The following is a 56,252-nucleotide window of genomic DNA, read 5'->3' on the forward strand; positions in this document are numbered from 1 at the left end:
GCCGTCCTGTAATAATTGGTCAGCATTATAATTTATTCCCAATCAGGAATTGAGCATTGCTAGTACGGTTAATCAATTAACCGTGTCGTGTTTCCTCCCCACCGCTCGCTCGTTGGGGATTTCCACACTCCCGTCATGTCTGATGAAAGGCTGCAAAAAATCCTCGCCCAGTGGGGCATTGCCTCTCGCCGTCTTGCAGAACAGATGATTGTAGCTGGACGAGTCCGAGTTAATGGCAATATTGTTCGCTTAGGAGAAAAAGCGAATCCCGATCGCGATCTCATCCAAGTCGATGGAGTCCCGGTGAAACCAACGGATCGACCCGCAAAGGTCTATCTCTTGCTCAACAAACCGGCAGGCGTAGTTTCTACTTGCAGCGATCCAAGATCCCGATCGAAAGTTCTCGACTTGCTGCCACCACAACTGCGCTCCGGTCAAGGCATCCACCCCGTAGGACGCTTAGATGCAGATTCCACCGGCGCCCTCTTGCTTACCAATGATGGTAAGCTGACATTTTGTTTGACCCATCCGCGTCACTCGATCGCCAAAACTTATCAGGTTTGGGTGATCGGCTATCCCCCGGAACGCATACTACAAACGTGGCGTCAGGGCATCATCTTGTCCGGCAGAAAAACTTTGCCCGCGAAAGTTAAAGTTATCGATCGCGCGCAAGACCAAACTCTGTTAGAAGTCATTCTATCAGAAGGCAGAAACCGACAGATTCGGCGAACAGCCGAGCTGTTGGGATATCCCGTGGTGCGCCTGCACCGCACAGCCATTGGCCCGATTCAATTGCAGCGGCCCGGTGCGCCAATATTGCCACCAGGCTGCTGCCGACCCCTAGAAGATGCGGAAATTATTTATTTATGGAATCTAGTCAACCTAACATCAATAAGCGTGCCAGTAAATTCCCAGGAGCACAGCATATGACAAAGAATTTATTGTTTTTATTCTTCAAAACCACTAAGCAGAAACGGCACTCCCAAGAGCCAGAAACAGCTCAGAAAAAGCTAGCGGAAATTGGAACTCAACTCCGTCAGTACCGCGAACAGCAGTCTATTTGTTTGGACAAAGTAGCCGTGGTAACAATGATTCGGCGGAATCTGCTACAAGCCATCGAGGACGGTCAACTCGACCAACTTCCCGAACCCGTCTACACTCAGGGTTTGATCAAGCGCTACGCTGAAGCAATGGGTTTGGACGGAACTCAGTTTGCCGACTTTTTCCCGATCGAACCGCCGCCTCGATCGAGAACCAAGCTATCCTGGCAAGATGGGCCTCAGTTGCGGCCGATGCACCTCTACCTCTTTTACACATTTCTAATTATCTGTTCGGTCAATGTCTTATCTCAGTTGATGAGCGGTTCTGTTACCGCAAAAAACGGTGCCGGAACCGAAGAACTAGCGCTTGGGCAGCAAGAACAAGCCCGTTTAGCTGCTGAGGCATCGAGCTCCTCAAAAAATCAGAAACCGGATAGTTACGAGGCTGTCGAAGCAGCAAGAACCGGTCAAAATTTAAATCAATCTGGCAATAAACCAGTGATGGTTAGCGTCACTTTTAAAGCAGAATCCTGGATGCAGGTTGAAGTCGATGGTAAAACAGAGTTTGAGGGAACTTTGCCGAGCGGGACTGTTCGCACCTGGGGGGCTCAAAAGCAATTGGTAGTGGTAGCAGGTAACGCCGGCGGGGTAATGGTTGCTGTTAATAACGGACAAGCCGAACAACTAGGAGCTCCTGGAGTCGCCAAAGAAGTTATTTTTAAAGCAAGCGAACTCAAGTCTTCAGCACCGCCCAAGAATGAAGGTTGAGTGTTAATGGGTAATTGTTAAGGGGTAATAGGTAATAGCGGGCAGCCCCCAGCTTTTAATTAGAATGTGCGTCTTGATTCACTCATTACCAATTACCCATTACCCATTAATAATTACCAATTCTATCAATTCCAGTTGCATCGGAAGAGTCAAATCCAGTCAACAGTCAACAATCAGGGATGGATGGTGCAACCGGAATTGATAGAATTCATCTGCGTTAATCTGTGTTAATCTGCCCTCATCTGCGGTAAAAAAAGAGAATTTATCCGACCGCAGATGACAAGGGATTGACACAGATTCACGCAGATAAAGTATAGAGATAGGAATAATTCCGATGCTAACAGATTTGATATTACCCATTAACAATTACCAACTACCCCTTACCGACGATCAATTTTTATTGGGAGCGCGGCCGGAAATGTAAGTCATGCTTTTGAGCCGATCGCGCACTTCCCAATTCAAAGCTTCGGGTCGATACCGCCATCCCCAATTTCCTTCTGGTTTCCCCGGAAAATTCATCCGCGCGTCTGTACCCAAACCCAACAAGTCTTGATACGGCACAATTGCCAAATTAGCAACAGACATCCAACCCATGCGGATTAAAGACCAGTGAATTCCTTGGGGATCGATGCAGCCCAAATAACGATAAACGTCATCTCTTTCGTAGTGTTGCAGTTGATTGAACCATCCGACAGTGGTGTCGTTGTCGTGAGTGCCGGTATAAACTACACAGTTGCGATCGTAATTGAAAGGCAAAAAAGGCTCGCCCGGGCCTGAGTTAAAAGCAAACTGCAAAATCTTCATTCCCGGAAACTCGTATCGATCGCGCAAAGCTTCCACTTCTGGAGTAATTACCCCTAAATCCTCAGCGATAATCGGCAAGTTGCCAAACTTCTCGTTAATTAGATCCAACAAAGCTGTTCCAGGCGCTTTAATCCACTCTCCGTACATAGCAGTTTCTTGCCCGCGCTTCACCGCCCAGTAAGCTTCAAATCCTCGAAAGTGGTCGATCCGAGTCACGTCTACATAAGAGAAAATGGCTTCAAAACGCTGCACCCACCACTCAAAATTAGTTGCTTGCAACTTCTCCCAATTGTATACCGGGTTGCCCCACAATTGACCTGTATTGCTGAAGTAATCAGGGGGAACTCCGGCCATTAAAGCTGCTTCTCCGGTGGCTTCATCCAAGCAAAATATTTCTGGATGAGACCACACATCCGCGCTGTCGTGAGCTACATAAATCGGAATATCGCCAATAATTTTAATGTCCCGCAGGTTAGCATAGCATTTCAACTCCGTCCACTGGCGAAAAAACTCAAACTGGACGTATTTGTAGTAATAAATCTCAGCATTTAGCTGCTGACGCCACTTCTCTAGAGACTCTGGTTCTCGACGGGCAATTTCTGGTTCCCAATTGTTCCAGCTAACACCGCCAAAGTTGTCTTTTAGTGCCATAAATAAGGCGTAATCTTCCAGCCAATTCTCTTTGCTTTGGCAAAAAGCTGAGAATTCTTTTTGCTGCACAGGCGATGCTTTGGCTTTGAAGTTTTCGCACGCTTTTTTTAGCAAAGGCACTTTCAGGGCGATTGCCCGCTCGAAGTCTACATAATCCAGCGGAAATTCTGGTAAATTAGCGAAGTCTTCATCGGCGAGCAATTGGTCGTCCCGCAGCAGTTCTGGGTTGATCAGCAGCGGATTTCCCGCCATTGCTGAATAGCACGAATAAGGAGAATTGCCGTATCCTGTCGGCCCCAGCGGCAATACCTGCCAGTATTGCTGGTCGCTCTCAACTAAAAAGTCAATAAAGCGATATGCTTCTATTCCCATGTCCCCAATGCCAAATCGACTGGGAAAGGATGTGGGGTGGAGTAGCATGCCGCTCGATCGGGGAAAAAGCATAATCTATCTAAAGATATAGGAATTTAACATTGACAATTTGACCTATGTTCCCTACCCGTTAAACTTCGCAGTTTTTAGGGCGATTGTTAGGGCAAATACTTTTGTGATTGTCTCATATTTTCTGCGATAACGTGCTTACCCAATATTTTTCTGGAACTCTACTCAGAAGTTATGAGTAGATTTCAAAACATCAAAATCCGAACTTACACGATCGCCCTGCTTTCACAGCTAGGTTTTTTTACCCAGGCTGGTCTGCTGCAACAAAGTATTTTGCTTGAGCGTACCCGGTTTCTGCTTAATTTTTAAATCTAACTTTTCTTTTGCTGTCGCTCCATCTCTCTGCAGTCGTAAATTGCCCGCCCAAAATCAGCCATCACTTAAGCAGAGCCAATGCACAAATAAGCCGGCTGTTTTTGTATCTCACAAAACAGTCGGCTGCGGAATTACCTGAAAAGAGGCTGAGTTTAAGCTTGCTTGTTCAACATTTTCTGCACTTGTTTGAGAGCTATACTGCCGATGTTGTAAGCAGCCCAGCCGCCCGCCAACAATACGGGCATCAATACTATTAGTATGCGGAAGTCAAATTCCATGAGTTCTCCTCCTAAAGTTTTTTAACAAATTCTCATAATCTATTTGTATCTCATTTTGTCGCCATTCTCCTGACTCTTTAACCAAATATTGTCGCCTTTAAAAGTTCCTCTGCCACTGGCAGCCGGATACGCAGGAGGACATCGCTCCGCAAGAATTGAGAGCGAAAGCGAAACCCCTGGGCGGGCGATCGGCATTCGCTGCACCAATTATGCCACAATCTGTTTCGCAATCCCTTCCACAACCTTAGTTAGAGGGTCGTTAGGGAAGTGCAGCGCAAACACTCCCTTGCTGGCGAGCAGCATCATCTGGTCGCTATGGGGCAGGACCCCTGCCACTGGGATGTTGTAAATACTCTCTACTTGCTGCTTCAAATCCTCGAAATCCAGGGATTCTGGGGCTTTATTGATCGTCATCAAAATTTTGGGAACTTCTAATTTTCGGGCTACATCTACCGTGACAGCCGTTCCCTGAAAATCTTGCTGATCCGGACGCAGAATCAGCAGCAGGATGTCGGAAATGGTGATGCTGAGGAGGGTTTCTTCGTTGAGCCCTGGGTGCGTGTCTATAAATAGGTAGTCTAAGTTCAAAACCTCGATCAGTTCTTGAAAGCCGTCGGTAAGCAGTCCCACGTCGTAGCCTTCCCGCAAAACTCGCGCTATCTCCCCTGCTTTAATGCTCGAAGGAATCAGGTAGAGGTTGCCGTTACTGGCTACTTTTGGCAGCAGCGAACTCACATTGTAGGCCGTATCCGCGATCGGACACCGGCCCCACAGGTAATCGTTCAGGCAGTGATCCATGTTGCTCTCGCTGAAACCGAACAGCACGTGAATCCCCGGTGATTGAATGTCTGTGTCCACAATGGCAACCCGATTTCCGTCGCGAGCGATAATAGATGCCAGGTTTGCTGTCGTGTTCGATTTGCCAGTTCCGCCCCGGTAAGAGTGGACAGAGATGATTTTGGACATGATCTGCGTATTAGGGTAAGAAACGGCGAGAACCCATTATGATGCAATTCTCAATGATGCAGTCGAGTTGTCTATCATTCTTCCTTGCCCCCCAAATCCTCCTTATCTGTTAAACTATCAATTTTTTCATCTTTTATCATCTTTTGGGCGCCCCTGCGCTGCCGCATCTGTTTGGCTTTGGTTTGCAAATCGCTGAACTCGTCATCCGGTTTAGTTTCGGCTGAACTAGCACCACAATGAGTATCGATCGGGACACCCGTTGGAGAGCCGCTTTCCGATTCAGTCACGGCGGCGCGGTGCTTCTGCTGTTTGGCTTTTTCCTGCAACTGAGCTAGGTATTCGTCTGTCTGACTTTCGGCCTTGGGAAGTTCTGGGGTACTTGCAGTTATTTCTTGGGGTTCGGAAGGTGTTTTTTCAGAGGTTTCTTGTTTGCTAATCCTCAGTTTATCTTTCTTTTGCTGCAATTCTTTAAAGAAATCAGATTCTGTGATTTCTGCGACTTGCTGTTCTTTTTTGGCTTGGTCTATTTCGATTTTGAAGACTTGTTTTACTCGATCGCTAATGGCTTTCCCGTATCCGGCTTTATTAAATCTGTCTGCTGATACAATGCTACCCCCAGTTAAGATTAATGCTAAGGCTGGCGCTGCCACAGGCACCCACCCTCCCAACAGAAAAATCCCAAAGCCGATCGCGCAACACCCGGACAGCATTGCTCCGAATGTCACCGTCAACTTCGCTGGGTGAGCCATCCGCGATGCCAAGGTTCCTCCCACAATTGACCATCCCGAAATCCACAGGATTTCTGCCCATTCCGGCCAAAACCATAACATCGGTCTGTTGTCTAAAACTGCACTCAAAATTTGGCTGACTACTTGTGCGTGTGCCACGATCCCCGGCATGAATTGGTTGCTTTGCTGTCGCCCACTGTAAGGAGTATAAAAGAAATCTTTAACGCTTTCTGTGGTATAACCGATGAGCACTATTTTATCTTTAACTAAATTCGGGTCAACTTTCCCTTCTAAAACATCGGTGATTCTGACTTGGTTTGCGACTTGCTGCTTGGAACGGTAATTAATTAATATTTGATATCCCCTGACATCGGCATTTTTGTATCCTCCGTCATTGCTTGCTAGTTGTTTTAATTGGGTTTTTCCCAGCCATAAAGATTGATCGGGTGCAAGTTGGGGAGAGATTTTTTGCCCTTGCAGGTAGCGGAGTGCTAGCTGGAGGTTGAAGGAATATAAAACTTGAGAATCGTCATTGCAAAGATGTTTTTGGGCCGAGGAGTTGCCCTCAATTGTTGGTGGTTTCATAAATAATAAAGCCCTGCGGAGTATGCCACCCGGATCGACTCCGAAATCTGCAAATCCCACCCGGTTTTCTGGCAGCCCCGGCGCAGGCGGAGAACCGGGATTGTCCGGGCTGCCGTCGGTGACTAAACATACGCCGATAATTCGATCGCTTTTTTGTAAAACTTTAGTTAATTCCTCGCGCCCGTCTCCTAAAGGTACGTCTCGCAGTACATCTAAACCAATGACGGCCGGCTGCATTTGGTCGAGTTTTTGTAAGATTTCAGCTATTTTGCGATCGGATATCGGCCACTGGTTCAGTTTCTGAATATCTGCTTCGGTAATCCCCACAACTAGCAAACGCGAGTCTGGCTGTTCTTCGGGACGCCACCTCACCATTTGGTCGTAAGCGCTTAATTCTAATGGTTCGAGTATTCCTAACTGTCGGGCTCCCATCAAAGATAATGTTACTGCCGCGCTGGCAATTAATACAGACTTAGCCAATGCTAGTGATGGTTTATACATTTGACTCAATTGAGCCACTGCCGATCGAATTTTATTAGATATTTTACTCATTATCCCAGCATAAAAGTTTGACTCGTTTCTGGAACAGCAGTTGTTTCACATTTCCCCCCTGCTGGAGACTTCCTCCATCTTAGAACACTCGGAAACTCCGACCGCTTTGTTACAAAAATTTACAGTACGTGGCGAGCAACTGTATCTAATGATACTTGCGGTTTAGGAAACCTGAGTTTTCCGACAGAGAATTCCCTTGCCGCTCGAATTAATAAATGTTATTGATGATATGTCAAGGTATAAATTGTGTATCTGCGCCCTCGACTAGCAGCTCAAAAATATTTGTCGCCATCAGCGAATGCCTGTGTTTGGAATTATAGTGAAAGGTACAACAAAATGAAACGTTTTCTACATCGGGCTACACTTGCGGTCGCCGTATCTGCGATCGCAGCTACCGTACCCAGTTCACTTACACCGATGCGCGCACAATCTCAGCCGCTTCTACTGAGTCAAAATGTTAATTTCAAGCCTCCCGACGTAACAGCCCCGGCCGGCCGACAAGGAGGGACACATCGCGGCAACAAGCTTTGTCCAGCGGGTTTATCTATTACTCCTTTAGTGCCTCCAACTAATATCGGTTTAACCCTAACAGATTCTCCCACAATTTTTGTCTATATTCCTAACACCTCGCCCGAAATAGAGTTTACTTTGCTCAACGAAAAGGAGGACAAAGTGGTCTACGAAAAAACCTTTAAAGTTGACAAATCCGGGATTGTTGGAGTTACCATTCCTGCTACCGTGGACAACAACACATCCCTTGCAGTTGGTAAGCGATACGTGTGGTCATTTTCGTTAGTTTGCGACCCCGAAGACCGAGCTGCGGATTTAGTTGTTAAAGGGTTCGTGCAGCGAATTGAACCGCAGGCAACTCTCAAGAGCGATTTGGCAAATCCCGACCCGATGACTAGGCTCAACGTTTATGCTCAAAATGGGATTTGGTACGAAACTCTCGCTACTTTAGCCCAAATGCGGCGTCAGACACCGGGGGATGTGAAGCTGACAGCCAAGTGGACGCAATTATTGCAGTCCCAAGGACTGGAATCTGTTGCAGCTCAACCACTGGTTGCGCCTCTTTAAATCTCGCTCTTTCTGGAAATTTTGTCGGTCTGCCGATGGCGATGTAAAAATTGACCCATTTACTCGATCGCGCCCGGAGGTAAAACTCCGGGTTAACATTTAGATATGCGATCTATAAATATTTCTACAAGTGGGTGGAAACATGAAACGTTTTATACATTTTACTGCACTGGCGATGACTGTATTGGCGATCGCCGTTACTCTCCCCAGTTTGCTTACACCGATGCAGGCTGTGCCTGCACCCATTCTGCTGAGTCAGAATGTTAATTTCAAACCCCCAGATGTAACAGCCCCCGACAACCGGCAAGGGGGGACGCATCGAGGCTGTAAGTTACCGGATGGTTTATTCATTACTCCCTTAATACCTGAAAGCAATATTGGCTTAACGCTAACCGAGTCGCCAACATTTTTTGTATATGTTTCTCAACCGGCGGCTCAAGTAGAGTTTGTTTTGCTAAACGCAGATGAATCCGAAGTAGTTTACGAAACTACTTTAAAAAATGACAAAGCCGGAATTTTTGGAGTTAGGCTTCCTGAGAAAGACAAGACAAAAAATATTGAGGTTGGTAAGCGATATGTGTGGTCGTTTGCACTACCCTGCGATCCTCTGGAGCGTTCTGGAGATTATATTGTTAAAGGATGGATGCAGCGAATTGAACCCCAGGCAAATCTCAAGAAGGATTTGGCAAATCCTGACCCTATGGCTAAGGTGATTGCTTATGCTAAAAATGGGATTTGGTACGAGACTCTTGCTACTCTAGCCGAAATGCGGCGCCTCGCACCCGATGATTCGCGGCTGACAACCGAGTGGACGAAATTGTTGCAGTCCCAAGGACTAGAAGCGATTGCCGCTCAACCGCTAGTTCAGTCTTTTTAATAACGACTGTTCACCAATCATTGCTGAGTGTTTGCATAGTCAATTCTTCAATTCTTCAATCCAGTAACCGAAAGCAGCCAGGGTACGAGCCCCCGTCTTTATCCTGGCACAACCAAAAAATAGTATCCGATAACCAGTCCCCGGATTCATCAGTGATATCCCTTTGTTCAATTCTCAAATTCTTCAATTCTTCAATCCAAAATCTAAAATCTATTGATGGCTAATAACTTTCCGACAATTCTAGCTCTTGATTTTGACGGTGTGATTTGTGACGGACTCATCGAATATTTCCAAACAGCTTGGCGTACCTACTGTCAAATCTGGAAACCAGTCGAAACAGTACCCGATCCAGATTTAGCTTTGAGTTTTTACCGAGTGCGGCCCGCCATCGAAACCGGTTGGGAAATGCCGCTGCTGATCCGCGCACTACTGACAGGAATTTCCCCAGAGCAAATTTTGCTAGATTGGCCAAATATAGTACCGTATTTGTTGACAGAGAATAATTTAAAAGCGCAGTCTGTCGGCGCTATGTTAGACGGATTGCGTGATAATTGGATTGCTGAGGATTTAGCTGGGTGGCTGTCTTTGCACCGCTTTTATCCAGGGGTTGCCGATCGCTTGCACTCGTTGCAGGATAGTTCGGTGAAAGTGGCGATCGTCACTACAAAGGAAGGCCGTTTTGTGCGGGAACTTTTGCAGATAGCAGGGGTACAGATGCCGTCAGAGTTAATTTTTGGGAAGGAATACAACAAGCCTAAACACCAAATTTTGCGGGAATTTTTGGCGGCGTCTGGCAAAGACTCGACTATTTGGTTTGTCGAAGATCGGTTAAAAACTTTGCTGTCGGTGAAGCAGCAGCCGGATTTATCTCAGGTGAGGTTATTTTTGGCTGATTGGGGTTACAATACTTTGCCCGAACGGGAATCTGTGGCTCAAAATCCACCAGTTCAATTGCTTTCTCTGTCGCAGTTTGCCGGAGATTTTGCCGATTGGCTGCCGATCGACTGTTGATGTGAGATTGGTTTACACTTGTGATTTTTTTCGCTTTTCAGAGTCAAAAAAATCACAAAATTTTACATCTTTTTTGTTGACTTTTACGGCGTAGACATGGTATTTTAATATAATGGGATGGTGACAAAAGTATTATTTTTGTCACCATCCCATTATAAGATAAATATAACAGAAACTCCTCAAAAAAGCAAGGCTATCGACAAAAAAAAATGTTTTTTTTCATAGACTATTGCAGGTAATCTTGACCTCAAAAACCCGGTTATTTTACTATTTATGGGGCGGGCACGAAGTGTTTTAGTTGATCAAACCGCGTGTATGACAAAAAACCAAGCTTCGGCACCCAAAGTTTGAAAAGTGTTTTGATAATTTCTCAGCTTGAAAGCTTTCTAATATTGAGACTTAAAACCCATGCTCGATTTAACTAAAGCAGCCAAGGCAATGCAGGGAATGAGCCAACATTTGAATGTGGAAGCTCACGCGGCTCGCCAGCGTTTGGAAGTGGCTCAGAATTTGCTGGTAAAGGCTGCAGCGGAACAGGAAAAATTGGTGGAATTGCAAGAGAATTGGCGCGATCGCACTTTATTTAATGCTGCTACGCCGATCGAGCCATTGTCCGATCGCACCTACATCACCGCACCCCCCGCCGCTCACACAGTCTTTGCCACAGACGGCTCGCAAATTTCCCCCAACCATCACGAAATAGCCTACTGCTACCTGCTAAACGTCGGCACAGTCATGCTGCACTACGGGCAAAGCCGCCACCCAGTTTTAGACAGCGTACCCGAAGTTTTCTACAAACCCGAAGACTTGTACGGTTCGCGGCAGTGGGGAATTAGAACCGAAGAATGGATGGGATACCGGCGAGCAGTTTCCGAAGCAATTGCCTTAGCAGAAATGGGCTGCAATTGGGCAAAAGTTAACGACAATAAATTGCCCGCGCCAGCTTTAGCAATGGTAGACGGTTCCCTGATTTATTGGTTTTTGGAACAGTTACCCACCGACGCGCGCGATCAAATTTTGCTGCCAATTTTAGAAGCTTGGGACAAGTTGCGTTTAGCAGGAATTCCGCTGTTAGGATACTTAAGCGCTTCTCGCAGCAGCGAAAGCTTATCTTTTTTGCGGTTTGAAGCTTGCACTCACGAAGTACCAGACTGCATGACAAATTGCCCGAACGTCGGATTTGCCGCCACGATTTCTTTTGCCGAAAAAGCACCTTGTCAAGAATTTGAACCCTTGCGGGATGCCATATTGTGGGCAACAATCCTGTCACCGGGACAAAGAAGCCCTTTGTGGAAATCCCAAGCTCGAATTTTAGATTTGTACGGTTTTAATTCAGTTTATTTCTGTTACGTTCACGTTGGCACAGAAATTGCTAGAATAGAAGTGCCGGAATGGGTAGCACAAGATACAGCACAGCTAGATTTAGCATTAGGAATGATGCTGGCTCAAGTACACAAAGGCGGCGGCTATCCGGTGACGCTAGCAGAAGCTCACAATCAAGCGGTAGTCACGGGGGGCGATCGAAGTCGCTTTTTCGCTTTGTTAGAGCAGCAAATGATTAAAGCCGGCTTAAAAAATGTCGGAATTTCTTATAAGGAAACACGGAAGCGCGGCAGTATTGCTTAAAGTAATAAGTAGAGTAATCTTGGATGCAGAAACCGGGTTTTTACGGAAATACTGCCTCCCGGCATTTAACACACATAAAAAACCCGGTTTCTTTGGTATGGCTGCGTAAGTTATGTAGAGTTAAAATAGAGTTAAAAATGTTATATGCCAATAGAAATAATTATCTTAATTGCTTCATTACTTGTATCTTGGCTAGTGTTTAATTGGGCTTTTAAAGTGTTGAAAGCCAGCATCGGGACAGCGATTGGTTTAGCAGCAATTGTGCTGACGATGCAGTTATTGTTTGGCATCGGCCCAAATCAGCTTTTCCAACATATAATTCACTTGCCGGAAACCCTGGGGAAAATGATTTCGGGCAAGTGATCCGATTTAAGATTTTAGATTTTAGATTTTAGATTCTTTTAGATACCCGACTTCTTCCAGAAGCCGGGTATCTGGGGATTCCGAGAATTTTCCCTCTTCCTTCTTCCCTCTTCCTTCTTCCTTCTTCCTTCAGATATTAACTTCCCAGCATTTGCAAATTGTACAAACTGGCATACAACCCTTGTTGCTGCAACAACTCTTCGTGGCTGCCAGATTCTACTAACTGCCCGCGTTTGAGCACTAAAATACGATCGACATTTCGGATAGTCGAGAGCCTGTGGGCAATAATTATCGCCGTTCTGTCCGCCATCAAACGCTCTAGAGCTTCTTGAATTAAAGCTTCTGTACCCACATCCAAACTAGCAGTTGCCTCGTCTAGAACTAAGATACTGGGATTGCGAATAGCGGCGCGAGCAAACGCTAATAATTGCTTTTGTCCGCCCGAAAGATTGGTTCCCCGTTCCCGCAATTGCGTATCATAACCTTGAGGCAACTGTTCGATTAACCGGGCAACATTTGTCTTTTCTGCTGCTGCTTGAATTTCCTCAATCGAGTAACTTTCTCCCAGGCTGATATTGCTCTTGACATCACCAGCAAATAAAAAGCCATCTTGGATAATTACGCCTATGTGCCTGCGTAACTCTGCTTGAGGCAAATCCCGAATATCGACATGATTAACCAGAATCCGTCCTCGGCTAGGTTCGTAAAGGCGGCAGAGAAGACGGATAATCGAACTTTTGCCCGCACCTGTGGGGCCAACTAATGCTACTTTTTCGCCGGATTTGATGGTGAAATTGAGGTTTTGCAGGACATATTCGTCTTGTTTGTAAGCAAACCACACGTTGTCAAATTGGATTTCTCCCGATTCTGAATTCTGGGATTTGGCATTTTCTCCCCCCCGAAGCTTCGGGGGGTTGGCAGGGGGTGATTGGGGATTGTTAGGCAATAAACGATATTCTGAACTTGCTGGATTTTGATGATTATCTGCCAATCCTCGATCGAACGGAGACAAGTTGTAAGCAGTTGCCTCTGGATGTCCAGTTATCAACAACGGTGAATAACCTGCCCTTCTTCCTTCTTCCCTCTTCCCTCTTCCCTCTTCCTTCTTGCCGCTGGTTGGATCTTTAATTTCGATCGGTTCGTTGAGAATATCGCTAATCCGTTCGACGGCGGTAAATCCTGCTTGAATTGCAGTGAATTTCTCGGCAAATTGCCGCAGCGGATCGAAGAGACGTTGAGCAAATAAAATGAATGCAGAGAGAGTACCGAAGTTAAGATTACCGGCTAAAACCCTTTGACCACCCATCCACAAAACCGCTGCAATCGCTACTAAAGCAATCCATTCTAATGTCGCAGATACGGCTGAGTCGTAAAATATAGTTTTGTCAACTGCTTTAATGTAGCGTTTATTGGTGACGCGAAACAATTCTGAGTTGAATCTTTCGCGGCGGAATAGCTGCACTACGCCAATACCAGTCAGGTTTTCTTGCAGTTGGGCGTTGAGTTCGGAAAGTTCTTCTCTGGTATTGTAATTTGCTATGCGATATTGGTACTGGAAATAAATTATGACTGCGGTAATTGGTATCATCATCAGCACCAACATTAAAGCTAGTTGCCACTGCATGGTAAACATGAAAATGGCAATTACTAAAATTGAAAATAAATCGCTGACAATGCCGATCGCCCCTGAAGAGAAAACCTCTCCCAAAGCTTCTACATCGCTGGTGAGGCGAGTCATCAATTTGCCGACAGGAGTGCGATCGAAAAATCTCACTGCTAGCGATGTGACGTGGGCGAACAAATCATTTCTAATATCTGTAGTAATTATTTGCCCTACTTTCGTGACTAAATAGCCTTGAACTGATTGCAGTGCTAATCTAAGTGTTATAGTTAGCATGAGCAAAATAGCCAAAATATTCAAGGCAGCAGATAAAGGCACTCCCCGCAAGAATTCGTAGGTAGGTTCCGAGCGAATTACCGAAATTGCCTGTCCGATGAGAATCGGTTGAATTGCTCCTGAGACTGCTAGCGGTACTAATAGTGCGATCGAAATAATCAGCAAGCGTTTGCTGCGGGTTGCATAAGATGCCAACCTCATGAATAACCGCCAGTCTGTTTCCTGGCCGGATTTGTTTTTGGTATCTGCTACTGGTGAGGAAGTTGTCATCCGATTTTAGATTTTAGATTTTAGATTGCAGAAGCTATTATGCTGCTAAATTCGGCGGCTTTTTCTTTTTCTGAGGATATCGAGCTTTTTTTTCGCTGCGCGGCTTGTAGGGCGGGCTGGCGAGATCAGTTCGCTCAGCTTTTAGCAAAAAAGCTGTACAATATATCCAACTCATAATTGTAGCAAATAGAGTCAGTCAAATTAGGAAATATTCTACAGATCCAGCAAATTATCGAACCAGACAGCGCTCAGTCACCCATATTTATTACAATTGCGGATACCCGCTACTTGCCACTTTATGCCTTTAGACATAGAGTTGACCACTGGTTTTAGTTACTGTGTCAAATGCTGGGTTTTCCAAATGCAGTTCACTGCATTGAAGAAATTGATTTTACATTTCACCGTCGCCCCAATGAAAGTGTATTAGACTTTTTACGGATTAATTATGCACGAAATAGAGACAGCCCGATTGTATCTGAGACAATTTACACCAGACGACTTAGATGAGCTGTACCGCATCTACAGCGATCCGGAAATCATGAAATACCTCACAGGAGTTAGAACTAGAGAAGCAACAGAAATCGCCATTCATACCATGCTCAAACATTGGGAAGAAAACAACTTCGGAATGTGGGCTGTAGTACATAAAATAGACCGTAAAATGATTGGTCGCTGCGGACTATGTTTTCTGGACAAGACACCGGAAGTTGAGCTAGGCTATACCCTCGACAAAGTTTATTGGAATCAAGGATTGGCGACTGAAGCATCTTTGGCTAGTCTAAATTATGGATTTGAAATATTAAAGTTGGACAGAATAGTTGCGATCGCCCGCCCAGAAAATATCGCCTCGCAGCGGGTGATACAGAAAGTTGGCATGAAATATGAAAAAAACGCTCGTTACTACGAAACTGATGTACTATATTACTCTATCTCGCGAGAAACCTACGAGTCAAAAGTAGTTTGGTAGGGTGTGCATTGCACACCTTACTGCACTTAAATTACTCACATTGCAATTTGTCATTATTGCCTGCTGACAACTACGAAGTCCTTTGCAATTGCTTGTTAACTTTTTGAATTTTCTTAGCAAAATACTCTTGTCTGTGTCCCAATCTTTTAGCCACGTCCAACCCTTTTTGATAGGATTCCAAAGCTTTATCGTAAGCCTTCATCTCTTGATAAACTTGACCGATATTGTCATAAGTGTTCATCAATCCGTAGAAATTGTAAGCCCGCTCTTCTAACAGCAACTGCATTTGATAAATCCGCAAAGTGGGCTCCCATTGCTTTTGCGATCGATAAAGTAAAGCTAATTTATCCAAAGCTTCGCTAGCTTGGGCATACTGTTGAATGGGAACGGCTAAATTGTAGGCTTCCTGATAGTATTGAGCTGCTAAATTGATTTGACCTATGGTTTGGTAATCGCTGGCGATCGCAATTTTGATCGGTGGTATGGCGCTGGGATTTTGCAAGTTAAGATACACTGATGCTAATTTTTCCCTAGCTGCGATCGCCTTTAGGGGTTGTTTCGACTGCTGGTAAACGTAAGCCAACTGTCTCAGAGCATCTACCTCAGTTGGAGGAGTTACAGGCTGCGGCGGCGCACCGTTTCCCGCAACAACAGCAGAATTTTGCACAGCAGAATTAGCAGCAAATAAAGCGCGGTTTTCCTGAATTAAAGTTGCCAATTCCTCATACACCGGAGCAGCTTTATCGTAACTCAACCAATTGATGTGAATAAGCCCGATCGCCTTCAAAATCTGACCTTCAGCCAATATATCTTGGTTTTGACGCGCCTTTTCGAGAATTTCTTGGTAAACTTCTACAGTCGGGCCTTTAGCGCGCACCTGCTGAAAAGCCGCAGCGAAGGCAGGGAGCAACTCAGTATTAAGTGGTACTTGGGATTTGACTTCTTTTTGAATTGCTTGCAACCGTTTGGTAATAAGCTGTAGTTCGAGGTTTTTACCGTTACTCCAAGCAACACTTCCCACCCGACTCAAAGCAGCAATTTCCGCCGCCGGGCCCAAATACCTCCGCAGCCGCAATTCTCGGAACCAAATTTCAAAAGCACCAGCGCCGTCTCCAGCTTCCAGTTTAGCCGCTGCTTCTAAGTTTAACTCTTCCAAAGCCGCTGTCAGTTCGTCCCGCTGAGTGCTGCTCAAAGATTCATTAGCGGGAGCTAGGGGATCGGGTGTGGTAATTTCTAGAGGATTAGGAGAAAATTGATCGAGGGCTGGTGGATTAGTTTGGGCGCTAGCAATAGAACCAGCACACAGCCACAGGAAAAGCAAGCACCCAATTGGTACAGAACTTCTCATTCTCAAAATTTGGTTGCCGCGATTCGGCATTCCTTCTCGAAACATCAAGTTTTGCATATCTACAAAACGGTATAAATTATGTCACAAAGATGGCACAAAAGCAAACTGTTCAACAAGAGCAACAAAATAAAAATTACCGCACTGAGCAATTATGAGGATTTAAAGACGCTGGGCCATCCTCTTCGAGGGCTTCGCCAACGTATTTTACGCTTATTCAGTCTAGCCCTAATTGTCTTAACTGTTTGCACAGCTTGCGCCCCCCCTCCCGCAGTTGCAAAAGACCGCTCTTTTCCAGAAATGTCTCTAGAATTTTTGGGCGAGTACCAATTGCCAAAAATGAATTTTGAAGGAGTACCAGTCGGCGGTTTGTCAGGAATTACCTACGATCCCAAAGGTATTAGTGCAGTCACTTCCAAAGCTTATCGCTTTTACGCTCTTTCCGACGACCCCAGCGAAAACGGAGAAGCGAGATTTTACAGTCTCCGACTCGACCTCACATCAAGTGACCCAGCAAATATTCGCCTGAAAAAAGTTACCGTTGACGGCGTTACCTCCCTCAAAAAAGCAGACGGTGAAACCTTCTCTTGGGGTTCCATCAATCCCGAAGGCATCGCCCTTTCTCCCCGCAACTCAGTATTTGTCGCCAGCGAAGGCGTTACTCATGTGGGCATCCCTCCTTTTCTCGGAGAATTTGACCTCAAAACAGGGCAAATGCGGGGAAATTTGCCGATTCCAAAACGCTACATCCCCGATGCCAGCGATGAAAAACAGCAGCAAGGAGTGGTGGACAATTTAGGTTTTGAATCTTTAACCATCGACCCAGAAACCTTTAGTCCAGGCGGCCTCGATCCGTTTCGCTTGTTCGCAGCTACGGAAGCGCCGTTAATGCAAGATTTAGACCCGGAACAGGCAAGCAAACTCCGTATTTTACATTATGTCATCGTCGATAAAACGCCGCAATTAGTATCGGAGAATCTTTACAAGCTCGACCAAGTTCCTATGACTATTTTGAACGGTTTAACAGAATTAGTAACTGTCGGTGGCGGTCAGATTCTGAGTTTAGAACGTTCTTTTGGGCTGTCTGGATACAGCGCTAGGATTTATCAAGTAGCGGTTGGGGCGGCTACAGATACTTCGAGAATCCAGAGTTTCAAAGGGCGAGTGGCAATGGTCGAACCTGTTAAGAAAAAGTTGCTCCTAGACTTAAGCGAACTCGGAATTCCGCTGTACAATTTAGAGGGGATGACCCTCGGCCCGCGCTTGCCAGATGGCAGCCAGAGTTTAGTTTTGGTCAGCGATGACAATTTTGATGAAGCGCAGAAAACTCAGTTTATCTTGTTGAGTTTGAAGGGCAAAGGTTAAGTCAGAAGGGCGGGCTACAAGCCCAACCCCTACTCCCCACAAGAAGATTTATTCTTTGTGAAACAGGGATATTGCCTGTTTATGAAAACAGTAGAAGAAAATTCACTCTTTGTGGAACAGGCATCTTGCCTGTTAATCAAAATAGTATAAATGAGGTGAAATAAAATTTATCCTACTATAAAATACCCTAATTATGCCAACTCGTAATACTTTGCACTTGCAAGAAATCGAACTGTCCTACCTAGAATGGCAGCCAGAAAAGGGGTCAGAAAAAGTTCCGCGTTTGCTGCTGTTACACGGTTTAGCAGATAGTGCGTGTGTCTGGACTAACTTGGGCAATTACTTGTCCAACCGCTATCATATTGTAGCGCCAGATATGCGCGGTCACGGAGAGAGTAGCAAACCAAAAACAGGCTATACTTTTGAAAGTGCGATCGCAGATTTAGAAGCTTTGATGGCACATCTCAACTGGCCAGACGCACACATTTTAGGACATTCTTGGACCGGAAAACTAGCAGCGATTTGGGCGAGGCAAAATCCGGCTCGCTTTTGCAGTATGATTTTAGTAGACCCCATCTTCATCACCAAAATGCCCGCGGCGATGAAACTCACCCTGCCAATTGTTTACCGAAAATTAGACTGTCTCAAATGTGTGGGCCCGTTTGCGACTTTAGCCCAAGCAGAAGCAGCAGCCAAACAATCGGGAGAATTCGCAGATTGGAGTGACGTGCAACAAATGGTATTCCAACACCAAATCGAACAAAAATCCGACGGAACTTGGGGGAGTAAATTTGCGATTGCAGCCAGAAATCAGATATTTGCAGAAGTGATGAAAGTTGCCGGCTTAACTGAAAATATTGAGATACCGACTTTGTTTGTACAGCCGGAAAAAGGCGTAAATCGCATGGATTGGCAAATGCAGCCATACAAGAGATACTTCAAAAATCTTACCGTTGCAAAAGTACCGGGGAATCACTGGTCTTTTTTAACTCAACCGGAAACTTTTAATCAAACCGTGGCCGATTTTTTAGAGGGTGCAAGACAGTGAATGTAGAAATTATCGCACATCGGGGATTTTCGGCGATCGCCCCGGAGAATACTTTAGCAGCTTTTGAACTGGCGATCGCCCGCGGCGCTCATTCGATCGAATTTGACATCCAGCTATCCGCCGACAACGTACCAGTGATTTTTCACGACGCAACACTGGATAGAATCACTGGAGTTTCTGGCAAAGTTAGGGAAAAAACTCTGTCTCAATTGCAGACACTTAATGCGGGAAAATGGTTTAGCGATGAATTTTCACAAGAAAAAATTCCTACCTTAACAGAATCATTAGCTATCCTCAAAAATGTTGACAAATTTCTTTACTTTGATGTCAAGCCTCACTGCGAGTGGTCTGATGCAGAGGTTGCGGATTTTGTCAATACTTTGAAGGGCGAAGAAATCCAACACAAATGCGTTATTACTTCCTTTAACGATGGATTTCTGGAACAAGTGCGGCGGCTATCGGGCGATTTGGCGATCGGACACATTGTTGCTAATCTAGAAGCGTACAAAACTCAATTTGCTCAAGCTGTGGCGCATCGGGATAATTTGATTAGCAGTCTGTATCGCGTGTTGCTGGAAAACCCCGCGCTAATTCAAGAAAGCCGGAGTCAGGGAGTTGACATTGTGGCCTGGACGGTGGACGATCGAGCCGATATGCAAAAGTTAATTGATTTAGGTATAACGCGGATAGTCACTAATTGTTTGATATGATATTTTTAACCGAAGATAAACGCAGATAATAGATGAATTACTTTCGCAAAAGCATCCACGAAATGTCTGGCTATGTGCCGGGGGAACAGCCACCGCCAGGCACAAAAATTATTAAACTAAATTCTAATGAAAATCCCTATCCACCTTCTCCAAAAGCCTTAAAAGTGCTTCAGGAAATAGACGGAGAAATGCTGCGGCGCTATCCAGATCCAACTGGCAAAAGTTTCCGCATTGCTGCTAGTCAAGTTTTTGGAGTTGCTGACGATTGGATTGTTGTAGGGAACGGCAGCGACGATTTATTAAATTTGATAGTGCGCGCTGTGGGCGAATCTGGGAAACAGATTGTTTGTCCGGCGCCAACTTATGTATTGTACCGCACTTTGGCACAAATTCAAGATGCAGAATTTGTTGAAGTTCCTTATCCCGACGACTACAAGTTACCAGTCGATTTGTTAATAGCAGCCAGAGGGGCAGTAACCTTTGTAGCCTCGCCCAACAGTCCATCGGGAACAGCCATATCTGTTACCGATTTGGATAAACTGGCTAAAGAGTTATCGGGCATTCTTGTCATCGACGAAGCTTATGTAGATTTCGCAGAAGAAAATGCTTTGGAATTGACAAAAAAGTACAGTAATGTTATTGTTTTGAGGACGCTTTCAAAAGGTTATTCCCTGGCAGGATTGAGGCTGGGTTTTGGCATAGCAAATCCGGCGCTGCTGGCAGAATTAAATAAAATCAAAGACAGCTATAATGTGGATGCTTTAGCCTATGCAGTGGGGGCGGCTGCGATCGCAGATCAAGACCACAAAATAGCTAACGCCGAAAAGATTAAGGCTTCCAGAGCAAAACTAGCCGTTAGCTTCCAGGAATTAGGCTTTGACGTTTGGCCCTCGCAAACCAACTTTTTGTTAGTTAGGCCACCAAACGGCGATGCAGAAAGAATTTATCAAACACTGAAAGTACGGGGAATATTGATTCGATACTTCAATCAGCCTCGATTAGAAGACAAATTGCGGATTAGTGTAGGTACGGAGGAACAGAATCAAATCTTAGTTAAAACTTTGAAAGAAATTCTCTAAATAACGATCGCACTAAAATTAGTTTCTAGTGATGACTTTAGTCCGATGATTTTTATTCGGACTTGTATTCCTCACTACACACAGCTTGATTACGGATAATTATTAGGATTATCAATAGCCAACCCTGCCGACTGAGCAATATCCAGCAATCTGTTGTCCGCCGAAACAAAAACCACTTGAGTATCTGGCACGGAAACGAGACTAGATTGAACGCGCAACGCTGACGCTAATTGCACAGCATCATAAGCCCGCAGCGGGTTTTGCATCACCAGTGCGCCCGCTGTTTCTATCAAAGTGCGATCGACATCTATGACTCGGTATTCATTTTCAAAATCCTCCCTAACTTTTTGCACAATTAAATCAAAACGCTCCGCAGACAAACTTCCATCCCGAAGACGGCGTGCAAAAGCGCTGTGTACCTCCACCCAAGTAATCTGGCTAATAGCTAAATGGTTATCTGTAGCAGGATCGGTAATCGATAAAATCCAGTCACTGCCTATTTCACGCACGTATCGTTTGACTAAAGCGCTAGTATCCAGAAAATAAGCATTTACCACGGGCCGCGATCCTCGATAACGATTTCTGAGATAGGCTTACCTGGTAGCGGTTCCATTTTTTGCATCAATTCGCGCCACTGCTGCGCGCGCTTGATTAATTCTGCTCGATCGAGCTTACCCTGTTTCTTTGGCAAACGCACCAATCCTCGTACATCCATCAACTTAATCGCCTTTTCGCGATCGCCCTTGAGTTCTTCCTGCGAAACTTCCGCTACAATTGTGATTTGCACAGTTTCCCCATCATTCAATGACAAAGGACTCAGGGGACGCAAAACCCCGTTTTCGTAGATAGCAGTAATAGTTTCTGGCATAATTAGCCTCTTAATTAAATGCTTTGACTTATTGTACTTTTTTTAATTACTTCGTTGCCACCACAGCCAAATTCCAAGCCAAGCGCTTCATCAAAGGCAACTTCTTCAAAAACCCATCCAACCCTTCCAATCGAGAGTATTCCGGTTTCAATCTCTCTTGTTCAATGATAATCTTTTTCCAATAACGCTCCTCATTCGGATGCACTTTTTCTATTAAATAAAAGCGCAAAAAAATCCACAGCGATGTCAGCCAAAACGTATCGTAAGCCGTCTCCGAGAACAAAGATTGAACAAGTTTCACAATATTAATATCCAAAGGAGTTTCATCCTCCGTCCGCACCTCAGTCGCCATCCTGCGGTAAACATTAATCACCGGATTGTGCTTCATCGGGTCCCAAAAACAAGCTTTTCCCCCAGGCTTTAGCACGCGGTGCATTTCGCGAATTGCCTTTTCTGGTTCCGGCAAATGGTGCAGCAAATTAGAAGCGTAAACAATATCAAAACAGTTGTCCGGGAAATCCAGCGCCATTGCATTCACCGTGCACCCCTCTATTTTGACGCCGTTTTTCTCTGCCAATTTCAGAGCAACGTCTACCATGCCCTGGGAATAGTCGGCAGCCACACAATCTGCGCCTTTTTTAGCAAAATAAACACTATTTTCTCCCGCGCCGCAGCCTAAATCTAACAGGCGTTTACCCGTAATATCGCCCATTTGCTGGACGATAAATCTATTTTCTGGGGCGGTGCAAGCTTCAAAGTAATCATTGACTCGAATGCCGTCAATATCGATTGTGGATGCCCAAGCATCGTGGAATTGTCGTTCTTTTTTTAAGGTTTCGTCTTGCATTTTTCAAGAGTTGGTTCTTAGTAAAAAAAATAATTTTAAACCGCAGATGAACCCGGATTAACGCAGATTAATTGAGAGTTATCTGCTTCGATCTGGGTTCGTCTGCGGTTTGTTTCAAGAAAAATGGCTGACAAGAAATTTATCAGCGTTGTGCTTCTGCAACAACTTCATTTCTGATCGGAGTTGGCTGTTCGGAGGATTTTTCAGCGCTATGCTGCAATGCTTGATACAGGCGATTTAAAGCGCTGATGTATGCTTCTGCAGAGGCTACGATAATGTCGGTATTTGCCGAGTGACCGGAAAATACTTTGCCTTCGTGCCGCAAGCGAATTGTTACTTCGCCGATCGCATCTATGCCCGCTGTCACCGACTGTACAGAAAACTCAATCAATTCGTTGGGTACGTTTACCACCCGGTTAATAGCCCTGTAAATCGCATCCACAGGCCCGGTGCCGATCGCAGCATCGGTCAATTCTTCGCCCGCCGGATTCCGCACAGTGACGGTTGCTGTCGGCCGCGATTTGTCACCGCAAGAAACTTGCACCAATTCTAACCGGAACAGTTCCGGTGCTTGGTGCACTTCGTTGTTGGCGATCGCCTCTAAATCCCAATCAGTAATCTCTTTTTTCTTGTCTGCCAAATCTTTAAACTTGACAAAAGCCTTATTTAGCTCATCGTCTGCCATTTCAAAACCCAACTCTTTCAAGCGAGTGTGAAATGCGTGGCGCCCGGATAATTTGCCCAAGACGATTTGATTTTCAGTTAAGCCGATCGACTCAGCGTCCATAATCTCGTATGTCCGCTTATTTTTCAGCACCCCATCTTGGTGAATGCCCGACTCGTGAGCGAAAGCATTTGCTCCCACAATCGCCTTATTTGGCTGCACCAACATCCCCGTCAAATTGGAAACCAAGCGGGAAGTTTTGTAAATTTGGCGCGAGTCAATATTTGTCAGCGGTTCCTCAGAGTCTGCAGGCCGGCCCAAGAACGGATTATAATATTGGCGCCGCACGTAAAGCGCCATTACCAACTCTTCCAGAGCTGCATTTCCCGCCCGTTCGCCAATCCCGTTAATCGTGCATTCTAACTGTCTAGCGCCATTTTTCACAGCTTCCAAAAAGTTAGCAACAGCCAATCCTAAGTCATTGTGACCGTGAACCGAAATAATTGCGCGATCGATATTCGGCACATTTTCCTTAATTCCCCGAATCAAAGCCCCAAATTCGCTCGGAGTCGTGTAGCCGACAGTATCGGGAATATTAACAGTAGTCGCACCGGCTGCGATCGCCCGTTCTAGAACCTGATACAAAAACTCCGGTTCCGATCGACAAGCATCTTCCGGCGAAAACTCCACATCATCTACAAAAGACTTAGCGTAAGCCACCATTTCCGGCACTATTTCCAGAACCTCAGCCCGCGTCTTTTTCAGCTTATACTCCAAGTGAATATCAGACGTAGCCAGAAACGTATGAATTCGCGCATTGGCTGCTGGTTTCAGAGCCTCTGCTGCTGTTTTAATATCCTGCTTTCTCGCCCGTGCTAAACCGCAAATTGTCGGGCCATCTTCCGTGCCAACCGATCGGGCTATTTTTTGGACTGCCTCGAAATCTCCCGTGCTGGTGAAAGGGAAACCCGCTTCAATCACATCCACGCCCAATCTCGCTAACTGGCGAGCTATCGTCAGCTTTTCATCAACATTCAGAGATGCACCCGGAGATTGTTCTCCGTCCCGCAAAGTCGTATCGAAAATAATAATCCGGTCTTGACTTGGTTGAGTTTTCATAGCTCTAAAAAGTGTTTTCCTGATTTTTACTTGTCCGTTTTTCTGGATTTTAGCCTCCAGTCACCAGTCCCCTGTCTCGCGCCAATAACGAATAATTAATAACCCCTAACCCATAACTACTGACTAATGACTGCTGACTAATGACTAATGACTAATAACTAATGACTAATGACTAATAACTAATGATTACTGACTAATAATCCATCTTCTCGATATGTTCCCTAATTTCATTTAGGTCTATATACCTATCTGTAGCATTTCTTAACTCTCTAGCAATCATTCCTTCGGTTGATACCACAGTAATATGAGTATTTTTCGAGCGGAGCAGCTCGATCGCCCGCTCAAAATCCCCATCCCCGCTAAACAGCACAACTTGGTCGTATTGATCCACGGTATTAAACATATCAACCACAATTTCTATGTCTAAATTAGCCTTTTGAGAATATCTCCCCGAAGCATCGTCGTAATATTCCTTAAGAATTTTAGTGCGAACCGTGTAACCTAGACTGATCAAAGCATCTCGAAATCCCCTTTGATCTTGGGGGTCTTTCAAACCCGTATACCAGAAAGCATTGATCAAGATGACATTCGGCTGCGAAGTTTTGAAATATTCGAGCACCCTGCGAGGATCAAAAAACCAGCCGTTCTTTTGTTGAGCGTAGAACATATTGTTCCCGTCCACAAAAATAGAAAGGCGGTTCATTAAGTTTGTCATAGAAACTTAGACCTAATAATTGTAGAAAGAAGTTAATCTAAATATCACATTTTAGCAACATGGAGCTAACTGAGGCAATAGATTAAACTTCAGAAAACTCCATCTCCCCAGTATTTCATATTTTCGGCTCTACCGCCAGAGGGTTCTTTTAAGCCTGCTTGCATTTGAGCGAGGTGCCCTCAAAAAATATACGCCTAGTAACTCAATACCGGCTGCCGTGTCAAGGTTAATGGCGCCTTCAAACTACCGCGCCCACCGCCCTACCGCCAAGCAGGCATACCGAAGCGCATAGCAGTAGATTTTGCTCCCCTGATTTCATAGCGCAGACTACCTCCGCTCAAGCCTTTTTGCTTTCAAGAGCCCAGCGAGCTAACTCTGTCCGGTTGTGCAGACCTGTTTTGCCCAGCATATTGCTGACATGGCTTTCGATAGTCCGCTGGCTGACATTCATCACGTCTGCGATCTGGCGGTTTGCCATACCCTGCGCTAGCAACTGTACCACCTTTAACTCAGTGGGAGTCAATTCGACATTGCGGCGGGCCTTAATTTTTGGGCCACTCTCCATACCGGGATTTGAGTGGCGAATCAAGCGGGATGCTGCTTTGAGAGAAGATTCCACTTGGGCTACCAGTTCTTCTGGTTCAAAAGGCTTGACTATATAAACGTCAGCCCCAGTGCTCAAGCCTTTTACTCGGTCTGAACTTTGACCTTTGGCGGACAAGAAAAGAACCGGAATCCAGTTAGTGCGAGGGTCTTCTCTGATGTGTTTGACTAAAGTGTAGCCGTCCATTTCCGGCATCATCACATCGCAGATAATCAAGTCGGGAACTTCTTGTTCTAGTTTTTCCAGAGCGTCTCTGCCGTTTTCTGCTGTAATGACGTTGTAACCCCGAAACTCCAAGTAGTCCTTGACGAGCAAGATCAAGTTGGGGTCGTCGTCAACCAGCATCAGCCGTTTTTGCTCTCCTGAATTATTGTCCTTTGTCATGTTTATTCCCGCTAAAGTATCCCGCACGCTTCCTTGTTTTCACTTCTGTTTTTTCCGTCAGTCCCCCGCCACCCGGCTGGGGGTGGAGGACCACGATCGACTGAAGGGATTGCGGTGAGGGAAAGCGGGGCGGGTATTACCGCTTTCCAACCTATAATTGAGGGCTGTTCGTGAGTGTCTTACGACCTGCAACGCAGCCCAAACCTGTAATGGACGATCACCCTGTCAAGATCAGCCTTGATTGATTGGAGACTCCGTAACAGAGCCCAAGTTAAATATTTAATCTCGATCGGTTCAATTTCAGGTTAATGCCCCGGTTTTAAATGGTACTTCTGATATAGAGAAATTTAAGCAGACTCCCTACTTACGTATTTAACTGTTTCTAGTGTAGTTTGGCAACCTGCTGAGTGTCTGCCACTGAGAAATTTTTGCACAAAATTTCACAGTTCCTCCGATCGATTTTTTTTACTGTACCTTTTGAGAAACACAAGGAACACGGGAAGCCGCACAAGGAAGACAAGAACCTAACTACAGTTTTATTGAACTGTAGCAGGTGCGATCGCCCGGACGCCAAAGTGTCTCAAATTCTCACCCTTAACCTTAAATTTAACACTTTACCTATAACCCTGTACTTTAAACAGCGCTACACTTAAATGTTTGGCTCCGCCTCACGAGGCACAGGCAAAGGATGAGTCAAGAAAGCGTATTCTTGAACTACCTTTGAGTTTAGGAGATGTTCCTGAATAATTCTCTCAATGACGGGTGGAGTAACGTCGCGATACCACACTCCGTCTGGATAGACTACCATAATCGGACCAGACGCGCATACTCGCAGGCAATTGGCTTTCGTGCGAAAGACGCAGGTTGGTCGAGTGGCACTTGGCTTGTCCAACCCCAATTCTTGCAAGCGTTTTTTTAAGTAATTCCACGCCTCCAGACTGGTTTGCCGATCGCAGCACTTGGGCACGGTTTGGTCGGCACAAATAAAAATATGCCGCTCGATTTGAGCGATTCCCAGGCTTTGGACGCAAGCGCTCAAGCCTTGGCTGCAAGATTCCTCGTTATTTTCTGTCATTGTCTTCATCAATCAAAAGTAATTGGTTAGCGGTCTAAAGTCATCACCACAGCCCCCACTCCCACCTCTCCTTGGCTCCAACTCATGCTCGGTTCGGGAACCCGTACTGACAACTAAGTTGCGATCGACCCTGACTAAAGCTAAATTAGCACTCAGGAGTCGAGAGTGCTAATATGTCAGTTGTAAGTAGTCCGCTGTTGCTTTCATCGTGACCCCTGACGACTGACTCACGACAATCTGTAATCTGGAGATTTATTTATGGCAGCAGTATCACTGAGTGTTTCTACCGTTAAACCGTTAGGCGAGCGCGTGTTCGTAAAAGTAAGCGCTAGCGAAGAAAAAACCGCCGGCGGCATCCTTCTGCCCGACACAGCGAAAGAAAAGCCCCAAGTAGGCGAAGTCGCGGCCGTGGGCCCTGGCAAGCGCAATGACGACGGCAGCCGCACTGAAATGGAAGTCAAAGTCGGCGACAAAGTTCTCTACTCGAAATACGCCGGCACCGACATCAAACTCGGCACAGACGAATACGTCTTGCTTGCAGAAAAAGACATTCTGGCGATCGTTAACTAATTAATTATTAGTCATCAGTCCTTAGTCATCAGTCATTAGTTTAAAGCGAACGCCGCCAAACAACTAATGACACGGGACAAATGACTAAAATCCATAATCCCCAATCCAAAATCTCAAACCCTCTCATCCCCAAAAACTATGGCTAAGCGTATCATCTACAACGAAAATGCACGTCGCGCCCTCGAACGCGGTATGGACATTTTGGCCGAAGCAGTGGCCGTAACCCTCGGCCCCAAAGGTCGTAACGTGGTTCTCGAAAAGAAATTCGGAGCTCCTCAGATCGTCAATGACGGTGTTACCATCGCCAAAGAAATCGAACTAGAAGACCACGTAGAAAATACAGGCGTTGCCCTGATCCGTCAAGCAGCTTCCAAAACCAACGACGCAGCAGGCGACGGTACCACAACTGCTACCGTTTTGGCTCACGCAATGGTCAAAGAAGGTCTGCGTAACGTAGCAGCCGGCGCAAATGCGATCGCCCTCAAGCGCGGTGTTGACAAAGCAACCACGTTTTTGGTAGAAAAAATTGCCGAACACGCCAAACAAGTAGAAGATTCCAAAGCCATCGCTCAAGTCGGCTCCATCTCTGCTGGTAACGACGATGAAGTCGGTCAAATGATTGCCAACGCAATGGACAAGGTGGGTAAAGAAGGCGTGATTTCCCTGGAAGAAGGGAAGTCTATGACCACCGAATTGGAAATCACCGAAGGGATGCGCTTCGACAAAGGCTACATTTCTCCCTACTTCGTCACCGACACTGAGCGGATGGAAGCGATTCTAGAAGAACCCTTCATCTTGCTGACAGACAAGAAAATCGCTCTGGTACAAGATTTAGTACCTGTGCTCGAACAAGTAGCTCGTTCCGGCCGCCCGCTGTTGATCATTGCAGAAGACATTGAGAAAGAAGCTTTAGCTACCCTCGTTGTCAACAAACTGCGCGGTGTGTTGAACGTGACTGCTGTTAAAGCACCTGGTTTTGGCGATCGACGCAAAGCCATGTTAGAAGATATCGCCGTATTGACCGGCGGTCAACTAATCACCGAAGACGCCGGTTTGAAACTGGAAAATACCAAGCTCGACATGATCGGCAAAGCCCGCCGCATCACCATCACCAAAGACAGCACCACAATTGTTGCCGAAGGTAACGAAGCCGCCGTTAAGTCCCGCTGCGAACAAATTCGCCGTCAAATGGACGAAACCGAGTCTTCCTACGACAAAGAGAAACTGCAAGAACGTTTGGCCAAATTGGCTGGCGGCGTCGCAGTGATCAAAGTCGGCGCGGCTACCGAAACAGAAATGAAGGATCGCAAACTGCGTCTTGAAGATGCGATCAACGCAACCAAAGCTGCTGTCGAAGAAGGAATTGTTCCTGGTGGCGGTACAACTTTGGCTCACCTGACTCCTCAATTGGAAGAGTGGGCTAATGGCAGTCTGACTGGCGAAGAGTTGACCGGTGCATTGATTGTGGCACGGGCTCTGGCTGCTCCTCTGAAGCGGATTGCTGAAAATGCTGGTTTGAATGGTGCTGTGATTGCTGAGCGCGTCAAAGAAAAGCCGTTCAACGTCGGTTTCAACGCAGCGACAAATGAGTTTGTCGATATGTTTGAAGCTGGTATCGTTGACCCTGCGAAGGTAACTCGTTCTGCTCTGCAAAATGCCGCATCTATTGCGGGCATGGTGCTGACAACCGAGTGCATCGTCGTTGACAAGCCTGAACCGAAGGATGGCGCTGCTGCTGCTGGCGCTGGCGGCGGCATGGGCGGCGGCGACTTCGATTACTAATTACTCGATCGTTTGATGGGGCGGGCTTTAGGGCCCGCCTTTTTAATAGACAAAATTGCTGTTTCCTGATGGTGACAGCAATTTTTTTTTTTGGCTGACTAAACTGCTCTACCAGTGTAATAATACTGCTCTAACAGTATAATAATACTGCTCTACTGGTATAATGAACACAGTGATTACCAGTCAAGCAATTAAATTGCAAGAGGTCAGGCCAATGTCAGCCACCATCACAATTAGCCCTAGCGAAATTCGGCAGATATTTCAGCCCCGCACGTCCAGCGCTTCAAGATTTTGGGAATTGGCTCAAAAAGCAAACAATTTAGCTGTAATAATTGAAGACCGTTGGGAAAAAATTCCTGCTGAAACGCAAGAATTACTCAAAGTTTTTGCCTATGCTTTTATTGAACCCCCCCAAGGAATTAAAGAGAGGTTGCTTAAATTTGTGGGGCTTTTTTCTTTGGCTATCGCTTTACCTTGGATGGTACTTAAAGGTGAACTAGATAGTTTTGTAGCTTATATAAACGCCTTTAATAGACTTATTAATGCGATTTTGAGTGGAGTAGAACGGGAAGATATTGCTTATCAAAAAGCACTATCTGAAGCCCTGGAACAGACTTTTGCCGAGTTAGGAACTAGCGAGGCGATGACGGCGGAGGAGGCCTGTGAACGGATCAGAGCAATTTCATATCAAGCTCTCGAATAACTTTGATAGAACTCAGCAAAAACTAATTCGCGATCACTATCGTAAAAATCAGGCAGGATTAGTAAAATTTATCGAATTAATCCAAAAATTTACCAAATTTTTGAGTATTGACCCCCGTCCCCGTCCACCGTTGGGACATTTAGAGCCTTGGCCTCAAGGCTCTAGCCGTGATGGATTAGAATTCTGGAAGCTGGAGTTTAAAATGCCTCAGCTTCGCGGAGCCGCTGAACAAGGGCGACTTATATATTTGTTAGATATTAGAAAAAAAGAAGTTGTGTTGGTGTGGATTTACACGCACGCAGAATTCGAGAAACGACCACCAGATAAGAATCTAAAGCGTTTATTGCTCGAAATTATGGAGAATTATGAAGTTTCAGATGAAAGTAAAAATTTAGACGACAGTGGAGACGGTGAAACTGGAGAGGACAAAGTTGGAGAAAATAAATCAAATGACAGTCAAGGTACATAATCAAAATGTGGCTTTTATTACCTTTGAATAACCAGGCACACCAATTATGAAACTTTACCACACTTCCATTTCCGCCAACTCCCGCCGCGTGTGGATCGCCCTCTTAGAAAAAAACCTCGACTTTGAATTAGTAGAAATTCACTTGGACGGCGATCACTTGCAGCCAGACTTTATCGCAATGAATCCTTTTCATCGCATCCCTGTTTTAGTCGATGATGACTTCACCGTCGTCGAGTCTCTAGCAATTCTTGACTATCTAGAAGCGAAGTATCCAGAACCGGCAATGCTGCCGAAAGCTCCGCAAGATTTGGCAGTTGTGAAAATGGTAGAATTGGTCACGGTTAACGAACTTGCGCCGACACTTTACCCCCTAAGCAGTGAAAAAATGGGATGGGGAATTCCCCAAGCGCAGGAAATCGCAAAGGCTAAGGAAAAAGTCGATACTGTGCTGAAATTCTTTGAAGGCTTGTTGGACGATCGCCCTTTTTTCGCTAGCAACAGTGTCACGTTGGCCGAGTGCGTTGCCGGCACCGTCGTGCCCTTGCTATCTTGGGTTGATGTGTCCCTAGACGGCTATCCTAAAATTCAAGCTTGGTGCGATCGACTGCTTGCCCGTCCCTCATGGCAGCAAACTCAATTCACCGAGGCAGATTTGGCGGCTTTCGCATCTCGGAGACAAAAGTTTCTCGCACAATCTGAAGCCTCATGAACCAATCAATTGTCAAGCGATCGCTCTTTTTCCTAGCTGTTTTCGCCTGCATCCAAATTCCCATTGCAGCAATGGGGCAGCCCGCCGCCCGATCGAACTACGAAGCAATTAACGCTAAACAGTTCCTTGCCAGTCGCAAAATTACCGTCTCCAAGCCCAAAGATATCGCCACAAAACTCTTTATTCTCGGTGAAGAATCTGAAGGCCGAAAAAGCGACCAAATTTCGGTTGAATATCCCACGCGAGAAACAGCAGTAATTGTACATACAGTCATCGGTTTAGCTGACGATTCTGTTGCCGGAATGCGACACCGCATCGAACTCCGACTCAGGCAAAATAAGTGGGAAATTGTCTGGATTGGCCGACAATCGAAGTGTCAACCAAATCGCGGACACCAAGATTGGGCAAGCGGCCGCTGTCAGTAGAAAGGTCGATCGGCTTTTTGCTTAAATTCATTCATCCCGCGTGCGTTGCCAGGAACCAAGCTAGGACTTGACGCCATTCACGAAAAAAAGAAGCTGATAAAGATTGGCTACCGCTGCTTCCCGATAGAAATAAGTTATTGATTCGTAAGTCCCAGAAGCAGTCTGGTTCGGCGTTGTTCCCTGGCTGCGCGACCATCTTAAAACTATTTTTGGTGTCGATCGCTCTTTTAGTCAAAAAGAGCGATCGAACTCACAAGTTTACTTACACATGATCAAATTTCCAGCCGAGATGAATCCGGCCACAGGGGCTGAAATCTCAACCCAATTGCGGTCTTCTCCATTCCTATCTTTCACTAACTGGAAATTCGGCACAAGCGTTACTTGACCGTTAGCCGCTACACCACCTTTAACCGCAGCAGTCCTTGAAGGCTCAGTGCGGATAGCTAGACCCCTCGGCGCTACGCGAGGTTCTACTTGCCGACACAGACTTACTGGGCCCGTTGCTGGTGCTGGTGCTGGTGCTGGCGCTGGTGCGGGTGCAGGCGCTGGTGCGGGTGCAGGCGCTGGTGCGGGTGCTGGTGCTGGCGCGGGTGCGGGTGCTGGTGCTGGCGCTGGTGCTGGCGCTGGTGCTGGCGCTGGTGCGGGTGCTGGTGCTGGCGCGGGTGCTGGCGCGGGTGCGGGCGCTGGTGCTGGTGCGGGCGCTGGTGTTGCTGCTGGTGCTGGTGCTGGTGCTGGCGCTGGTGCTGGTGCAGGCGCGGGTGCTGGTGCCGGTGCGGGACTTGGGGAAGGAGTTTGACTAATGGTGCACGAACCTAAATTACTTTCGTCGTTGGGATATCCGCTAGCCACATACCCTGTGACGGGAGCGGTAATTTGAATCCAAAGGCGACCGTCGGAGGCTTTAACAGAACTAGCCCCTTGGGACAGCATTACCTGAGTATTAAGTGGTACCCCGCCAACTCTAGGGGATTTGGGGTCTGGGTTCTGGCGAACGGTCAAACCTTCTTTGGGAGTGACTTTACGGCAAAGGTTGCCAGCCTGGGCTATTTGAAACGTGGCGCTATCTTCAAAGGAAATATTTTCAGCATCTGGACTGACAGGGGATGTTGATGGGGCGGCAACACCGATGGCATTCGCCTGCAAACTTCCGGCTACGATCGCGATCGCGCCCAGCAATGCAGCGGGTTTATTCCAGCAATTCAAGTTTTTCATCCGTTCAACTCCTCACTTAACCACAATCATTATCTTAATTGCACGTCAATATAGCAAAAAAATCTATTTGTCTTCCACAAAAAAGCTTTATATAACTTTTTTATGACCGCAAGTCAAGTTGTATTTATATTATTTAATGTTTGGTGAGTTGAGCGAAGACAAATAAAGCTGCTACGCCGATAAATGACTCATTATGGCAGAGCGGGGGAGAGAGAAGGCGAGAGTGTCCGAGTCGGCGAATGGGAGAGCGGGAAAGCCAACAGTTAACAGTCAACAGTCAACAGTCAACAGTTAACTGTTTGCTAGGAATCCAAGTCCTGTGTTGTCCGTCAATATCTTGTCAGGTGTTCGTTAAACCATTTTAGCTCTCAGTTGTTGCAGTTGAGTAATATGGGTGGGGCTACATTTCAGGTGAATTCTTGGCAGATTCGAGACCCAGATGGTGCTTGAGATGCTGCCAGATTCTGAGTGACAGGCGATTGGCGCGATCGACCCCATCGTCGTACTGGGGTGTCGGAAGCCGGATACAGTTCTTCGATCTCCACTGTCGATCGTACCTTACTTAAACAAGACTTACGCACTCAAGGGCGTTAAATCAAGGGTTTGAGATTGCTTCACTACATCTTCGGAGAGAAAATCATAGTACGTGCGTCAGTCCTCTTAAAATTGTGGCAAACAGCACCAATCGCTAACCTTGACCCGATGGCGGGCGTCAATTTGATAAAATCTTCCAAAACGGAAACTTATCGGCTTGAGACACAGTTGTGTTTTTGTGGCTAAAGCCACCCCGCCATCAGCGACAGTTGCTGTAGCTGTTTGCAAACGCTTTTGTTCCTGTGGAGACAACCAGCACAAAACCTCCGAACAAAACCAGCCCGATCAAATCAGAAACCCAATATTTGCGCCAATTCTGATTTAATTATATTGCTATAGCAACAGCGCTCGATGTTTATGAGGTTTTCAATTGCTCAAACTAATGCGGTAGATTCCTTCGGAATGGGAGCCTATTAATGATAGGAAACATCTTTTTTGGGAATGGCGATCGGGATTAGCGCACGCACAAGGAGAGGAAAATCCCAACTAATCTCTTCCCTTCTTCCTTCTTTCCCAAATAACTAAAGCCTTCTCTCTTCGAGAGTTAAAGCTTTCTTCCTTCTGCTATATAATGACCCAAGCGTTAAATATTTTTGCAGTGACAAAAACTACTAACAAAAAAGACGGCAAATCCTCTAAGTATCCCTTTGACGGTCTATCTTTAGACGATCGCAATCCAGACTTCATTAAGCTTCTGTTGCCAATCTGGGAATGGCTGTACCGCTACTATTTTCGCGTACAAAGCGACGGTTGGCACAACGTACCCGCGAGCGGAAAAATGCTTGTTGTCGGTTCTCACAACGGGGGACTCGCCGCTCCCGATATGTTTATGTTCCTATACGAATGGTTCCGCAGGTACGGCACGGAACGCTTGGCCTACGGATTGATGCACCCCACGGTATGGAAGGTTTCCCCAGAGATTGCTAGTATGGGGGTTGAGTGTGGTGCCCTCCAGGCACATCCAAAAATGGCGATCGCAGCTTTGCGGAAAAATGCCGCAGTTCTTGTCTATCCGGGCGGCGCCCAAGATGTTTTTCGACCCCACCACTTGCGCGATCAAATATACTTTGCGGGACGCAAGGGATTTATCAAATTAGCATTGCGAGAAGAAGTGCCAATTATACCAATTATATCGCACGGTGCCCACGATACTTTGATAGTTTTGGCAGATTTGTACGAAGAAGCAAAGCAATTGCATGAATTGGGGATGCCGTGGCTATTTGGCATCGATCCAGTGGTATTGCCGGTGTATTTGGGATTGCCTTGGGGATTGAGTATTGGGCCTTTGCCCAACCTACCTTTACCCGTGCAAATTCGGACTCGCGTGTGCGAACCGATTGTATTTGAGAGGTATGGTTCGGAGGCTGCGCGCGATCGCGATTATGTTGATGCTTGTTTCGAGCGAGTTACCACCCAAATGCAACAACAATTAGATTGTTTGGCTGGCAAGTGACAATTGCACAAGTCTAGATTATTCTAGGTGGCAGAAACCGATTTTTTTACGACAATATAGCGTGAAGCGCGAGGGATATGGGGAAACAACCCGGTTTCTTGAGTCCTGTGGGTAAGTCGTGACTACAAACATTTTTTGAAATCAATCCATTAGATTTATTTCAAAAACCGACAATTGCGGTACTAAATCGGATTTTACCCATCTTAATTACGTGAAATACGCGGCAACCGCAGTCGCAAAAGTCACGCTTTTTATCATCCCGGTTCCAGGGAACATCATATCAGGTTAAATCAACGCAGATGAATAGGATTTCATCTGCGTTTATCTTCCTTCCTCGGCGGTGAAAAAATAGAATGGGCAAAACTAACCTGATTATGTATAAACTCTTGATATTAATTCTGCCTTCTGCCGAACGGTGACTAATTGCCCGATCGCCTTCAGCGCAATACTGGGATGAAAAAGTACAGCCGGCGACTCAATCATGTGCAGAACTTCCAAAAATGCTTGACAAACTTTAGCATCTCCGACCAGCACTTTTAACACCAGATCCATGTAATCAATTGTCAGCCGCGTAGCGAGGTTTAGTTTTGCACCTTCACTTCCCCGATAGCGGGAATCCTGACTGATGGCAAACGTCCAAGGAATAGTGTGTAATTTTGCTAGTTTTTCTTGAAATTGTCGCCCAAAGCCTGTTAAATCGCCTTCTGGATACCGCTCTCTTTGCTTTTGCAAACATCCATCTAGCATCTGAGCATCGAGTGCAGCAACCGTCATTCCCTGGCCATAAACCGGGTTGAAAGCGCAAACTGCATGACCGATAATTATTAAGTTTTCAGGGTAACGACGGAGGCGATCGTAGTGGCGTAAACGGTTTTCTGTACCTCGATAGCTATAAATAGGTGTTATTGCTTCTGCATCTTTAATCGCATGATAAATTGTCGGGGTTGGCAGACTGCGGGCAAATTCTAGAAAACCTGCTTCGTCTGTGGGGGGATAATCGCGATCGCCCCCAGCGACACTCACCAGCCAGCGATTACCTTCGATCGGGAAAATTGCACCGCCACGGGTGCGAAATGGCGGTGCGGTTGACACAAATACTGGCACAGTGTCTGACAATTTACCGCTGCATTTATAGATGCGGCTGGCATAGCCGACAAAAGCATTGATAACGGTTTCTTGTGGAGGTTCATAGCCCAAACTTTTCAACCATTGAGGTGTTTTGGAAACTTTGCCACCAGCATCGACTACTAAATCTGCATACAAATTCTCTGCATGGATGTTACCAGGGTTGTGGCGATCGCGAAAACGCACCGATATGCCAGCAATCTTCGCGCGCGAGGCATTCGCCAGAAACCCCGTTACTTTACATCCTTCGAGGAAATGCACGTTAGTATTTTCAGCCAAGCGGTGGCGAATTTGCCAATCAAGTAAATCCCGACTGAACATAATCAAATCATTTAGATCCGGGCTAAATTGCGGGGCCCAACCCGCCGGACTAAACCACCCGATCGACCTCGGATCTAAACTAGGAGCACCAGCAGCTATCCTGACGGGGTGACAATGCGGCTGAAACCTTTATGGGTAGAGCGTTAAGGCTCCTGAACCTCCAAAAAGATATCAGCGATTATTCCTGGGCTTATTGACAATTATGATATTAGCGATCGCCGCCCCTCCTTATTCTCCGTTATCTACCCCCGAAAAAGTCGCGATCGCACGCATATATCTTTTTGGAAACCGATCAACTCAAACCCTTGCCTAATATGTCTTTCAACTTGCTTGTCACCCCGTCAGGCAGCTATCAGTTCGTTTTCCCAGCCGGGAAACAACTGTTCTAGGATGATTTTCCCGCGATTTAAAAGGATGTGAAGGTGACAGGATTGAGGAATACCGGGGCGAGGCGCGGGTTTTTCAGGAAAAAAATCTCGTTCAACAATACTAACTCGGTCGAAGTGTTTTGCTAATACTCTAGAGGCCAACAGTCCTGCTAAACTGCTGCCAATAATAATTGCATGACTTTCTCGCTGCACGATCGAATTCCTTGAAAGCTAATTTGCTATGGCATTGGTTGATGAATAGGGAACAATTTGTCTGGGCTTCTGTGCCGACTCTTAATATCGCTCTACCAAAGATTTTCCTGTGCGATAGTTTTAACCCGACTTACCATTACTACCATCTATCTCGGAGGCGCCGCAGCGCACCTTACTCATAACTGAGAACTAACAACTTCACAACTGCCAATTTACATAGCACAAATATTCCTAAAGTGACAGCCCGCCGCAGACATATTTCTACACTTCCAACTGTAGGGGGATGCTTTAGCTCGTCAATAAGGCGATGCTTGCCATTGGGGGCATGAGTCTAAAACTATACATTGGTTAACTTGCGCCAATGAGCGCGCGCACCCACTGCTTAACGAGGAATATACTATGTATCAAAATTTGCCAATAAATCCACAACTGTATAACATCGGGTTCTGGCTGGCTCAAGTGCCAGTACAGCAGACTACTACAAACACAGCAGAAGACGCAGCACTCCTCTATTCCGGGCCGCAATTTTTTATCGCCTTAATAGCTGGAGTCGTACTAGCCTGCGCTTTCCAACTCTTGCTAACAAATTTATCAGTAGCTGCGGGTCTTTCGTACATGGGACAATCCCACGACGACGGCCACCACTCGGATAGCGACAGCCCCCCAGTCCGCCACATCGGCCGAAAGGTAGGTACTTGGACGTTAATCACCGTCACCGTTGCCCTATTCTTTGCTTGCTTGCTAGCAGTTAAGCTTAGCTTGATTAGCAGTCCCGGTTTAGGTGCGATCGTCGGTTTAGTAGTTTGGGCAGCCTATTTCTCAATGCTGGTTTGGGTGAGTTCCACCACCGTCGGTTCCTTGATTGGTTCCGTCGTCAACACCGCCACATCAGGCTTTCAAGCCATTGTCGGCACCGCAGCCTCGGCCATCGGCGCAAAAGCAGCCAGCAACCAAGTAGTCGCCACCGCCAAAGCAGCAGCAGCAGCAGTGGGCCATGAACTCGGTAGCGCGATCGACCCCACAAGCTTGCGCGAAAACGTCGAAGACTACATCCAAAGTCTTAAGCCGCCAGAATTAGACATCAAAGGGATGCGTAGCGAGTTTGAAAAATTGCTCAACGATCCGCAACTAAAAACCATTGCATCCGAAAATTTGCCGAATCTCGATCGGCAAACTCTCGTAGATTTAGTAAGTTCGCGATCGGACTTATCAAAACGCGACGTAAACCGGATTGTAGACCAACTTCAAGATGCTTGGAAACAAGTAGGAAAACAAGGGCAGCCATCAGACGGCATCGCCCAATTAGTAGACTATCTCAAATCTGCCAAATCGGGAGATTTGGTCTCAGATAAATTGGCAAGTAGGGTAGAAAAAGCCCTCAGCAATCTGGGCGGTCAAAATTCTGAACAAAGCCCGAACATGATGTCCCAAGCAACGACAATGGCAGTCAATGCTTTAATGGGAATAGTATTGGGTCGCACGGATATTTCTGACTTGGATGTGGAAAAAGTAGTCGGTCAGCTCAAAGAAGCTAAAGACAAAGTTACCCAGCAAACTGATAAAATTTCCGCTCAAGTCAAAGGCGAACCCGTAACTTACAGCCCAATTCGTGCGGACGTAGAAAACTACCTACTCAACACTTATTCGTGGCAGATGAACCCCCAAGCCATCGAGCGCGAATTTCGGGACGTTCTCTACGATCCTACAGCCGATCCGGGAACTGTGCGCCGCGAATTAGAAAAACTAAAACAGTCTAATTTTGCCGAAATCCTGGCTAGTAGAGGCGTTTTTACCCAAGACAAAATTAAACAAATTTCCCAGGAATTAGAAGCAATTAGACAGCGCGTTTTACAAACCGTGATCTTTGCCGAGGAGCAAGAAAAATCTCGCGATTTGCAGTGGCGGGTGGAAACTTATTTGAAGCTGACGCCGAAAGAAGAACTGACAGCAGCAGGGATCGGGAGCGAGTTCAAAAAAATCTTAGAGGATTCCGACGCTAGTTACGAACAGTTGCGCGAGCGGCTTTCTCCTTACACCCGCGACAGTTTTGTGCAAATTCTCCGAGGTCGCGAAAACTTCGGATTCCAGGAAGTAGAACAGATTGTTCAAGAGTTGGAAAGGACGCGAGATGTAGTTTTAGCAGATGCGAAAGGTCTGCAAGAAGCAGCGCAAGTCCGACTAGATAACCAGTGGCAAAGAGTGCAAGAATACTTGAAGTCTACGGGCAAAGAAGAACTTAATCCCGAAGGCATCAAGCGCGATTTGAAAACGCTGCTGGATAACCCAGAAGCGGGAATGTGGGCGCTGAGAGCTAGAGCTTCTAGGTTCGATCGCCAAACTTTGGTAAAATTGCTATCTCAGCGGAAAGACCTCAGCGAAGACCAAGTAAATCAGCTTATCGACAGCGCCGAAGAAAATTGGCACGGCGCGGTGCATACGCCGCAAAAGTTAGCCGAAAAAGCTAAGGATCAGTACGACCAAACCACCACCGCCCTTGCAGATTACCTCCGCAATACAGGCAAATCAGAACTCAATCCAGAAGGGATTAAGCGGGATTTGACAAAACTGCTGGAAAATCCCAAAGAAGGAGCTTTAGCACTGCGCGGCCGTCTGTCTCAAGTCGATCGCGATACTTTGGTAAAACTGCTTTCTCAGAGACAAGATTTGAGCGAGGAACAAGTCAATCAAATTATCGACCAAGTACAGGAAACTCTCGGCTCGATTGTGAAAGCGCCGCGCCGTTTGGCAAAACGGGTGCAAAGCCAAGTGCACGATTTTCAGAGTGTTTTAGAAGATTATTTGCGTAATACGGGCAAGGATGAATTAAATCCAGAAGCCATCAAGCGTGACTTGCAACTGCTGCTGCATGACCCGAAAGTCGGCGCTTACAGTTTGGGCGAGCGCTTGTCGCACATCGATCGAGCTACTGTGGTTTCTCTGCTGTCTCAGCGGCCGGATATTTCTGAAGCAGAAGCCAATCGCATTGTCGATGGAATTTTGTCGGTGCGCGATGAGTTCGCAATGCAAATTCAGAAAATACAGGAGGGTATTCAGTCGGTAATTGACGGGATTCTCGGAAAAATTCGAGATTACCTCAATTCGCTCGATCGCCCTGAACTAAATTACGAAGGCATTACGCGGGACGTGCGGAAGTTATTTGACGATCCGCAAGCCGGATTTGATGCTTTGCGCGATCGGCTGGGTCATTTCAATCGCGATACTTTAGTAGCACTAATGAGTTCTCGCGATGACATTTCCGAAGCAGATGCCAACCGCTTAATCGACCAAATTGAAAGAAGCCGCAACAGCGTCTTGCAAAGAGCAGAACGCTTGCAGCAAGAGGCGCAGCTTCGCCTCGAAAGCATCAAACTGCAAGCCGAAAAACAAGCCGAAGAAACCCGGAAAGCTGCAGAAGTTGCCTCTTGGTGGCTGTTTTTCACGGCTCTTACCTCGGCGGCAGCGGCAGCAGGCGCTGGTGCTTTAGCCGTCATCCGATAAAAAAGACTCAAGTTGCGATCGGATTGCAGATAGTGCCTGATATGAGTTTCTACTGATATCAGGCACTTATGTTAGTAAAGGATTTGATCGGGAGTGGGAACGGGTGTATTTAACTTTTTGGTACTGTTTAAGATTATTGGTAAGCCCGCTCCTATCGGTTTTTTGAAAATGGTAAAAGCTGTGAATTTATACATCTTAATTACCAGTTTTGATTCATTCAAAATAGATAAGTGAAAATCTTAATTTGGGGATTTCCTAATTTTCTATTTTATTTGCAGATGTAAACCAAAAGTCGGCGGATATTAATTACCCCTGCTAGAGCAATTTTTTTTCAGTTATGAACGTGGTTCAGGCTTCGACGCTGGATTGGCTTTTCGCTTCATTCCACAACTCCTGCAAGGATTGCTAGAGAACGACAAAAATCAAAAAAGCTGCTGGAATGAGAACCTTTTTGCGCGCAAAACTCGACGCGCCAGTCCGCTGTCGGCTCAATATTTTTTAGGTACAATAATAGTTAGGGTTCTCAACCCAGCACGCCTGTTCTCCCAACCACCCGCCGCCTTGGCTGCATCAGTATCAAACGCGAACTGTTTTGAGTTCGATCGGCGGTTTATTTTGAAGATGCCGATCGTCACGTTATAACTTGTAGGTCATAGGTTGTGCATAATATGGAACTAAAGCTGTGAAAATACTACACTGACTGTGGGGGGCAACATACCGGATACCTTGGAACTACCAAGGGCTTTGCCAAGTCAGCCCAGAAAAGTCCAAACACGCAGGCTTTGCGATCGCCAATGCTAAACAATCTACGTCTCAAACCTCTCCTGGCTAGTTGCCTAGTAGCACCGTGAGGAGGGCGACGCCATGCAACTCCGAAAAAAAACACTATTAATCATCGGTGCAGCGCTGATCAGCCTGATTGTGGTTCTCTATGCCACTGCATCAACTATTTTGCTGCATGATTTTCACAACCTGGAGGCACAGTACGTCCGCCAGGATGTCGCACGGGCTTTGGACGCATTAGATGATGACTTGTCGAATTTAGACACCAGCGCCCAAGATTACGCCGAGTGGGACGATACTTACTCTTTCGTCGAAACACGGAACGAAAATTTTGTCAAGTCAAATTTCGTCGATTCGACATTTATTTACTTGAGACTAAACTTATTGGTGCTGCTTGACTCCAACGGTAAGACGATCTTCAGCAAAGGTTTCGACCTGAAATCCCAAACCGAAATCCCGATTCCCGAAAGCTTAAAACAGCACTTGACCGAGGCGCTACTAGACTCATCGACAGTCGAGGGCGATCGCCGGGCCGCCAAAACAGGCGTCCTCACCCTGCCAGAAGCCAGACTGCTGATTGCCGCCAAGCCCATCTTCAACAGCAACGCCCAAGGCCCGTCGCGGGGGACGCTGATCTTGGGACGCTACCTCGACAGCAGCGAAATCGGTTTGCTTTCAGAACTGACTCACCTGTCAGTGGATTTTAGATTGCCGACTTTAGATTTTAAAGTGGGAGCCGCGAACTACTCCGGACACAGCGCCAAGGCGCTGGCTCGATCGAGGCAGGAGTTGGAAAATGTCAAACTCAAAATTTCCAACCTCAAATCAGTAGAAATTTTAGTCGAGCCACTCAGCGACAGCTTAGTCGCAGGATACGCCCTGATTCGCGACATCCACGGCAACCTAGCACTGCTGCTGCGAGTAGAGACAGATCGCATCATCTACGGCCAAGGTCAGGCTACCTTGGAGCTGTTTACCTTATCAATACTGGCAGTAGGTTTAATATTTAGCGCCATCACCCTGCTGTTGCTAGAAAAATTAGTCTTGGCAAGATTGGCTTCCTTGAGCACTAGCGTCAGCAACATCGCAGCCAACGGCGACCCAAGCTTAAGAGTTCATATGGCGGGAGCAGATGAGCTCGCAAGCTTGGCCGACGCCATCAACCGAATGCTAGAAGCATTGGGCAATTCTCAAGTCGAACGTAATGAAAGCGAAGACCGCTATCGGTTGATGGCCGAAAACTCAACCGACATGATCACCAGACACGACCCCAAGGGCGTGTTTATTTACGTCTCGCCCGCCAGCCGGGCTTTGCTGGGATACGAACCTTCGGAACTCATCGGCCGCGTCCCCAACGATTATTTTCACCCCGACGATTTAGAAACCATTGCCAAAGCTCACTGGAAAGTCCTGGCCCTCCCAGTTACTTACACCGTCAGCTACCGCATCCGCCGCAAAGACGGCAAATACATTTGGTTTGAAACAACCGGCCGCACGATCAGTGATCCCCAAACCGGCGAAGTCCAAGAAATTATCGGCATTTCCCGCGACATCAGCGTGCGGAAGCAAACAGAACAAGAACTGCGAGAAAGCGAAGCTGCAATCAAAGCTTTGTACCAAGTGACTTCGGCTCCCCGTACAGACCCGCTCAACCACCTCTCTACCTTTGATTTGCGCCTCCAAGAACTGCTGGCAATGGGATGTCGGCATTTAGGCCTGTCCGTGGGAATTTTGTCCCGCATTCAAGGCGACAACTATCAAATAATCGCTGTTGAGTGTCCCGACGGGTCGATCGTCAAAGACCAAATTTATGATCTGGAAAAAACTTTCTGCGTAGCTACGGCAATGGCAAAAGAACCGATTTACTTTGAGTCGGTGCGGTTTTCGGGTTTTTCCTTCAACACGGACGATCGAGCCTTCCCCATCGAAGCTTACATGGGCATTCCCGTCACGGTGGCAGGTGAAGTTTACGGCACTCTGTGCTTCTTTTCTCCGACTCCTGTGACAGAACCGTTCCGAGCTGTAGACAGAGAGTTGATGAAACTGATGGCTCAGTGGGTGGGAAGCGAACTCGAACGCCAGCAAACCGACGTAGATTTGGCAAAAGCTCGCGATCAAGCACTGGCGGCTACTAGAGCCAAAAGCGAATTTTTAGCCACCATGAGCCACGAAATTCGCACTCCGATGAATGGAGTCATCGGCATGACTGGTTTGCTGCTGGATACCCCCTTAACTCGCGAACAGCGCGATTTTGTAGAAACTATCCGCAGCAGCGGCGATGCTTTGCTGACGCTGATTAACGATATTCTAGATTTCTCGAAAATTGAGTCGGGCAAATTGGACTTGGAGGAACATCCGTTTGACATCCGCACTTGCATTGAGGAATCTCTAGACTTGGTAGCTGCTAAGGCGGCAGAAAAAAAACTGGAAGTGGGTTACTTGATCGATCGTACAGTACCCGCAACGGCGATCGGCGATAGCACCCGTTTGAGGCAAATTTTAATCAACTTGCTCAGTAATGCTGTTAAATTTACCGACGCTGGAGAAGTGGTGGTTTCGGTGACTGCCAAAAAGATTTCAGTGCCGGCGGCTAACGCTAAAGAACCGCCATTAATTGCTGGCGAACCGGTAGCAATTAACCCAGCATACGAAATACATTTTGCGGTCAGAGATACCGGTATCGGCATTCCGAGCGATCGCATGGATCGGCTATTTAAATCTTTCAGCCAGGTTGATTCTTCAACGAGCCGGCAGTACGGCGGTACCGGATTGGGTTTGGCAATTAGCAAGCGTTTGGCCGAAATGATGGGAGGCCGGATGTGGGTGGAAAGTATGGGTAGTGTCGCGGGCAATCCTCCTGCCGATTTTAGATCATCGGCAGTTTTTGATTTGGGATGGGCAGAATCTTGCGAAATTGCCGAAAAATATGGCTATGGCAAATCTGTACTCAGCAACAAGCCGATCGGCCAAAATACGAAATCCGTTGGCTCTACTTTTTATTTTAGTACGATCGTTTCTGGCTGCAAGAATTCCTTACCAGTTAACTTGAGCAATTCTCAACCTGAATTAAGTGGTAAGCGAGTCTTAATTGTTGATGACAATGCTACCAACCGCAGAATTTTGACTCTCCAAGCTCAGTCTTGGGGAATGGTAGCTAGGGCTTCAGATTCGGCTCGTTTGGCTTTAGATTGGCTGGCTGCTAAAGAGATGTTTGACTTGGCAGTTTTGGATATGCAAATGCCGGAAATGGACGGGTTAGCTTTAGCGGCGCAAATTCGCCGGTATCCTGATTGCGAAAAGTTGCCGTTAGTGATGCTAACTTCGATCGGCAGGCAAGAAATTCACCCCCCTGCTATGGAGATGGATTTTGCTGCTTTTTTGAATAAACCCATCAAACAATCTCAGCTTTACAATGTTTTAATCAATATTTTTGGAGAACAGACAACGGAATTTAAAGGGCAGCGCACTAGCGGGTCTTTCTTGCAAACCATACCCATGCTGGCCGAGGACTTACCCCTGCGGATTCTGTTGGCTGACGATCATTTGGTGAATCAGAAGGTGGCTTTGCAAATTTTACAGCGGATGGGGTATCGCGCGGATGTGGCGGGAAACGGTATCGAAGTGCTCGAAGCTTTGCGCCGCCAGCCTTATGATGTGGTGCTGATGGATGTACAAATGCCGGAAATGGACGGACTGGAAACTACCCGCCGCATCCGGGAGCAATTTTCAGCAGATTTAACTTTAGAAAATCACACGGGAGCATCAGAAGTTTCCGCAACTGATGAGCAATCTAATAATCGAAAATCGAAAATCGAAAATCGAAAATCGACAGAGGAGGAATCTAACAATCGAAAATCGAAAATCGAAAATCGAAAATTGACAGACGAGGAATCTAACAATCGAAAATCGAAAATCGAAAATCGAAAATCGACAAGGCCTTGGATTGTGGCGATGACGGCAAATGCGATGCAGGGCGATCGCGAAGAGTGTATGGCTGCGGGGATGGACGACTATTTGAGCAAGCCGATCGCAATTGAGCAGTTGGTGCGAGCTTTGAGCGCGTGTAAATCTCCATCCAACTCCGCATTCGATGGTCTGCAGCCGATCGTTTGTTTGGATGCCCCGGCGGAACATATCGAAGGAACGAGTGAATTACAAGTGCGATCGAATGTGGCTGTTGCGGGAAATCCACAACTGACAATTTCCAATTCGCACGCAGTCGTCGATGGTGGTGCATCAAATCTCGATCGGGCTTTGGCACAGAGCCACGATTCCCTAAGTGCCAATATTATAGAGGGACTGCGAGAAGTGGAAGCTTTGGACGAGGCGATCGAGATTTACCTCGAAACAGCTCCCGAACTGCTGCGAGGCATCTCTATGGCTCTGTCCAACGCGGATCCGCTGGCTTTGCGGCGATCGGCTCACTCTTTGAAGTCGATTAGCGGTACTCTCGGTGCTTTTCGCTTGTTTGAGCTGTGCGAGGAACTCGAAATCATGGGCCGCATCGGCACAAATGCTAACCAGCCTTTACCCGATCCGGCCTGCGCGCTTTTAGAAGAGGTTGAGGCAGAGTATCAAAGAGTTGAAACGGCATTAAAGATAGAAATGCAGTCTGTTGATTGTTAGCTGTTAGATCGTGTCCGATTTATTTCTGATAAGCTGTTACGCATCTAAATTGTATTTTTGGGCGGGCGGGACGCCCACCCCACAAGAATTTGCTCGAATTTGATTGTCAAATTTAGATGCGCCTCAGCTTAGTGTTTCTGGTTGCATCAGTATTGTTCAAATATCCAAACAGTCAGTTTGCCCGACGGCATAATTTTAGTCAACAGTCAACAGTCAACAATCATATCGAGGAGTGTCACCGGAATTAATATCATTAATTCAAGCCTGCTCCGGGCAAGGCTGTCCATCTGAAGCAACAGTAGACAATCGAAAGTTATCTCACCCACCCCAAGGACGCGAGTGTTAATGATTAATTTATTTTCGAGTTACCAAAACCCAATCGTCCGCTGTTTTGACAATCTCAGCATTCTGCAAACCTAAATGTTTTAAAACTGGTTTTTCTAACAGAAAATAAGGTTGAGGAAGAGATTGCCATTTCTGTTTGAGCGTCGGCGCGTCGGCGACAATAACTTGGCGTTGACTATAAAAATTCAGCGATGGACGGCCCAAGCGGTGAGAAGTAAACACCTGTTGACCGGGCGGAGTTCCTGTGCGGACAATTTCGGCGATCGGCTTAACGGGATAATCCTCCGCCAGTTCCCAAACCCAGTTATCAGAAGCCATCAATACCAACAGCGTCAGGTAAGTTCCCCAAATTAAAACTAATATAAACTGCCGGTCTTTGCGGTGCAGCAACACGGCCGCCATTGTCATTGTCAAAGCTACAAACATCAGCATTAACTGCAAATCTCGCTCTGGAGGCGCAATTTGTCCCCCGATCCGTACCCAGCCACTAAAGTACAGGCAACCGACAACACCAACTACACCCAGCACTGCCAAAATCGCGGGATGAGGCAACAAAGAAATAGCATCAAAACGTTCTTCTGCTTCCTCTTTGACCGGCTCTGGCGGCAGCCACAGTTGCTCCCAAACTTCAGCGAGATAACTGCCAACAGCAAGAGCAAAAGCTGGATAAATTGGCAAAACATACCACGGCAATTTAGTAGTCATCACAGAAATAGCCAGCAGATATACTCCAGTCCAAACCAATACTAATTTTGGCCCTGGAAAATTGCGATTTTCCCAACTCAAACGCAGCCCTTGTAGCCAAAATAACTGCCACGGCCAAGCTAATTTTAAAATTTCTAAAATATAATACCATGGCGGGCCTCTGTGACTGCTCACAGGTTCCGAAATGCGCCGGAAAGATTCGTTAACTAAATTAGCGTGGATGAAATATTGGCCGTAGTGCAGCCATTGGGCAAAATACCAAGCAGCTACTGGCAATGTTCCGATCGCCAATCCGCCCCAAAGATACCCAGAAGTGAGGAGTCGCGGGGTATCCCAAACCAAAAAAATACAGCCAACAGCAGCCAGCAGCAGCCCCAACATCACGCCCTTAGTCAGGCAAATGAGTCCGAACCCAATCCCCGCCCCCAATGCGTAGCGCAAGTCGCGGCGCGATCGTAGCAAACACCACATCGCCCCCAGCAAGAAACACAAAACCGCCCCATCCAACATCGCCAAACGTCCATGCCGCACCACCGGTAACAGCGTCAGATAAACCAGGGCAGAAAAAATGGATCTCGAACGCGGAGGAAACAACTCCCTGCCAATGGCGTAAAGCAAGGGCACTGAAGCGGCCGTCAGCATTGCCGGTACTAACCTCGCCGTAAATTCACTGACACCGCCAACGGCAAAACACAGCCCGATTAGCCAGTGTACCAGCGGCGGTTTGTTCAAATAAGGCATAGAGTCGATCGTCGGATACAGCCAATTTAAGTTGCCGCGCCAAATTTCGCGACTTACCTGCGCTGCAATGCCTTCATCCCAATCCCGCAAAGCCACGTCGCCCAGATTCAGCCCGAAAATCAGCACTGCAGCCAACAGAAAAGCCAGCATCCACACTTTGTCTGTAAAGCTGTCATTCCAGCGATTTTTCAGTTTGCGGCCCAGGAATGGAAAGATTTCTGACATAAGTTAAGAGAGTTTTGAGCGTCCCAAACTGAGGGTAAACTTAGACAGCAGTTATTTGCGACTAGGAAAATACCATGAACTTGCCTGTAATTATAGATATTATCATTGGCTTAGTATTTATCTACCTGACTTTAAGCTTGCTAGCTTCGGAAATTCAGGAACTGATTGCTACTGTTTGGCAGTGGCGGGCGGAACATTTAAAGAAGTCGATCGAAGTGCTCATTTCTGGAGGCAGCGAAGGCGCGAAAGATCCCCTGCAACTTAAGAGAGTTGGACACTTGGCTCATGCGATTTACGCCAATCCGATTATCAAGGATTTGAATCAGGGAGCCAAAGGGCTTTTATCAGAGGGATTCCGCTCTGTTACGCACCGCATGGGGGATTTATACCACGGAGTTACGGGTACTAAAAATGTTTTCGGCAATAAATCCAGTGGGCCTTCTTATATTCCAGCCGAGTGTTTTTCGGCTAGCCTTTTGGAGACTTTAAAGGTTTCTAGTTTGCTTAGCTCTATCTCTAAAACGCGATTGGAAAGGTTTAAAGATTTACAATTAGCACAAATTCAACAGATTGGAGAAAATCTGAGTTTGCCGGATGCTACTAAACCGATTATTGAGCAAGAATTTCGGTGGCTAACTGCGGAGTTCAATCGAGTTGTTGAAGATTATCAAAATAATTTAGCAAATTTGAACAACAGCTTAGACCGAATGTCGGAAAAGCTAGGATTTTATATTAAGGATTCTCAGGTTTATCTACCAGAAACCGAACTAGCAGGGAGAGAATTTCAGAGGCAAATGGCATTTGTCAAGGCTCGTTTTGACAGCAAAATTGAGCGGGTGGCGCTGCTAGGGCAACTGCAACCGAGTTTCAGCAATCTGTTAAATACTGTTAAAAAAAGTCAAGATTCGGTAGCAGAAATTATGGAACTCAAAGAGGAGAGTCCAATTTATCAACAAATTCAAGATACCTTGGACAGTATGCCAGAATCTTTGAAACGTAGCCTTTATATTTTAGCGCAGCGCGCTGAAAAAAGCGGCGGAGATACTCAAGAGCAGTTGCAGCGGTTTCAGAAAGAAATTGAAATTTGGTTTGACCAATCGATGGAGCGTGCTTCTGGTGTTTACAAGCGGAATGCCCGAGGGGTGGCGATTTTGCTCGGAACTGCGATCGCTGTCGCTGCTAATGCTGATAGCATTCATATTATTAATCGGTTGTCGAAGGATTCGATGTTGCGATCGACTGTTAATTTGTACGCTGAGCAGTTGGTGGTCAACAATGCTAAGACTAAATCAAATAATTTAACCAGTCTGACAAAAGTTCAACAGGATGTCGATCGAGCTTTGGATCAGGTAGCTCTGCCTTTTGGATGGAGCGAACAGAACAGCTTAGAACGAGATAAGCAGGGGAATTTATTGTGGCCGGCTTTGATTGCAAGATTGTTTGGTTGGATATTGAGCGGCGTAGCTATTTCTATGGGGGCTGCTTTTTGGTTTGAGGCGCTCAACAAGATTATTAATATTCGCAATGCAGGGAAAAAACCGCCATCTTCCACAGAATCTTGAGCGGTGCAGTTGCCAGGCCAATCAACAAACTGTCATACCCTTTTAGATTTTAGATAGGGGAATGACTAAAGGCTATCGAGGTTTGAAGCAGCGGCTTACAGTTGGATTTTTTTTTGAAAGTGGTATCACGGATAGGATATCGGAGCGATTGGTAATTTCGCGTTTGCCGGAACTAAGGGAAAACACGCAGAATATAAATTCCGTGCGATCGCGGATGGCAGTCCTGCAGAAATAGGGGAAACTAATAGATAGGTTACATAAGAATGGGCGAAATAAACAAGGTCGCTGGCAGTTTCAGAAGCTCTGAATCCAAGGCTGTATCTACCGCTAATCTCACTTTTGGAGGACGGAATATGTTGACTTCTTTAAGGGAAACCACTCCCACCTCGGAATACGCAAATCCCCCATCCAAAAGCTTTGTATTCAAGGACTCCAGCCTCAATGAAGGTGGATATTTTGTTTCCAGAATTTTGGCTGGGGCATCTAACTGCATCGAGAAAATAACCTCGGCACTTCAAAAATCTGCCTCTATCCTTAGAGAGATTGACAAAGTTCGCACAACTTCTGCCGGCAGCTCCGGCCAACTGCAATTAGGCTTTGTTCTCCTCAGTTCAGACTATCTCGAACCATACAAAAGTCAATTGCCAAAATCGCATAGTTCTCTGACTCAAAACAGCGGACTTGGTTCGTGTTATGCCGATCGAGATAGTGATACACTCAGCAACGGCGGTGGGCGCGATCGACTATTTGCTAATTAAGGACAGGTATTTAATGGAGGGTGTGGAACGTACCGAGGGCGACTGGACCCGAATGCAATTGTAATTAGAGACGCAGGCGCGATCGCAATCAACGATTAGATCTGACTCAATCTGCAATCATATCAATTTGCGCTAAATAATTTGAATCACGTTTGTAGTGAGGTGGGCAGTCCTCACAGTGTCGGTAGCACGCCATCATAAGCCAATTGATTTCTAGCGATGGGTTCCACTTAATATTAGATTGTTTTGACTGTTAGTAAATGCGACCAAATATCTTCGTAATCAGTATTTGGGTGTATCGCCAACCTAGCAACTTCAAAGCATATAGAATTATTCAAAATCTACATAATTCAGTTTTCCCTTGGATGAAATACCGCTAGGGAAACTCTATTGCATTGTGCCTATACGTAAAATAGCACACTCAAAGAAACACTACTAAATATAATTAAGAGGAGTTATTCAGGGCTAAATTACCTCCACCATTTCCGACTACCTGAAATCAGGCTACTCTTAGCAAAATAAGGTCGCAAAAATTTGATGTACAACCTGGATTGATTTATTTGAATATGCGCGATAAATGTTGTAATATATTCCCAGCGGTAGAGGTTAAAAATTCCAATGTAGTCAAGAAGCAACAAGCGAAGACCGAGCCAAATAAATCAATAAAATTTTAAAAAAAAGGACACAATGTCTCAATTTGGTGTTAAGATATAATCAAATAAGTCTGATGAGGTTACTCTAGGGTGTATCTACTAATAATGCCCTTAATGGAGTCTCCCATATGAGTTCTACGTTCGCTCAAGTTAACTCCCAATCTTCTCTTGAAAACCGGCCACTGCGCTCCTTAGTCTTCATTGACTCCGGCGTGGAAGATTACGAGTCAATTGCAGCGGGAGTGCTGCCGGGACAGCAGGTAGTAATACTCGATAGCACCAAAAACGGCATCGAACAAATCACCTCCCAGATGGAAAAATACGCCTCTACTAACGGGGCGATAGACTCGGTTCACATTATTTCTCACGGCAGTTCTGGCAGCCTACAATTAGGCAATACCGCTCTGGGTTCAGATAACATAGAGCAATACAAAAGCCAGTTGGACTCGTGGCAAAATTCACTAGCCCCAGAAGCAGACATCATGCTGTACGGCTGCGATGTAGCAGGCGGTACAGGTGCTAATTTCGTCGATCGCTTCAGTCAATTAACCGGGGCTGACGTTGCGGCATCCACCAACATAACCGGCCGTGGCGGCGACTGGAATTTAGAATTTGCTTCTGGCCCAATTGAATCTCCCTTAGCCTTGCAGGCCGATGCGATGGCAAGTTACCAAGGTAATTTAGCGGAGATCGTAGTAGCCAACAATAGCGATAGCGGGCCCGGTTCATTAAGAGCTGCGATCGCCACCGCTGTTGCCGGTGATACAATTACCTTCGCTCCAGGTTTAGCCAGCCAAACCATTACTCTCACCAGCGGTCAACTCGATATTCCCGTTGGCAAAAACATTACCATTGACGGCGCCGCCGCACCCGGTTTAACCATCAGTGGCAACAACACATCCCGCGCCTTTTTTGTCAATGCCAACGTTGCGACTGCTACCAATTTTGTTGTCAAAAACCTGATTATTACTAACGGCAAAACGGTTGATAGAGGTGGCGCGATCGGCACAACCGACGAAGTAAACCTCACAGTAGAAAACGTTCAGTTCAACAACAACGTCGCCGATAAAGGCGGTGGCGCAATTTTCGGTAATTTCAACAATACCCTGACTGTTACCAACAGTAAATTCACTGGCAACGTGGCCACCTCCGCTAACGATGAACGCGGTGCAGGTGCGATCGGCTTTTTGAGTTTCAAAACTTTTACAGTCACCAACAGCGACTTCACCAACAACAAAGGAATTAACGGCGGGGCAATTAACAGCCTTCAAGGTAAGCTGACAATTGACAACTCCCGATTCATCGGCAACGACACCACCGCAGCCGTTTACGCAACAGGCCAAGATAATCCGTTTTTAAGAGGTTTTGGCGGCGCAGTTTACACAGACAGAGCCAGCAATCCGAGCGAAGCTTCCGGCACAATTAAGATTACCAATAGCGTATTTCAAGACAATAAAGGTCGAGGCGAAGGAGGCGCAGCTTATCTGTTCACCGGCAGCCAAGACAAGGTTATTTTGGAAAAGAGCACCTTCCAAAATAACGAAATTCTGGCGCTACCCAACGGTGGAAATGATGGAAACGGTGGTGGGGTAACGATTTTGAGCGACAGCACCAACCAGGGATTGACCATTGCCAACACCACCTTTGCGGGCAACAAAGCCGGCAATCAAGGTGGCGGCCTGTGGATGCGAAATGCCCCTACTACGATTACTAACAGTACGTTTTCTGGCAACTCCACGGCGTTTGCTGCTGGTGATTTCAACAAACTCGGCGGTGCAATGACTCTTGGTGCACCCACAACCATTCTCAACACGACGATCGCCGATAATTCGGCCGGCTGGGTTGGTGGAGGTATCTTCGCTTCGGCCAATAATGTCACCCTCAAAAACACGATTCTTTCCAACAATACAGCGGCTAACGGAGGAAACCCTTGGGGCATTCAGCAACACGCCACCGCCCAATATAGCGATCAAGGAGGGAATTTTCAGTGGCCGCTGATTAACACCGATACCAAGGTGACGACAAGTATTACGATCGCAGACCCGAAACTCGGCCCTTTGCAAAACCTCAACGGCGCTTTAGTCAGGCCGCTGCTGACAGGAAGTCCCGCAATTGATACAGGGATTGCCACCGGCGCACCCGCTACTGATCAGCGCGGCGTGACTCGCCCTCAAGATGGCGACAGCATTCCAGGTGCGATCGTGGACAGCGGTTCTTTTGAATTGGGAGGTAGTGTCGTCCCAGTGCCAACTCCGACACCCACACCCGCACCGGCGCCAACTCCGACACCCGCACCGGCGCCAACTCCGACACCCGCACCGGCGCCGACTCCGACACCCGCACCGGCGCCGACTCCGACACCCGCACCGGCGCCGACTCCGACACCCGCGCCAGCGCCAACTCCGACACCCGCGCCAGCGCCAACTCCGACACCCGCACCGGCGCCAACTCCGACACCCGCGCCAGCGCCAACTCCGACACCCGCACCGGCGCCAACTCCGACTGAGACTCCGACTCCGGCGCCGACACCCGCGCCAACTCCGGCGCCAACTCCCACGCCCGAACCGGCGCCGACTCCCACACCCGAACCGACGCCGACTCCCACGCCCGCACCGGCGCCAACTCCGACACCCGAACCGGCGCCAACTCCCACGCCCGCACCGGCGCCAACTCCGCCGATACCGGAACCGACTCCGACTCCAACTCCGCCTGCAGATGATTGCCTACTCGATAGCCTCAACGCCCCGCAACTAGATCCTGCCACCATCACCCCCAACCCCGCCCAAGAAACTATCAACGGCGGCGAAGATACCGATTTCATCATGGGCGGTGGCATCAACGACTCAATTAACGGACAAGTCGGCAACGATACTCTCTACGGCATGGGCGGCAATGACAACATTGACGGCGGCGCAGATAACGACTCAATCTTCGGCAATGGAGGCAGCGATTTCATCTCTGGCGGCGCTGGCAACGATACCATCTACGCTGGCAAAGATCCTGACACTGTTGTCGGCGCCGATGGCGAGGACTTGTTGAGGGGAGATCTCGGCAATGATACAGTTGCCGGCGGCGTTGGCAACGACAGCATATTCGGCGGTAAAGAGGACGATATCTTGCTGGGCGAAGATGGGGACGACTACATTTTAGGCAACTTAGGAAATGACACACTTAATGCTGGAAACGGCAACGATATTGCCTTTGGCAATGAAGGTGCAGACCTGATTTTTGGCGAGGGGGGAAATGACAGCCTCTACGGCGGCAAAGAAAACGACAGTCTCGATGGCGGTGAGGGCAACGACTTACTCTTCGGCGGCAATGACAACGATGTGCTCTGTGGCGACATCGGTAACGATACCCTGTACGGCGGCAAAGGTAATGATATTCTCAGCGGTGGTGCTGGGGACGATTTCCTTTCCGGGGATGTTGGGGACGATACATTGACGGGAGGTTCGGGAAATGATGTGTTTTTCCTAAATCAAAGTTTGGGTAGCGACATCATTAATGATTTCCGCAAGGGAGAGGATTTAATTGGGTTGAATTCTGGTTTGAGTTTTAATCAACTCAGTATTACTTCCAGCAACAATCAAACTTTGATAACTGTGACAGATACCAATCAATTGTTGGCGAAGCTTAACAATATTACCCCCGGTATTCTCACCGCTAGCGATTTCACTCAGCTAATAATCTAACTGCCTGGGGTAGGGTGCACTATAAGCACCCAGCCCGCTTAGAAGTGGTGAAGATAGCTCTCAAACTCCTGAAATTTGGTGGATGACTTTAGCGCAGCCCGCCCCTAGGGGGGCTACGCCAACGAATAGGATCGATCTGATTCTTTTCAACTGCGATCGGTAATAAATCTTGTTTATTGCCGATCGCCCACACCTAGAATGATGTACAGCCGTCTATTGCACTCCTGAGCTGGCTAAGCATAAGCAGCGCCCGAATAAAGCAAGCTTTCTCAACAACTAAAATTCAGATTTTTGGGAGGTTTTTGCAGCTAGGAAAAAAAGTTAAATTAATCAAACTTTTAGGGATTTTTCCTGGTTTTCTCTAATGTGAATGTATCAGGTACTAGCTAGAGCAATTGTCAGAAATTTGGAACTCCAGAAAAGCTTTTTGGAATTTCCCCTGACCAAGGCTACCAAATGGTTTGATGCACTAATTAGCTCGCTAAGGGTGTGCATGGCAAATCTTAGAGAGGTTCCCCGTGCCGGACTATTTACATTACATCCTCTGCCGTTAATTGCTAAAAAAATTGCAATTTTCACCTAGCTTAAGCTGATTATGGAGACAAGTCTCGGATTTCACTTAGGGATAAAATTAAAGTTTTCCCCTAAATTTTAATCTTCCCGATGGATCACCGAGGTTTTAATCCTGCCTACTGCCTTCTGCATCTCTAGCCTTCTGCTTTCAAGGTGAATCTACCAGCAAATAGTAAACATTCTCATGGGTATGCGAAATGAGTTCAACTTTTGCCACCAACATGGATTCACAATCTGTTCTCCGCAAAGCTGGTTCTAAATCTATTGTCTTCATAGATTCCCAGTTAGATGACTATCAAACTCTTGCGGGTGGCGTGCTGCCCGGTGCAGAAATCATCATTTTAGATAAAAATGGTAACGGAGTCGAGCAAATTACTGCGAAACTGCAAACAATTTCTGCTGCGGGGGAAACTGTAGACCAAGTTCACATTTTTTCTCACGGCGATTCTGGCAGTTTGCAGCTAGGTTCTGCAACCCTGACTTCGGATAATTTGCCGCAATATGAAAGCCAGTTGCAAGATTGGCGAAATGCCCTAAGCGACAAAGCAGATATTGTGCTTTATGGTTGCGATGTTGCGGCGGGTTCGGGAAGCGATTTTGTCGATCGTCTGGGCGAGTTAACCGGGGCTGATATTGCGGCATCTAGCGATCGCACTGGCCGCGGCGGTAACTGGAATTTGGAGTTTGCCAAGGGTGATATTGAAGCACCGCTAGCCTTGACTCCAGAGGCAATGGCGGATTATCAAGGGACTTTAAAGACTATTACCGTTACCAACAATAATGATAGCGGGCCCGGTTCCTTGAGAGATGCGATCGCCTCCGCAGCAGCCGACGATACCATTGAATTTGCCTCCACTCTTGCCAGCCAAACAATTACTCTCACTTCCGGCCAACTTGTCATCAACAAAAACTTGACAATTGATGCAGTTGGTGCAGCCAATTTAACCATCAGTGGCAACAATACTTCGCGGGTAATCCGCACAGAAGGTGCAACAAATGTTACTCTAAAAAACCTGATTATTGCCAACGGCAAAGTTTCTGGAACCGATCCGAATAATGACGCAACTAGCGCCGGTGGTGGCATTCAAACAGGAAGTAGCAGCACTTT

The 56,252-nt window shown here is 46.7% G+C and carries 45 protein-coding genes; 27 read left to right on the forward strand and 18 right to left on the reverse strand.

All coding sequences use genetic code 11. From position 1 onward, the window contains the following. Positions 1-135 precede the first annotated feature (135 nt). Positions 136-930, forward strand: coding sequence for a pseudouridine synthase (locus NDI35_RS06880; RefSeq protein ID WP_445312106.1), 795 nt, complete (start codon positions 136-138; stop codon positions 928-930). Then, positions 927-1,808 (forward strand): helix-turn-helix domain-containing protein, encoded by an 882-nt coding sequence (locus NDI35_RS06885; protein WP_445312063.1) that lies wholly within the window; start codon positions 927-929, stop codon positions 1,806-1,808. The genes NDI35_RS06880 and NDI35_RS06885 overlap by 4 nt, the downstream gene beginning before the upstream one ends. A 390-nt stretch (positions 1,809-2,198) precedes the next feature. On the opposite strand, the gene malQ is transcribed toward NDI35_RS06885, so the two are convergent. From malQ to NDI35_RS06905, 4 genes are all read right to left on the reverse strand, one after another. After that, positions 2,199-3,707, reverse strand: a complete 1,509-nt coding sequence (malQ, locus tag NDI35_RS06890; RefSeq protein ID WP_445312064.1) for a 4-alpha-glucanotransferase — start codon at positions 3,705-3,707, stop codon at positions 2,199-2,201. Between the two features lie 464 nt (positions 3,708-4,171). Beyond that, on the reverse strand, positions 4,172-4,297 hold the full coding sequence (locus NDI35_RS06895; protein WP_333157538.1) for a photosystem II protein Y: 126 nt from the start codon (positions 4,295-4,297) through the stop codon (positions 4,172-4,174). A gap of 207 nt (positions 4,298-4,504) precedes the next feature. Beyond that, positions 4,505-5,263 (reverse strand): MinD/ParA family ATP-binding protein, encoded by a 759-nt coding sequence (locus NDI35_RS06900; RefSeq protein WP_445312065.1) that lies wholly within the window; start codon positions 5,261-5,263, stop codon positions 4,505-4,507. 74 nt (positions 5,264-5,337) lie between these two features. Then, a complete protein-coding gene (locus tag NDI35_RS06905; RefSeq protein WP_445312066.1) occupies positions 5,338-7,128 on the reverse strand; it encodes a CHASE2 domain-containing protein in 1,791 nt (596 codons plus the stop codon). 336 nt (positions 7,129-7,464) lie between these two features. Here NDI35_RS06905 and NDI35_RS06910 point away from each other — a divergent pair, with 336 nt between their 5' ends. The 5 genes from NDI35_RS06910 to NDI35_RS06930 all read left to right on the forward strand — a co-directional run bounded on the left by NDI35_RS06910 (position 7,465) and on the right by NDI35_RS06930 (position 12,082). Continuing rightward, a complete protein-coding gene (locus tag NDI35_RS06910; RefSeq protein ID WP_445312067.1) occupies positions 7,465-8,205 on the forward strand; it encodes a DUF928 domain-containing protein in 741 nt (246 codons plus the stop codon). Positions 8,206-8,347: 142 nt separating this feature from the next. Beyond that, complete coding sequence (locus NDI35_RS06915) at positions 8,348-9,082, forward strand: DUF928 domain-containing protein (protein WP_445312068.1); 735 nt, start codon at positions 8,348-8,350, stop codon at positions 9,080-9,082. Positions 9,083-9,298: 216 nt separating this feature from the next. Next, positions 9,299-10,093: an HAD family hydrolase gene (locus NDI35_RS06920; RefSeq protein WP_445312069.1), complete on the forward strand. Its 795-nt coding sequence runs from the start codon at positions 9,299-9,301 to the stop codon at positions 10,091-10,093. A gap of 408 nt (positions 10,094-10,501) precedes the next feature. Then, the gene (locus tag NDI35_RS06925; protein WP_445312070.1) at positions 10,502-11,719 is read left to right on the forward strand and encodes a DNA double-strand break repair nuclease NurA; all 1,218 of its coding nucleotides are present in this window, start codon (positions 10,502-10,504) and stop codon (positions 11,717-11,719) included. A gap of 144 nt (positions 11,720-11,863) precedes the next feature. After that, a complete protein-coding gene (locus NDI35_RS06930; protein ID WP_333105450.1) occupies positions 11,864-12,082 on the forward strand; it encodes a hypothetical protein in 219 nt (72 codons plus the stop codon). 136 nt (positions 12,083-12,218) lie between these two features. On the opposite strand, the gene NDI35_RS06935 is transcribed toward NDI35_RS06930, so the two are convergent. Then, complete coding sequence (locus tag NDI35_RS06935) at positions 12,219-14,249, reverse strand: ABC transporter ATP-binding protein (RefSeq protein ID WP_445312071.1); 2,031 nt, start codon at positions 14,247-14,249, stop codon at positions 12,219-12,221. Between the two features lie 37 nt (positions 14,250-14,286). After that, complete coding sequence (locus NDI35_RS06940) at positions 14,287-14,424, reverse strand: hypothetical protein (RefSeq protein ID WP_445312072.1); 138 nt, start codon at positions 14,422-14,424, stop codon at positions 14,287-14,289. A gap of 270 nt (positions 14,425-14,694) precedes the next feature. On the opposite strand from NDI35_RS06940, the gene NDI35_RS06945 reads away from it, so the two are divergent. Beyond that, complete coding sequence (locus tag NDI35_RS06945; RefSeq protein WP_445312073.1) at positions 14,695-15,216, forward strand: GNAT family N-acetyltransferase; 522 nt, start codon at positions 14,695-14,697, stop codon at positions 15,214-15,216. 70 nt (positions 15,217-15,286) lie between these two features. On the opposite strand, the gene NDI35_RS06950 is transcribed toward NDI35_RS06945, so the two are convergent. Next, complete coding sequence (locus NDI35_RS06950; protein ID WP_445312074.1) at positions 15,287-16,621, reverse strand: tetratricopeptide repeat protein; 1,335 nt, start codon at positions 16,619-16,621, stop codon at positions 15,287-15,289. 21 nt (positions 16,622-16,642) lie between these two features. Here NDI35_RS06950 and NDI35_RS06955 point away from each other — a divergent pair, with 21 nt between their 5' ends. From NDI35_RS06955 to hisC, 4 genes are all read left to right on the forward strand, one after another. Further along, positions 16,643-17,926: an esterase-like activity of phytase family protein gene (locus tag NDI35_RS06955; protein ID WP_445312075.1), complete on the forward strand. Its 1,284-nt coding sequence runs from the start codon at positions 16,643-16,645 to the stop codon at positions 17,924-17,926. A gap of 193 nt (positions 17,927-18,119) precedes the next feature. Continuing rightward, positions 18,120-18,974 (forward strand): alpha/beta fold hydrolase, encoded by an 855-nt coding sequence (locus NDI35_RS06960; protein WP_445312076.1) that lies wholly within the window; start codon positions 18,120-18,122, stop codon positions 18,972-18,974. Then, the gene (locus tag NDI35_RS06965) at positions 18,971-19,684 is read left to right on the forward strand and encodes a glycerophosphodiester phosphodiesterase (protein WP_445312077.1); all 714 of its coding nucleotides are present in this window, start codon (positions 18,971-18,973) and stop codon (positions 19,682-19,684) included. The genes NDI35_RS06960 and NDI35_RS06965 overlap by 4 nt, the downstream gene beginning before the upstream one ends. Positions 19,685-19,716: 32 nt before the next feature. Beyond that, positions 19,717-20,763, forward strand: coding sequence for a histidinol-phosphate transaminase (gene hisC, locus NDI35_RS06970; RefSeq protein ID WP_445312078.1), 1,047 nt, complete (start codon positions 19,717-19,719; stop codon positions 20,761-20,763). A gap of 89 nt (positions 20,764-20,852) precedes the next feature. On the opposite strand, the gene NDI35_RS06975 is transcribed toward hisC, so the two are convergent. From NDI35_RS06975 to NDI35_RS07005, 7 genes are all read right to left on the reverse strand, one after another. After that, complete coding sequence (locus NDI35_RS06975) at positions 20,853-21,320, reverse strand: type II toxin-antitoxin system VapC family toxin (RefSeq protein WP_445312079.1); 468 nt, start codon at positions 21,318-21,320, stop codon at positions 20,853-20,855. Continuing rightward, positions 21,314-21,631 (reverse strand): antitoxin family protein, encoded by a 318-nt coding sequence (locus NDI35_RS06980; protein WP_445312080.1) that lies wholly within the window; start codon positions 21,629-21,631, stop codon positions 21,314-21,316. The genes NDI35_RS06975 and NDI35_RS06980 overlap by 7 nt, the downstream gene beginning before the upstream one ends. 46 nt (positions 21,632-21,677) lie before the next feature. After that, a complete protein-coding gene (locus NDI35_RS06985) occupies positions 21,678-22,478 on the reverse strand; it encodes a class I SAM-dependent methyltransferase (protein ID WP_445312081.1) in 801 nt (266 codons plus the stop codon). A gap of 142 nt (positions 22,479-22,620) precedes the next feature. Next, entirely contained in the window at positions 22,621-24,261 is a 1,641-nt protein-coding gene (locus NDI35_RS06990) for a 2-isopropylmalate synthase (RefSeq protein WP_445312082.1), read from the reverse strand. A gap of 193 nt (positions 24,262-24,454) precedes the next feature. Beyond that, positions 24,455-24,976, reverse strand: coding sequence for a LabA-like NYN domain-containing protein (locus NDI35_RS06995; RefSeq protein ID WP_006633075.1), 522 nt, complete (start codon positions 24,974-24,976; stop codon positions 24,455-24,457). 337 nt (positions 24,977-25,313) lie between these two features. Beyond that, the gene (locus NDI35_RS07000) at positions 25,314-25,964 is read right to left on the reverse strand and encodes a response regulator transcription factor (RefSeq protein ID WP_006633074.1); all 651 of its coding nucleotides are present in this window, start codon (positions 25,962-25,964) and stop codon (positions 25,314-25,316) included. A gap of 649 nt (positions 25,965-26,613) precedes the next feature. After that, on the reverse strand, positions 26,614-27,039 hold the full coding sequence (locus NDI35_RS07005) for a (2Fe-2S) ferredoxin domain-containing protein (RefSeq protein ID WP_190737000.1): 426 nt from the start codon (positions 27,037-27,039) through the stop codon (positions 26,614-26,616). Between the two features lie 258 nt (positions 27,040-27,297). Here NDI35_RS07005 and groES point away from each other — a divergent pair, with 258 nt between their 5' ends. From groES to NDI35_RS07035, 6 genes are all read left to right on the forward strand, one after another. Then, a complete protein-coding gene (gene groES / locus NDI35_RS07010; protein ID WP_006633072.1) occupies positions 27,298-27,609 on the forward strand; it encodes a co-chaperone GroES in 312 nt (103 codons plus the stop codon). A gap of 138 nt (positions 27,610-27,747) precedes the next feature. Then, a complete protein-coding gene (groL, locus tag NDI35_RS07015; protein WP_190663847.1) occupies positions 27,748-29,391 on the forward strand; it encodes a chaperonin GroEL in 1,644 nt (547 codons plus the stop codon). A gap of 163 nt (positions 29,392-29,554) precedes the next feature. Beyond that, on the forward strand, positions 29,555-30,094 hold the full coding sequence (locus tag NDI35_RS07020) for a hypothetical protein (protein WP_445312083.1): 540 nt from the start codon (positions 29,555-29,557) through the stop codon (positions 30,092-30,094). Further along, positions 30,054-30,563: a hypothetical protein gene (locus tag NDI35_RS07025; protein ID WP_445312084.1), complete on the forward strand. Its 510-nt coding sequence runs from the start codon at positions 30,054-30,056 to the stop codon at positions 30,561-30,563. The genes NDI35_RS07020 and NDI35_RS07025 overlap by 41 nt, the downstream gene beginning before the upstream one ends. Before the next feature lie 46 nt (positions 30,564-30,609). Next, positions 30,610-31,272 carry a glutathione S-transferase family protein gene (locus NDI35_RS07030; RefSeq protein ID WP_445312085.1) on the forward strand — a complete coding sequence of 221 codons (663 nt, stop codon included), beginning with the start codon at positions 30,610-30,612 and terminating at the stop codon, positions 31,270-31,272. Further along, positions 31,269-31,697, forward strand: a complete 429-nt coding sequence (locus NDI35_RS07035) for a hypothetical protein (protein ID WP_445312086.1) — start codon at positions 31,269-31,271, stop codon at positions 31,695-31,697. The genes NDI35_RS07030 and NDI35_RS07035 overlap by 4 nt, the downstream gene beginning before the upstream one ends. Positions 31,698-31,955: 258 nt before the next feature. Here the strand turns inward: NDI35_RS07035 and NDI35_RS07040 are convergent, their stop codons facing one another. Continuing rightward, positions 31,956-32,909: an SH3 domain-containing protein gene (locus NDI35_RS07040; protein ID WP_445312087.1), complete on the reverse strand. Its 954-nt coding sequence runs from the start codon at positions 32,907-32,909 to the stop codon at positions 31,956-31,958. A gap of 468 nt (positions 32,910-33,377) precedes the next feature. On the opposite strand from NDI35_RS07040, the gene NDI35_RS07045 reads away from it, so the two are divergent. Further along, positions 33,378-33,503, forward strand: a complete 126-nt coding sequence (locus NDI35_RS07045; RefSeq protein ID WP_445312088.1) for a hypothetical protein — start codon at positions 33,378-33,380, stop codon at positions 33,501-33,503. Positions 33,504-34,074: 571 nt separating this feature from the next. Then, the gene (locus NDI35_RS07050) at positions 34,075-34,956 is read left to right on the forward strand and encodes a lysophospholipid acyltransferase family protein (RefSeq protein WP_445312089.1); all 882 of its coding nucleotides are present in this window, start codon (positions 34,075-34,077) and stop codon (positions 34,954-34,956) included. A gap of 372 nt (positions 34,957-35,328) precedes the next feature. Here NDI35_RS07050 and NDI35_RS07055 read toward each other — a convergent pair whose 3' ends face one another. Continuing rightward, positions 35,329-36,402 (reverse strand): NAD(P)/FAD-dependent oxidoreductase, encoded by a 1,074-nt coding sequence (locus NDI35_RS07055; RefSeq protein WP_445312090.1) that lies wholly within the window; start codon positions 36,400-36,402, stop codon positions 35,329-35,331. A 341-nt stretch (positions 36,403-36,743) separates the two neighbouring features. Next, the gene (locus NDI35_RS07060) at positions 36,744-36,983 is read right to left on the reverse strand and encodes a hypothetical protein (protein WP_445312091.1); all 240 of its coding nucleotides are present in this window, start codon (positions 36,981-36,983) and stop codon (positions 36,744-36,746) included. A 399-nt stretch (positions 36,984-37,382) separates the two neighbouring features. Here NDI35_RS07060 and NDI35_RS07065 point away from each other — a divergent pair, with 399 nt between their 5' ends. The 3 genes from NDI35_RS07065 to NDI35_RS07075 all read left to right on the forward strand — a co-directional run bounded on the left by NDI35_RS07065 (position 37,383) and on the right by NDI35_RS07075 (position 45,890). Beyond that, positions 37,383-40,481 (forward strand): MFS transporter, encoded by a 3,099-nt coding sequence (locus tag NDI35_RS07065; RefSeq protein WP_445312092.1) that lies wholly within the window; start codon positions 37,383-37,385, stop codon positions 40,479-40,481. A gap of 366 nt (positions 40,482-40,847) precedes the next feature. Further along, complete coding sequence (locus tag NDI35_RS07070; protein ID WP_445312093.1) at positions 40,848-41,123, forward strand: hypothetical protein; 276 nt, start codon at positions 40,848-40,850, stop codon at positions 41,121-41,123. A gap of 222 nt (positions 41,124-41,345) precedes the next feature. Continuing rightward, a complete protein-coding gene (locus NDI35_RS07075; protein WP_445312094.1) occupies positions 41,346-45,890 on the forward strand; it encodes a response regulator in 4,545 nt (1,514 codons plus the stop codon). A gap of 354 nt (positions 45,891-46,244) precedes the next feature. Here the strand turns inward: NDI35_RS07075 and NDI35_RS07080 are convergent, their stop codons facing one another. Next, positions 46,245-47,906 (reverse strand): ArnT family glycosyltransferase, encoded by a 1,662-nt coding sequence (locus tag NDI35_RS07080; protein ID WP_445312095.1) that lies wholly within the window; start codon positions 47,904-47,906, stop codon positions 46,245-46,247. Between the two features lie 74 nt (positions 47,907-47,980). On the opposite strand from NDI35_RS07080, the gene NDI35_RS07085 reads away from it, so the two are divergent. From NDI35_RS07085 to NDI35_RS07100, 4 genes are all read left to right on the forward strand, one after another. Beyond that, positions 47,981-49,468 (forward strand): hypothetical protein, encoded by a 1,488-nt coding sequence (locus NDI35_RS07085; RefSeq protein ID WP_445312096.1) that lies wholly within the window; start codon positions 47,981-47,983, stop codon positions 49,466-49,468. A 353-nt stretch (positions 49,469-49,821) separates the two neighbouring features. Further along, positions 49,822-50,226: a DUF4347 domain-containing protein gene (locus NDI35_RS07090; protein WP_445312097.1), complete on the forward strand. Its 405-nt coding sequence runs from the start codon at positions 49,822-49,824 to the stop codon at positions 50,224-50,226. 781 nt (positions 50,227-51,007) lie between these two features. Further along, entirely contained in the window at positions 51,008-54,571 is a 3,564-nt protein-coding gene (locus NDI35_RS07095) for a DUF4347 domain-containing protein (RefSeq protein WP_445312098.1), read from the forward strand. A gap of 770 nt (positions 54,572-55,341) precedes the next feature. Then, a partial coding sequence (locus tag NDI35_RS07100) for a DUF4347 domain-containing protein (RefSeq protein ID WP_445312099.1) occupies positions 55,342-56,252 on the forward strand: 911 nt, incomplete at its 3' end.

It is taken from the genome of Microcoleus vaginatus FACHB-2002, from assembly GCF_040004035.1.
Lineage (GTDB): Bacteria > Cyanobacteriota > Cyanobacteriia > Cyanobacteriales > Microcoleaceae > Microcoleus > Microcoleus vaginatus_C.

Bases quoted from the DNA above. Each gene is read 5' to 3' on its own strand.
- NDI35_RS06880 (WP_445312106.1), top strand. From the start codon at position 136: ATGTCTGATGAAAGGCTGCAAAAAATCCTCGCCCAGTGGGGCATTGCC.
- NDI35_RS06885 (WP_445312063.1), top strand. From the start codon at position 927: ATGACAAAGAATTTATTGTTTTTATTCTTCAAAACCACTAAGCAGAAA.
- malQ (WP_445312064.1), bottom strand. From the start codon at position 3,707: ATGCTTTTTCCCCGATCGAGCGGCATGCTACTCCACCCCACATCCTTT.
- NDI35_RS06895 (WP_333157538.1), bottom strand. From the start codon at position 4,297: ATGGAATTTGACTTCCGCATACTAATAGTATTGATGCCCGTATTGTTG.
- NDI35_RS06900 (WP_445312065.1), bottom strand. From the start codon at position 5,263: ATGTCCAAAATCATCTCTGTCCACTCTTACCGGGGCGGAACTGGCAAA.
- NDI35_RS06905 (WP_445312066.1), bottom strand. From the start codon at position 7,128: ATGAGTAAAATATCTAATAAAATTCGATCGGCAGTGGCTCAATTGAGT.
- NDI35_RS06910 (WP_445312067.1), top strand. From the start codon at position 7,465: ATGAAACGTTTTCTACATCGGGCTACACTTGCGGTCGCCGTATCTGCG.
- NDI35_RS06915 (WP_445312068.1), top strand. From the start codon at position 8,348: ATGAAACGTTTTATACATTTTACTGCACTGGCGATGACTGTATTGGCG.
- NDI35_RS06920 (WP_445312069.1), top strand. From the start codon at position 9,299: ATGGCTAATAACTTTCCGACAATTCTAGCTCTTGATTTTGACGGTGTG.
- NDI35_RS06925 (WP_445312070.1), top strand. From the start codon at position 10,502: ATGCTCGATTTAACTAAAGCAGCCAAGGCAATGCAGGGAATGAGCCAA.
- NDI35_RS06930 (WP_333105450.1), top strand. From the start codon at position 11,864: ATGCCAATAGAAATAATTATCTTAATTGCTTCATTACTTGTATCTTGG.
- NDI35_RS06935 (WP_445312071.1), bottom strand. From the start codon at position 14,249: ATGACAACTTCCTCACCAGTAGCAGATACCAAAAACAAATCCGGCCAG.
- NDI35_RS06940 (WP_445312072.1), bottom strand. From the start codon at position 14,424: ATGAGTTGGATATATTGTACAGCTTTTTTGCTAAAAGCTGAGCGAACT.
- NDI35_RS06945 (WP_445312073.1), top strand. From the start codon at position 14,695: ATGCACGAAATAGAGACAGCCCGATTGTATCTGAGACAATTTACACCA.
- NDI35_RS06950 (WP_445312074.1), bottom strand. From the start codon at position 16,621: ATGCAAAACTTGATGTTTCGAGAAGGAATGCCGAATCGCGGCAACCAA.
- NDI35_RS06955 (WP_445312075.1), top strand. From the start codon at position 16,643: ATGTCACAAAGATGGCACAAAAGCAAACTGTTCAACAAGAGCAACAAA.
- NDI35_RS06960 (WP_445312076.1), top strand. From the start codon at position 18,120: ATGCCAACTCGTAATACTTTGCACTTGCAAGAAATCGAACTGTCCTAC.
- hisC (WP_445312078.1), top strand. From the start codon at position 19,717: ATGAATTACTTTCGCAAAAGCATCCACGAAATGTCTGGCTATGTGCCG.
- NDI35_RS06980 (WP_445312080.1), bottom strand. From the start codon at position 21,631: ATGCCAGAAACTATTACTGCTATCTACGAAAACGGGGTTTTGCGTCCC.
- NDI35_RS06985 (WP_445312081.1), bottom strand. From the start codon at position 22,478: ATGCAAGACGAAACCTTAAAAAAAGAACGACAATTCCACGATGCTTGG.
- NDI35_RS06990 (WP_445312082.1), bottom strand. From the start codon at position 24,261: ATGAAAACTCAACCAAGTCAAGACCGGATTATTATTTTCGATACGACT.
- NDI35_RS06995 (WP_006633075.1), bottom strand. From the start codon at position 24,976: ATGACAAACTTAATGAACCGCCTTTCTATTTTTGTGGACGGGAACAAT.
- NDI35_RS07000 (WP_006633074.1), bottom strand. From the start codon at position 25,964: ATGACAAAGGACAATAATTCAGGAGAGCAAAAACGGCTGATGCTGGTT.
- NDI35_RS07005 (WP_190737000.1), bottom strand. From the start codon at position 27,039: ATGACAGAAAATAACGAGGAATCTTGCAGCCAAGGCTTGAGCGCTTGC.
- groES (WP_006633072.1), top strand. From the start codon at position 27,298: ATGGCAGCAGTATCACTGAGTGTTTCTACCGTTAAACCGTTAGGCGAG.
- groL (WP_190663847.1), top strand. From the start codon at position 27,748: ATGGCTAAGCGTATCATCTACAACGAAAATGCACGTCGCGCCCTCGAA.
- NDI35_RS07020 (WP_445312083.1), top strand. From the start codon at position 29,555: ATGAACACAGTGATTACCAGTCAAGCAATTAAATTGCAAGAGGTCAGG.
- NDI35_RS07030 (WP_445312085.1), top strand. From the start codon at position 30,610: ATGAAACTTTACCACACTTCCATTTCCGCCAACTCCCGCCGCGTGTGG.
- NDI35_RS07035 (WP_445312086.1), top strand. From the start codon at position 31,269: ATGAACCAATCAATTGTCAAGCGATCGCTCTTTTTCCTAGCTGTTTTC.
- NDI35_RS07040 (WP_445312087.1), bottom strand. From the start codon at position 32,909: ATGAAAAACTTGAATTGCTGGAATAAACCCGCTGCATTGCTGGGCGCG.
- NDI35_RS07050 (WP_445312089.1), top strand. From the start codon at position 34,075: ATGACCCAAGCGTTAAATATTTTTGCAGTGACAAAAACTACTAACAAA.
- NDI35_RS07055 (WP_445312090.1), bottom strand. From the start codon at position 36,402: ATGTTCAGTCGGGATTTACTTGATTGGCAAATTCGCCACCGCTTGGCT.
- NDI35_RS07065 (WP_445312092.1), top strand. From the start codon at position 37,383: ATGTATCAAAATTTGCCAATAAATCCACAACTGTATAACATCGGGTTC.
- NDI35_RS07075 (WP_445312094.1), top strand. From the start codon at position 41,346: ATGCAACTCCGAAAAAAAACACTATTAATCATCGGTGCAGCGCTGATC.
- NDI35_RS07080 (WP_445312095.1), bottom strand. From the start codon at position 47,906: ATGTCAGAAATCTTTCCATTCCTGGGCCGCAAACTGAAAAATCGCTGG.
- NDI35_RS07085 (WP_445312096.1), top strand. From the start codon at position 47,981: ATGAACTTGCCTGTAATTATAGATATTATCATTGGCTTAGTATTTATC.
- NDI35_RS07090 (WP_445312097.1), top strand. From the start codon at position 49,822: ATGTTGACTTCTTTAAGGGAAACCACTCCCACCTCGGAATACGCAAAT.
- NDI35_RS07095 (WP_445312098.1), top strand. From the start codon at position 51,008: ATGAGTTCTACGTTCGCTCAAGTTAACTCCCAATCTTCTCTTGAAAAC.